At 59.7% G+C, this 57,480-nt stretch carries 48 protein-coding genes and 1 pseudogene (1 of these 49 only partly in view); 17 read left to right on the forward strand and 32 right to left on the reverse strand.

Going from position 1 to position 57,480, the window contains the following annotated elements:
* Nucleotides 1–32: 32 nt before the first annotated feature.
* The 3 genes from AB5Z09_RS00765 to ettA form a co-directional block, all read right to left on the reverse strand.
* Nucleotides 33–1,376, reverse strand: a complete 1,344-nt coding sequence (locus AB5Z09_RS00765) for an NCS2 family permease (RefSeq protein WP_005343409.1) — start codon at nt 1,374–1,376, stop codon at nt 33–35.
* A gap of 264 nt (nt 1,377–1,640) precedes the next feature.
* Nucleotides 1,641–1,970 carry a hypothetical protein gene (locus AB5Z09_RS00770; protein ID WP_368194411.1) on the reverse strand — a complete coding sequence of 110 codons (330 nt, stop codon included), beginning with the start codon at nt 1,968–1,970 and terminating at the stop codon, nt 1,641–1,643.
* Nucleotides 1,971–2,063: 93 nt separating this feature from the next.
* Nucleotides 2,064–3,731, reverse strand: a complete 1,668-nt coding sequence (gene ettA / locus AB5Z09_RS00775) for an energy-dependent translational throttle protein EttA (RefSeq protein ID WP_184234287.1) — start codon at nt 3,729–3,731, stop codon at nt 2,064–2,066.
* 242 nt (nt 3,732–3,973) lie between these two features.
* Here ettA and AB5Z09_RS00780 point away from each other — a divergent pair, with 242 nt between their 5' ends.
* A complete protein-coding gene (locus AB5Z09_RS00780; RefSeq protein ID WP_236340967.1) occupies nt 3,974–4,549 on the forward strand; it encodes a Crp/Fnr family transcriptional regulator in 576 nt (191 codons plus the stop codon).
* 57 nt (nt 4,550–4,606) lie between these two features.
* The gene (locus AB5Z09_RS00785; protein WP_368194414.1) at nt 4,607–5,170 is read left to right on the forward strand and encodes a YgjV family protein; all 564 of its coding nucleotides are present in this window, start codon (nt 4,607–4,609) and stop codon (nt 5,168–5,170) included.
* An 8-nt stretch (nt 5,171–5,178) separates the two neighbouring features.
* Here AB5Z09_RS00785 and AB5Z09_RS00790 read toward each other — a convergent pair whose 3' ends face one another.
* The 5 genes from AB5Z09_RS00790 to AB5Z09_RS00810 form a co-directional block, all read right to left on the reverse strand.
* Nucleotides 5,179–6,036 (reverse strand): lytic transglycosylase domain-containing protein, encoded by an 858-nt coding sequence (locus AB5Z09_RS00790; protein ID WP_368194416.1) that lies wholly within the window; start codon nt 6,034–6,036, stop codon nt 5,179–5,181.
* 155 nt (nt 6,037–6,191) lie between these two features.
* Nucleotides 6,192–6,380, reverse strand: a complete 189-nt coding sequence (locus tag AB5Z09_RS00795; RefSeq protein ID WP_368194418.1) for a hypothetical protein — start codon at nt 6,378–6,380, stop codon at nt 6,192–6,194.
* Between the two features lie 202 nt (nt 6,381–6,582).
* A complete protein-coding gene (locus AB5Z09_RS00800; protein ID WP_368194420.1) occupies nt 6,583–7,188 on the reverse strand; it encodes a DUF2076 domain-containing protein in 606 nt (201 codons plus the stop codon).
* A gap of 110 nt (nt 7,189–7,298) precedes the next feature.
* The gene (locus AB5Z09_RS00805; RefSeq protein WP_368194422.1) at nt 7,299–8,312 is read right to left on the reverse strand and encodes an NAD-dependent epimerase; all 1,014 of its coding nucleotides are present in this window, start codon (nt 8,310–8,312) and stop codon (nt 7,299–7,301) included.
* Nucleotides 8,309–9,688, reverse strand: coding sequence for a UDP-glucose/GDP-mannose dehydrogenase family protein (locus AB5Z09_RS00810; protein WP_368194424.1), 1,380 nt, complete (start codon nt 9,686–9,688; stop codon nt 8,309–8,311). The genes AB5Z09_RS00805 and AB5Z09_RS00810 overlap by 4 nt, the downstream gene beginning before the upstream one ends.
* A 242-nt stretch (nt 9,689–9,930) precedes the next feature.
* On the opposite strand from AB5Z09_RS00810, the gene AB5Z09_RS00815 reads away from it, so the two are divergent.
* Nucleotides 9,931–10,542 carry a YitT family protein gene (locus AB5Z09_RS00815; RefSeq protein ID WP_005349421.1) on the forward strand — a complete coding sequence of 204 codons (612 nt, stop codon included), beginning with the start codon at nt 9,931–9,933 and terminating at the stop codon, nt 10,540–10,542.
* A gap of 101 nt (nt 10,543–10,643) precedes the next feature.
* On the opposite strand, the gene AB5Z09_RS00820 is transcribed toward AB5Z09_RS00815, so the two are convergent.
* From AB5Z09_RS00820 to AB5Z09_RS00840, 5 genes are all read right to left on the reverse strand, one after another.
* Nucleotides 10,644–11,675: an ABC transporter ATP-binding protein gene (locus AB5Z09_RS00820; RefSeq protein WP_368194426.1), complete on the reverse strand. Its 1,032-nt coding sequence runs from the start codon at nt 11,673–11,675 to the stop codon at nt 10,644–10,646.
* The gene (locus AB5Z09_RS00825) at nt 11,672–12,730 is read right to left on the reverse strand and encodes an ABC transporter ATP-binding protein (protein WP_368194428.1); all 1,059 of its coding nucleotides are present in this window, start codon (nt 12,728–12,730) and stop codon (nt 11,672–11,674) included. Before AB5Z09_RS00825 ends, AB5Z09_RS00820 begins: the two co-directional genes overlap by 4 nt.
* A 31-nt stretch (nt 12,731–12,761) precedes the next feature.
* A complete protein-coding gene (locus AB5Z09_RS00830) occupies nt 12,762–14,579 on the reverse strand; it encodes an extracellular solute-binding protein (RefSeq protein ID WP_279460976.1) in 1,818 nt (605 codons plus the stop codon).
* Between the two features lie 149 nt (nt 14,580–14,728).
* Nucleotides 14,729–15,772 (reverse strand): ABC transporter permease, encoded by a 1,044-nt coding sequence (locus tag AB5Z09_RS00835; RefSeq protein ID WP_368194430.1) that lies wholly within the window; start codon nt 15,770–15,772, stop codon nt 14,729–14,731.
* 2 nt (nt 15,773–15,774) lie between these two features.
* The gene (locus AB5Z09_RS00840; protein WP_031227629.1) at nt 15,775–16,800 is read right to left on the reverse strand and encodes an ABC transporter permease subunit; all 1,026 of its coding nucleotides are present in this window, start codon (nt 16,798–16,800) and stop codon (nt 15,775–15,777) included.
* A gap of 739 nt (nt 16,801–17,539) precedes the next feature.
* On the opposite strand from AB5Z09_RS00840, the gene AB5Z09_RS00845 reads away from it, so the two are divergent.
* From AB5Z09_RS00845 to AB5Z09_RS00880, 8 genes are all read left to right on the forward strand, one after another.
* Nucleotides 17,540–20,170, forward strand: coding sequence for a TonB-dependent receptor (locus tag AB5Z09_RS00845; RefSeq protein WP_224968641.1), 2,631 nt, complete (start codon nt 17,540–17,542; stop codon nt 20,168–20,170).
* A gap of 108 nt (nt 20,171–20,278) precedes the next feature.
* Complete coding sequence (locus tag AB5Z09_RS00850) at nt 20,279–21,043, forward strand: DUF3450 domain-containing protein (protein ID WP_005338938.1); 765 nt, start codon at nt 20,279–20,281, stop codon at nt 21,041–21,043.
* Nucleotides 21,040–22,413, forward strand: coding sequence for a MotA/TolQ/ExbB proton channel family protein (locus AB5Z09_RS00855; protein ID WP_368194432.1), 1,374 nt, complete (start codon nt 21,040–21,042; stop codon nt 22,411–22,413). Before AB5Z09_RS00850 ends, AB5Z09_RS00855 begins: the two co-directional genes overlap by 4 nt.
* A gap of 10 nt (nt 22,414–22,423) precedes the next feature.
* A complete protein-coding gene (locus tag AB5Z09_RS00860; RefSeq protein WP_005338936.1) occupies nt 22,424–22,951 on the forward strand; it encodes a MotA/TolQ/ExbB proton channel family protein in 528 nt (175 codons plus the stop codon).
* Nucleotides 22,952–23,018: 67 nt separating this feature from the next.
* Nucleotides 23,019–23,426: a biopolymer transporter ExbD gene (locus AB5Z09_RS00865; RefSeq protein ID WP_005338933.1), complete on the forward strand. Its 408-nt coding sequence runs from the start codon at nt 23,019–23,021 to the stop codon at nt 23,424–23,426.
* A 16-nt stretch (nt 23,427–23,442) separates the two neighbouring features.
* Entirely contained in the window at nt 23,443–24,078 is a 636-nt protein-coding gene (locus tag AB5Z09_RS00870; RefSeq protein WP_201992284.1) for an energy transducer TonB, read from the forward strand.
* A gap of 11 nt (nt 24,079–24,089) precedes the next feature.
* The gene (locus AB5Z09_RS00875; RefSeq protein ID WP_139405674.1) at nt 24,090–25,331 is read left to right on the forward strand and encodes a lipopolysaccharide assembly protein LapB; all 1,242 of its coding nucleotides are present in this window, start codon (nt 24,090–24,092) and stop codon (nt 25,329–25,331) included.
* Between the two features lie 511 nt (nt 25,332–25,842).
* Nucleotides 25,843–26,763 (forward strand): L,D-transpeptidase family protein, encoded by a 921-nt coding sequence (locus AB5Z09_RS00880; RefSeq protein ID WP_005338927.1) that lies wholly within the window; start codon nt 25,843–25,845, stop codon nt 26,761–26,763.
* A gap of 91 nt (nt 26,764–26,854) precedes the next feature.
* On the opposite strand, the gene sppA is transcribed toward AB5Z09_RS00880, so the two are convergent.
* Nucleotides 26,855–28,699 (reverse strand): signal peptide peptidase SppA, encoded by a 1,845-nt coding sequence (gene sppA / locus AB5Z09_RS00885; RefSeq protein ID WP_368194435.1) that lies wholly within the window; start codon nt 28,697–28,699, stop codon nt 26,855–26,857.
* 208 nt (nt 28,700–28,907) lie between these two features.
* Between sppA and AB5Z09_RS00890 the strand changes: the two genes are divergently transcribed.
* A complete protein-coding gene (locus tag AB5Z09_RS00890) occupies nt 28,908–30,935 on the forward strand; it encodes an FAD-dependent oxidoreductase (RefSeq protein WP_368194437.1) in 2,028 nt (675 codons plus the stop codon).
* A 114-nt stretch (nt 30,936–31,049) separates the two neighbouring features.
* Nucleotides 31,050–31,598: an NAD(P)H nitroreductase gene (locus tag AB5Z09_RS00895; protein ID WP_179902439.1), complete on the forward strand. Its 549-nt coding sequence runs from the start codon at nt 31,050–31,052 to the stop codon at nt 31,596–31,598.
* A gap of 381 nt (nt 31,599–31,979) precedes the next feature.
* Here AB5Z09_RS00895 and AB5Z09_RS00900 read toward each other — a convergent pair.
* The 4 genes and pseudogenes from AB5Z09_RS00900 to AB5Z09_RS00915 all read right to left on the reverse strand — a co-directional run bounded on the left by AB5Z09_RS00900 (nt 31,980) and on the right by AB5Z09_RS00915 (nt 36,211).
* Nucleotides 31,980–32,533, reverse strand: a pseudogene (locus AB5Z09_RS00900) (sugar O-acetyltransferase).
* A 66-nt stretch (nt 32,534–32,599) separates the two neighbouring features.
* Nucleotides 32,600–33,577 carry a D-2-hydroxyacid dehydrogenase family protein gene (locus AB5Z09_RS00905; protein ID WP_368194439.1) on the reverse strand — a complete coding sequence of 326 codons (978 nt, stop codon included), beginning with the start codon at nt 33,575–33,577 and terminating at the stop codon, nt 32,600–32,602.
* A gap of 201 nt (nt 33,578–33,778) precedes the next feature.
* Nucleotides 33,779–34,657, reverse strand: a complete 879-nt coding sequence (prmA, locus tag AB5Z09_RS00910; RefSeq protein ID WP_368194441.1) for a 50S ribosomal protein L11 methyltransferase — start codon at nt 34,655–34,657, stop codon at nt 33,779–33,781.
* A gap of 537 nt (nt 34,658–35,194) precedes the next feature.
* On the reverse strand, nt 35,195–36,211 hold the full coding sequence (locus tag AB5Z09_RS00915) for a zinc-binding alcohol dehydrogenase family protein (protein ID WP_368194442.1): 1,017 nt from the start codon (nt 36,209–36,211) through the stop codon (nt 35,195–35,197).
* A gap of 100 nt (nt 36,212–36,311) precedes the next feature.
* On the opposite strand from AB5Z09_RS00915, the gene AB5Z09_RS00920 reads away from it, so the two are divergent.
* Nucleotides 36,312–37,184, forward strand: a complete 873-nt coding sequence (locus AB5Z09_RS00920) for a LysR family transcriptional regulator (protein ID WP_005358412.1) — start codon at nt 36,312–36,314, stop codon at nt 37,182–37,184.
* 1 nt (nt 37,185) lies between these two features.
* Here the strand turns inward: AB5Z09_RS00920 and AB5Z09_RS00925 are convergent, their stop codons facing one another.
* The 7 genes from AB5Z09_RS00925 to acs form a co-directional block, all read right to left on the reverse strand.
* Nucleotides 37,186–38,613 (reverse strand): PTS transporter subunit EIIC, encoded by a 1,428-nt coding sequence (locus AB5Z09_RS00925; RefSeq protein ID WP_368194443.1) that lies wholly within the window; start codon nt 38,611–38,613, stop codon nt 37,186–37,188.
* 89 nt (nt 38,614–38,702) lie between these two features.
* Nucleotides 38,703–40,160, reverse strand: coding sequence for a sodium/pantothenate symporter (panF, locus tag AB5Z09_RS00930; protein WP_368194444.1), 1,458 nt, complete (start codon nt 40,158–40,160; stop codon nt 38,703–38,705).
* Nucleotides 40,150–40,413: a YhdT family protein gene (locus tag AB5Z09_RS00935; protein ID WP_005349483.1), complete on the reverse strand. Its 264-nt coding sequence runs from the start codon at nt 40,411–40,413 to the stop codon at nt 40,150–40,152. The genes panF and AB5Z09_RS00935 overlap by 11 nt, the downstream gene beginning before the upstream one ends.
* Before the next feature lie 127 nt (nt 40,414–40,540).
* The gene (gene accC / locus AB5Z09_RS00940) at nt 40,541–41,881 is read right to left on the reverse strand and encodes an acetyl-CoA carboxylase biotin carboxylase subunit (RefSeq protein ID WP_005338910.1); all 1,341 of its coding nucleotides are present in this window, start codon (nt 41,879–41,881) and stop codon (nt 40,541–40,543) included.
* Between the two features lie 15 nt (nt 41,882–41,896).
* The gene (gene accB, locus AB5Z09_RS00945) at nt 41,897–42,355 is read right to left on the reverse strand and encodes an acetyl-CoA carboxylase biotin carboxyl carrier protein (protein ID WP_005338908.1); all 459 of its coding nucleotides are present in this window, start codon (nt 42,353–42,355) and stop codon (nt 41,897–41,899) included.
* A gap of 36 nt (nt 42,356–42,391) precedes the next feature.
* On the reverse strand, nt 42,392–42,841 hold the full coding sequence (aroQ, locus tag AB5Z09_RS00950; protein WP_005338907.1) for a type II 3-dehydroquinate dehydratase: 450 nt from the start codon (nt 42,839–42,841) through the stop codon (nt 42,392–42,394).
* Nucleotides 42,842–43,129: 288 nt separating this feature from the next.
* Nucleotides 43,130–45,076 (reverse strand): acetate--CoA ligase, encoded by a 1,947-nt coding sequence (acs, locus tag AB5Z09_RS00955; RefSeq protein WP_164536177.1) that lies wholly within the window; start codon nt 45,074–45,076, stop codon nt 43,130–43,132.
* Nucleotides 45,077–45,243: 167 nt separating this feature from the next.
* On the opposite strand from acs, the gene AB5Z09_RS00960 reads away from it, so the two are divergent.
* Nucleotides 45,244–45,525 (forward strand): hypothetical protein, encoded by a 282-nt coding sequence (locus AB5Z09_RS00960; protein WP_225315392.1) that lies wholly within the window; start codon nt 45,244–45,246, stop codon nt 45,523–45,525.
* 57 nt (nt 45,526–45,582) lie between these two features.
* On the opposite strand, the gene AB5Z09_RS00965 is transcribed toward AB5Z09_RS00960, so the two are convergent.
* The 5 genes from AB5Z09_RS00965 to torC form a co-directional block, all read right to left on the reverse strand.
* Complete coding sequence (locus AB5Z09_RS00965; RefSeq protein ID WP_335818412.1) at nt 45,583–47,991, reverse strand: EAL domain-containing protein; 2,409 nt, start codon at nt 47,989–47,991, stop codon at nt 45,583–45,585.
* A gap of 189 nt (nt 47,992–48,180) precedes the next feature.
* The gene (locus tag AB5Z09_RS00970; RefSeq protein WP_042080620.1) at nt 48,181–48,549 is read right to left on the reverse strand and encodes a hypothetical protein; all 369 of its coding nucleotides are present in this window, start codon (nt 48,547–48,549) and stop codon (nt 48,181–48,183) included.
* A gap of 7 nt (nt 48,550–48,556) precedes the next feature.
* Nucleotides 48,557–49,225 (reverse strand): molecular chaperone TorD, encoded by a 669-nt coding sequence (torD, locus tag AB5Z09_RS00975; RefSeq protein ID WP_058057287.1) that lies wholly within the window; start codon nt 49,223–49,225, stop codon nt 48,557–48,559.
* A gap of 99 nt (nt 49,226–49,324) precedes the next feature.
* The gene (gene torA / locus AB5Z09_RS00980; protein WP_368194445.1) at nt 49,325–51,817 is read right to left on the reverse strand and encodes a trimethylamine-N-oxide reductase TorA; all 2,493 of its coding nucleotides are present in this window, start codon (nt 51,815–51,817) and stop codon (nt 49,325–49,327) included.
* A 27-nt stretch (nt 51,818–51,844) separates the two neighbouring features.
* Nucleotides 51,845–53,011 (reverse strand): pentaheme c-type cytochrome TorC, encoded by a 1,167-nt coding sequence (torC, locus tag AB5Z09_RS00985; RefSeq protein ID WP_005343495.1) that lies wholly within the window; start codon nt 53,009–53,011, stop codon nt 51,845–51,847.
* A gap of 145 nt (nt 53,012–53,156) precedes the next feature.
* On the opposite strand from torC, the gene torR reads away from it, so the two are divergent.
* Nucleotides 53,157–53,870 carry a two-component system response regulator TorR gene (gene torR, locus AB5Z09_RS00990; protein ID WP_368194446.1) on the forward strand — a complete coding sequence of 238 codons (714 nt, stop codon included), beginning with the start codon at nt 53,157–53,159 and terminating at the stop codon, nt 53,868–53,870.
* Nucleotides 53,871–53,906: 36 nt separating this feature from the next.
* Here the strand turns inward: torR and AB5Z09_RS00995 are convergent, their stop codons facing one another.
* Both AB5Z09_RS00995 and torT read right to left on the reverse strand, forming a co-directional pair.
* Complete coding sequence (locus AB5Z09_RS00995) at nt 53,907–54,311, reverse strand: GFA family protein (protein ID WP_368194447.1); 405 nt, start codon at nt 54,309–54,311, stop codon at nt 53,907–53,909.
* A 37-nt stretch (nt 54,312–54,348) separates the two neighbouring features.
* Nucleotides 54,349–55,395, reverse strand: coding sequence for a TMAO reductase system periplasmic protein TorT (gene torT / locus AB5Z09_RS01000; protein ID WP_279503634.1), 1,047 nt, complete (start codon nt 55,393–55,395; stop codon nt 54,349–54,351).
* 70 nt (nt 55,396–55,465) lie between these two features.
* Between torT and torS the strand changes: the two genes are divergently transcribed.
* On the forward strand, nt 55,466–57,480 hold the 5' portion of the coding sequence (gene torS, locus AB5Z09_RS01005; RefSeq protein WP_368194448.1) for a TMAO reductase system sensor histidine kinase/response regulator TorS. Its footprint extends 811 nt past the window's final position; the window shows 2,015 of its 2,826 coding nt (coding positions 1–2,015); it begins with the start codon at nt 55,466–55,468; its stop codon lies off the right edge, out of view.

A 57,480-nucleotide genomic window follows, 5' to 3' on the forward strand; every position in this document is an offset into this window, starting at 1 on the left:
TGACTGGCATTTTTATTGGGACAGAGTGCCGCTTAGTGGCTGTCGACCCAGACGAACTTGAGCACGAACAGCAGGGCCACCACCAGCACGCAGGGGTTGATTTCGCGCCAGCGGCCGGTGCCTGCCTTCATCACGCAGTAGGAGATAAAGCCCACGGCGATCCCCTCGGTGATGGAGAAGCTGAACGGCATCATCACCGCGGTCATAAAGGCCGGTACCGCTTCGGTCAGATCTTCCCACTTCACCCGGGTCAGCTCGGAGCACATCAGCACACCCACATAGATAAGGGCGCCAGCGGCGGCATAGGCCGGCACCATGGCGGCGACCGGAGAGAAGAAGATAGCCAGCAGGAACAGCAGGCCGACCACGATGGCGGTCAGACCGGTACGGCCGCCGACGGCGACGCCGGAGCTGCTCTCGATAAAGGCGGTAACCGAGGAGGTGCCCATAAAGGCGCCGCCGACGGAGCTGACGCTATCCACCATAAGTGCCTGTTTCATGCGCGGGAAGTGGCCCTTGTCATCGGCCAGCTTGGCGCGGTTGGTGACGCCGATCAGGGTGCCGGAAGAGTCGAACAGGTTGACCAGCATAAAGGAGAAGATGATCCCGGCGAGGCTGATATCGAGCGATCCCATCAGATCCAGCTGGCCGAACACCGGTTCGATGCTGGGGGGCATGGAGACAAAGCCCTTGAAGGTGACATCGCCAAACAGCCAGCCCAGACCCGTGGTGACCACGATGGCGATCAGCACGGCGGAGTGGACGCCGCGAGCGGAGAAGATGCAGATCAGGAAGAAACCGAGCAGACCCAGCAGGCAGGGCAGGGAGGTGAGGTTGCCCACGGTCACCATAGTCGCGGGGCTGGCCACCACGATCCCGGCGTTGTGCAGGCCGAGCAGGGCGATCAGCAGACCGATACCGGCGGTGATGCCAACCCGCAGGGTGAGCGGAATGTTGCCGATCAGCCAGTAACGCACCCGCAGCAGGGTGAGGATCAACAGACCCATGGCGCCCCAGAAGATGGTGCCCATGCCCACTTGCCAGGAGTAGCCCATACCTGCCACCACCACGAAGGCGAAGAAGGCGTTGAGGCCCATGGCGGGGGCCAGCGCGATCGGCAGGTTGGCCAACAGGCCCATCAGGATGCTGCCGATACCGGCGATGAGGCAGGTGGTGACGAACACGGCCTGGGTGTCCATGCCTGCCGCAGAGAGGATCTGCGGGTTGACGAACACGATGTAGACCATGGTCAGGAAGGTGGTGATACCGGCGATCACTTCGGTGCGGGCGGTAGTGCCATGGCCTTGCAGGGCAAACAGGCGCTCAAGCAATCCTTGCCCGGCGGCCTGATTGGCAGCTTGGTGTTGTTGATTCATGTTGGATTCCAATAGGTGACGTGAAATAAGCAGCAGGGGAACGGGCTATCCCATCCATGCGGGGTAAATTGCCCTGTTTCTGGCGGTTAAGTAACCAGACTCGTCCTGATACCGTGACAGCGCGCACATTTTTACACAGGCGGCGCCGTTTACAAACCCCGGATCTGCGAAGCAGATCAATGAATAGAGTAAAAATTCAAACGTTTGCTTTTTGAGCATGAAAAAAGGTTCTCAGCAGAGAACCTTTTATCGAAAATTGGGGGCTTAAAGGGTCTTGAAGTAGCGTTCGACCAGCTGGGCCAGCACCGAGTCGAGCCGGTCTTGCACTTCACCCAGTTCGCGGCCGAAGCGGCGTAGAAAGAGGCTGGCCTGCTCTTCGGTCAGCTTGCGCCCCTCGATAAAGAACTCCTGCTCCGGTAGTTGCTTGTCGTAGCGGGGGATCAGCACCCAGCTCACCAGCTCGGGCTCCACGGCGGCAAAAATCTTGGCGGTAGCAGCACAGAAGGTCTCTATGTGCTCCTTGCCATCCGGCCCGAGGCAACCCGGTTCAACCCGGATCTGGATGGTGAGTTTTTTCTCTATGGGGGTCGTCATCGTGCTACATCCATGCAAAGGCATCCGTCTAGGATTGTAAGTCAAAAGGCAACAGAAAGGGGAGCCGAAGCTCCCCTCAACACGCAGTCAGCCTTATTTGGCGATGCGCTTGTACTTGGCGCGATGGGGCTGGATCGCCTCGGCGCCGTAGGTCTTCTTCTTCCACTCTTCGTATTCGGTAAAGTTACCTTCGAAGAACTCGATCTTGCCCTCATCCTGATAGTCCAGGATGTGAGTGGCAATACGGTCGAGGAACCAGCGGTCGTGGGAGATGACCATGGCACAACCCGGGAACTCCAGCAGGGCGTTCTCGAGGGCGCGCAGGGTTTCGATATCCAGATCGTTGGTCGGTTCATCCAGCAGCAGCACGTTGCCGCCGGTCTGCAGCAGCTTGGCCAGATGCAGACGACCGCGCTCACCACCGGAGAGTTCGCCAACCCGCTTCTGCTGGTCGGAACCCTTGAAGTTGAAGCGGCCGATGTAGGCGCGGCTCGGGAACTCGTAGTTGCCGATGCGCAGGATATCCTGACCGTCAGCGACTTCCTCGAATACCGTCTTCTTGTCATCCATGCTGTCGCGGAACTGATCGACAGAGGCCAGCACCACGGTTTCACCCAGGGTAATGGCACCGGAATCCGGCTGCTCCTGACCCGACATCATGCGGAACAGGGTCGACTTACCGGCACCGTTCGGGCCGATGATGCCGACGATGGCTCCCTTCGGAATGGAGAAAGAGAGATCGTCGATCAGCACCCGATCACCGTAGGATTTGCGCAGGTTGGCCACTTCAACCACCTTGTCGCCGAGGCGCGGTCCGGGCGGAATGAATAGCTCGTTGGTCTCGTTGCGCTTCTGGTAGTCGTTGGTGTTGAGCTCTTCGAAGCGAGCCATACGGGCCTTGGACTTGGCCTGACGCCCTTTCGGATTTTGACGAACCCACTCCAGCTCTTTCTCGATGGACTTGCGACGGGCCGCTTCGGAACTGGCTTCCTGCGCCAGACGGGCGTCCTTCTGCTCCAGCCAGGAGGAGTAGTTGCCTTCCCACGGAATACCTTCGCCGCGGTCCAGCTCCAGGATCCAGCCCGCCACGTTGTCGAGGAAGTAACGGTCGTGGGTGATGGCTACGACAGTGCCTTCGTAGTCGTGCAGGAAGCGCTCCAGCCAGGCCACGGATTCCGCATCCAGGTGGTTGGTCGGTTCGTCCAGCAGCAGCATGTCCGGCTTTTCCAGCAGCAGACGGCAGAGTGCCACACGGCGGCGCTCACCACCGGAGAGGTGCTTGATCTTTGCATCCCAAGCCGGCAGGCGCAGGGCATCGGCCGCGCGCTCCAGCTGGTTTTCCATGTTGTGGCCGCCCTGAGCCTGGATGATGGCTTCCAGCTCGCCCTGTTCGCGGGCCAGCTTGTCAAAGTCGGCATCCGGGTCGGCGTAGGCCGCATAGACCTCGTCCAGACGGGCCATGGCGCGCTTCACTTCGCCAACGGCCTCTTCGACCGCCTCGCGTACGGTCTGCTCCGGATCCAGCTTAGGCTCCTGCGGCAGGTAGCCGATCTTGATGCCGGGCTGCGGACGGGCTTCCCCTTCGATCTCGGTGTCGATACCCGCCATGATGCGCAGCAGGGTCGATTTACCGGCGCCGTTCAAACCCAGCACGCCGATCTTGGCGCCCGGGAAGAAGCTCAAGGAGATGTTCTTGAGAATATGACGCTTGGGCGGCACTACCTTGCCGACCCTGTTCATGGTGTAAATAAATTGAGCCATTGGCTAATTCTCTTCCTTTTCAGCAGGTTAATGTCTTGGCATTAACAGACTGATGTCGTGGTGGGGCCAGGTCGACACAGGTCAACCGGGTTCCAAAAAACCCGTCGATTGTAAACCAACGGACGAGGGTGGGCAAAGGCGGCGCCCGGTTGGCGCCCCCCTTTGCCGCCGCGGTCACGTCTTGCTGCATCAGCCGTGCAATTTGGGCATGATGTGGGCTGCCGTTTTGTCCCGGAGCCGTCATGAACCCATCTCCTCAAGCCCCCTCACTGGCTGCCTTTCTCTGCACAATGGGATTGGACGTCGCGCTGAGTGAAGCTCTCTGCCAGCGCTTGCCACGGCAGACGCTGCGTGCCGGTCAGGCACTGTTGGCGCAAGGGGCAGAGCAGGAAGCTGCCTGCTATATCGAAGCGGGCATCGCTCGCGCCTGCCACTACACCCGGGACGGACAGGAGCGCTGCAAGGAGTTCTACTTCGAGGGGGAACTTTGCCTGCTCTATGACAGCTGGCTCACGGGGTCGCCCGCCCGCTATCAGCTGGAGGCGCTGACGGAGTTGCAGGTGGTGCGGGTGCCGCTCACCCTGCTGGATGAGCCCGCCTGGCAGCCGGTCTGCATGGCCCTGTTGCGCCAGCAGCTCGGTTACAAGGAGCGCAAGGAGGCGTTTTTGCTGCTTCACTCTCCCGAGGAGCGTTATCGGGAGCTCTGCCACACCTTCCCTCACTGGCCTGCGCGGCTCACTCAGGTGCAGCTCGCCAACTATATCGGTATCAGTCCGGTCACTCTGTCACGGATCCGCAGGCGCATTAACACGGGTTAATGCCGCTCTCCGACCATCCCCTCAAGCTGCGCCATCCAAATGACGGATGAGGTGTGGATGATGTCGCTGTTTCTGTGGTCGCAGCTGGTGGTGAGCCTGGCCTTGTTGCTCGATCTGTTGTCGTTTCAGTTGCGGGATCGCCGCAGGATCCTGGCCTGTCTGGCCCTCTCCTGCGCGCTCAATGCCGGTCACTTTGCCCTGCTCGGGCAGTGGTCGGCCGCCAGCCTGTTGCTGCTGGCCAGTATGCGCTTTCTGGTGAGCATCTGGCTGGTTCGCCGCATCTTGATGTGGTTTTTCATGGGGTTGGCCTGTGCGGCGGCGCTGGCGACCTATCAGGGCCTGCTCTCATGGATCGGGCTGCTGGCGAGCCTGCTGCAAACCCGGGCCGCGTTTTGCCCTGATGATCGCCTTTTGCGGCGCTGGATGCTGCTCGGTACCCTCTGCTGGCTGGTTAACAATCTGCTGGTGGGCTCACCGGTCGCCGCGCTGATGGAGGGGCTGTTTCTGTTCAGCAATCTGGTGGGTTACTACCGCCACTATGGCTTCGATTATTGGGGGCGTGGCCGCCACAGTGGCCGCAGAAAGGGGCGTGTGCCGCCTTCCGAGCGGGCGAGCTCCTGACCTCCCGCTCAGGGCTGCTTGTGGCCAGCGAAGTAGAGCACCCGTTTCACATACTCCTGCGTCTCGTCATAGGGTGGGATCCCGCCATAGCGTTCCACCGCTTTTTCCCCGGCATTGTAGGCCGCCGAGATCAGTACCCAGTCGCCATCGAAGCGGCGATCCAGCCATTTGAGATAACTGATGCCACCCTTGATGTTCTGTGCCGGATCGAATGGCCGGGTTACCCCGAACCGTTGCTGGGTTTCGGGGATCAGCTGCATCAGCCCCTGAGCATTCTTGGGTGAAACGGCGCGGCTGTTGAGATTGGATTCGGCGATGGCAATCGCCAGTACCAGCCGGGCATCCACCTTATGGTGTTTGGCGGCGTGACGGAGCATGGTGACCAACTTTTGCTTGGTGGGGGGTTGGCGGGCAACCCAGGAGTCGACATTGAAGGGGGTGGAGGGGAGCCCGGCCAGATAGCCACCCTGACCGCCACGGATCCCGATGCCGCACTGATCACCCATGGGAGCATTGCCGATGCGGGCGTTGTAGTAGCGGGCAGACTGTCGGTTACCAAGGCGCATCGCCATGGCGAGATAACTGTTGGCCAGCTTGGCGCTGCGCACCGAGGCTGGGCCGGTGGCGAGCAGGCGGCCGATCCGGAAATATCCTTCAGGGTTGCCGGTGCTGGCGGCGACACAGTAGAGGGCGATGGCCTTTTGCAGATTGCCGTGTTGCTGGGCCACTTGACCCTGCTTGATCGCCGTCAGCGCCTTGGGGGCCTGTCTGAAATCCCTGCCTTGTGCCATCGCCCGCGGCGTACCTGCCAGTAACAACGACAAAAAAAGCAGCAAAAACAGTCCGTTTTCGCTGATGTGCCTCATGGGTTATCTCCTGTTTGAGTACAGAAGATATAGAGGAACATGGCTGCTATCGCCACGAACAGAGTGGATCCTGTTGTTATAGCGTGGAGATTTCAGAGAGCAAAACGGTATGGAACTAACGGCATCTCGACAGTTTCACACCATTTTTCATCCGGTTAAAAGTCGTGGTGATACTCCTGCTCATCCAGCACCGTGGGAGGAAGCGTGCGATAGAAGCTGCCAATTTCGCTGACAACCCAGAGCGAAAGCAGGGCCAGCAGGCTGAGCAGGGGAAGCAGAGAGTGGCTCTGGGTCAGGGCATAGGCCGCAATGGCGGCACCGGTCAAAAACAGGGTTCGGATCATGAGGTGGCTCCTTGTCGTCATGGGGGGGGCGTGGCCACGGACAGAGCGCCTGGGGTCGGGAGTTGTTCCCGGGTGGCACGAAGCGCGCTGAGTATATCGCGTCATGCCGCTGCCGATCCGTGGTGTCATCACACTTTCCATAGTCATGGGGTTCGTATCGAGTTGGGCCCCGCCAGATGCGGGGCCAGTAATGGTTTGACGGTCAGAAGAAACCGCCGTTGTTATCGTCACTGTCGGCCCAGCCGCTAATCTGGCTATCGTCGTCGAGAAAATTGCTGCCAGCATCGGGAGGTGAATCCCAGCCGTCCCAGCGCACCGGTTCCGCATCGACCGGATTGGCAATGGCCGCCGGTTCAATGATATCGATGATCTCCTCGGGGCGGTTGTTGTGAAACAGTCCGCCGATCATATCGGCCAGCATCACGCCACCGGCCACACCGGCGGCGGTTTGCAGGGCGCCGCTCAAAAAGGAGCTGGTACGGGATGCTGGCTGGGCAGGAGCGGATGCCGGTGGCGGCGTAAAGCGCGGAGGAGGGCTGCTTTCGCTACCAAACAGGCCGGAGAGAAAACTGCCACCATTTGGGGCGCTCTGGCTGGCTTCCAGCTCATTGACCCGCTCGTTGAGGCGAGTAAGGGCAGCCTGCTGAATTAGCAGCGCCTGGGCCATGTAGTAGGGGGCATCGGGCTGCTGGGCCAGATGCTGGCGGATCAGCTGATCCGCTTGTGGGTCTCGCTTGCTATCCCTGGCTTGCGCTTGCTTGAGGCGGTCGAACAGTCCATCGATCAGACCCTGTTCCTGTGATTGCATCTCAAATCCTCGCTATGGTGCGCAGACAGTGCGTTTAGCCATCCTAAAACCCGCGGGGCATCAGTGGTATCTGATTAACTCATCAATGACCGAGGGGCTACCCACGCTCGTCAGCGGGCGGGTCGGTAGTAGTCGATATACCAGCGGACAAACTCGGCAACACCTTGCTTGAGGGGCGTAGCGGGGCGCAGACCGGCGAGGGTGTGCAGCGGTTCGCTGTCGGCCCAGGTGGCGTGCATGTCACCCGCTTGCATCGGCTGCATCCGCTTGATGGCGGGTTTGCCGAGGGCCTCTTCCAGCGCCTCGATAAAATCGAGCAGCCGCACCGGCTGACCATGACCGATATTGAGGATACGGTAGGGAGCTGCGCTCTCGGCCGGGCTCTGCTTGCTGGCGTGCCAATCGGGATTGGGGCGGGGCGGCTGATCGGCCACGGTTAGGATCCCCGCGACGATGTCGTCGATATAGGTGAAGTCGCGGCTGAGATCGCCGTGGTTGTATACGTCGATTGGCTCGCCCGCGAGGATGGCGCGGGTGAACTTGATGATGGCCATGTCAGGCCGGCCCCAGGGGCCGTAGACGGTAAAAAAGCGCAGCCCTGTGGTGGGCAAGCCATAGAGCGCGGAATAGGCGTGAGCCATCAGCTCGCCGCTCTTCTTGGTGGCGGCGTAGAGGGAGACGGGGTGATCTACCTGCTGCGCGGTGGAGTAGGGCATCTGATCCCCCATGCCATAGACCGAGCTGGAGGAGGCGTATATCAGGTGCTGAATCCCGTGGTGACGACACCCCTCCAGCACCGTCAGCATACCGGTGAGGTTGCTGTCGGCATAGGCGAACGGATTGTCGATGGAGTAACGTACCCCCGCCTGCGCCCCCAGATGGATCACCCGCTCGAAACCGTGGCGGGCAAACAGGGTCGCCATCGCCTCGCGATCCGCCAGATCCAGCCGCTCGAAGTGAAAATGGGGGAAACTGGCCAGCTGGGCCAGCCGCGCCTCTTTCAGACTCACCTCGTAGTAGTCGTTGAGGTTGTCGATCCCCACCACCCGATGACCTGCGGCGCACAGCTGGCTGGCTACATGAAAACCGATAAAACCGGCGACGCCGGTGACCAGATAGATCATGGTTTAGTCTCCGGGTTGCAACTGGTGTTGGCAGGCGGCTTTTTGGCGGGAAGATGTGGCCGCCCGATGGCGTGATAGTCAAACCCGAGCTCGCTGAGCTGGCGGGGGTCATAGAGGTTGCGGCCATCGATGATGACGGGCTGGTTGAGCAGGGCCTTCAACTGCTGGAAATCGGGGGCGCGAAACGCCTGCCACTCGGTACAGATCAGCAGAGCATCGGCCCCTTCCAGCGCAGATTCCTGAGTCGGGCAGAGCAGCAGATCCGGCCGTTGGCCGTAAAGCTCATGGGTACGCCCCATCGCTTTGGGATCAAAGGCCTGCACCCGGCCACCGGCAGCCCAGATGGCGGCCAGCAGCGGGCGGCTCGGCGCATCGCGCATATCGTCTGTGCCGGGTTTGAACGCCAGTCCCCACAGGGCAAAGGTGTGGCCACGCAGATCCGGGCCGAAGCGGGTCAGCAGGGTTTGCGCCATCTTCTGTTGCTGGCGCTGGTTGACCTGCTCGACCGCCGCTAAAAGCGGGGCGTCGCAGCCGACACTCGCCGCGGTATGGCGCAACGACTTGATATCTTTGGGGAAGCAGGAGCCGCCGTAGCCGCAGCCCGGGTAGATAAAGTGGTAACCGATGCGGGGATCGGCCCCCATCCCCTGGCGCACCGCCTCGATATCGGCCCCCAGCTGCTCGGCGAGGGCTGCCATCTCGTTCATAAAGGAGATCTTGGTGGCCAGCATGGCGTTGGCGGCGTATTTGGTGAGCTCTGCGCTGCGCAGATCCATCACCACGATCCGGTCGTGATTTCGGTTGAAGGGGGCGTAGAGGGCGCGCAACTGCTCAAGCGCCCGCTCGCTGTCACAGCCGATGATGATGCGATCCGGCCGCATGCAGTCGTTGACAGCCGCCCCCTCCTTGAGAAACTCGGGATTGGCTGCCACCTCGCAGGTGAGGGTCAGCCCACGTTCGGCCAACTGTAGCTCAATGTGTTCTTTTACTTGCTGCGCCGTGCCGACCGGTACTGTGCTCTTGGTCACCACCAGCTTGGGGCGGCTCATCAGTCGGCCTATGGTGTCGGCCACCGCCAGCACATGTTGCAGGTCGGCCGAGCCATCCTCGTCAGCCGGGGTGCCCACGGCGATCAGCAGCAGGTCGGCGTGTGCCACGGCAATGGCGGGATCGACCGTGAAGCTCAGGCGGCCGCTGGCCAGATGACTCTCGACCAGCGGGGCCAGCCCTGGCTCGTAGAAGGGGATCTGCCCCAGCCTGAGGGCGGCGATCCGCTCGCCATCCACATCCACGCAGCAGACCTGATGGCCCACCTCGGCCAGAACGGCGGCCTGCACCAGCCCGACATAGCCTGTGCCAAAAATGGTGACCTTCATGAAAAGTGCCTCGTGCTGTGAATGGGGGATGGCGCGCTTAAACCGCGGCATGCTGCATCTTGGTGCAGCGAGTGTCAATGCCAGATGACAGGCACCAGAATGGGGCGTTCAGCCTGACTGTTGTGATCCTTTTCACAAAAAATAGACTGGACCCCATAACGAAGCCCTGTGGACAGGGCTCGCAGCCCGCCCGCAACGGCAGGCGACAGACACTCTCTCTTTACTTCGCTTGGATACAGGTTATGGACAACACCTCGATTCGCACTGCCCATCCTATTTATGAGGATGTGCTGGCCCTGCTGACGGCGGCCGGCTTTGTTTCCCTCGGCATCTTTCTGTTTCATCAGGTTGGCCTGCTCACCGGCGGGACTGCCGGGCTGGCGCTGCTGCTGCAAAAGGTGACCGGTATCAGCTTCGGCCTGCTGTTTTTCGGCATCAACCTGCCCTTCTATGCGCTGGCATGGCTGCGGATGGGGCCCCGTTTTACCTTCAACACCTTTGTCTCGGTGGCGGCGGTCTCCTACATGACCGATCACCTCAACGGGGTGTTGCAGATCGGCAAGATAGAGCCTCTCTATGCGGCGCTGATCGGCGGTACCCTGATTGGCATGGGGCTGCTCATCATGTTCCGTCACAAGTCGAGTCTGGGGGGCTTCAACATTCTGGCGCTCTTTATTCAGGATCGCTTTGGCATCCGGGCTGGTAAGCTGCAGATGGGGCTCGATTGCGCCATTGTTGTCGCCTCGTTTTTCGTGGTGCAGCCCTGGATCCTGGCGCTCTCCATCGTGGCGGCGGTTATCTGTAATCTGGTGTTGACACTCAACCACAAGCCGGGCCGTTACCAGATTGCCTGACAAGCTGCGGCAGTGGCTCGATAAGACAAGCGTGACCCGATAGCACGAGGCGGCCTGATGGCCGCCTCGTCTGTTTCTACCCTGGGGTTTGTTCGCTGCGCCTAGCTCGCCTGCTCCAGCCTGCTGTCACCGCTCATGGCGCTGCCGCTGATAGCGTGACCACTGACGGCGAGCGGGGTGTGGCAGGCCACCTGATGATGGGCCTCATCACACGCCTCAAGCCTTGGCGCCTTGCTTTTGCACAGCTCGGTCGCATGGGGGCAGCGCTGGTGGAAGTGGCAGCCGCTTGGCGGCGAGATGGGGGAGGGCACATCGCCGGTCAGCAGAATGCGCTGGCTGCGCCTGCGTGGATCCGGTACCGGAATGGCAGAGATCAGCGCCTGGGTGTAAGGGTGGCGCGGCGCCAGATAGAGCGACTGGGCATCCGCCAGTTCGACGATCCGTCCCAGATACATCACTGCAATCCGATCCGAGATGTGTTTAACCACCGACAGATCGTGGGCGATGAAGATGATGGATAGGTTCATCTCCCGCTGCAGGCTGAGCAGCAGGTTTACGATCTGCGACTGCACCGAGACATCGAGGGCCGAGACCGCCTCGTCGCACACCAGCAGCTTGGGCTTGAGGGCGATGGCGCGGGCGATGCCGATCCGCTGGCGCTGACCGCCGGAAAACTCGTGGGGGTAGCGATCCACCGCGCTGCCCGGCAGGCCCACTTTTGCCAGCAGTTCCTGTACCCAGCCGCGCCGCTGCTCAGTGTTGCCTTTACCGTGGATGATAAAGGGCTCCTCCAGGATCTGGCCCACGGTGTGGCGGCTGTTGAGGGATTCTGCAGGGTCCTGAAACACCATCTGCATCTCCTGACGCAGGGAGCGCATCTCCTTCGGGCTGAGGGCGGTGATGTCGCGCCCCTCGAAGGTGATGGTGCCTGCGGTCGGCTCGAACAGCTTGAGCAGACTTCGCCCAAGGGTGGATTTGCCGCAGCCCGACTCACCCACCAGCCCCAGCGTTTCTCCCTGTTTCAGGTCGAAGCTGATGCCATCCACCGCGTGAACCGTATATTGCTTGCGCAGGAACCCGTCTCCCAGCCGGAAGTGCTGTTTCAGATCCCTGACCGATAACAGAGTGCTCATACGGTCAACTCCTTCCAGTAGTGACAGGCGACATGGTGGCGCGGATTGAGTTGCTCCACCGCCGGAATTGCGCTGATGCAGAGATCGGTTGCATGGGGGCAGCGGTTGGAGAAGCGGCAGCCAGCGGGCATCTCGTGCAGGGCTGGCACTTGTCCCTTGATGGTCTTGAGCAGGCTCTTGGGCTCATCCTCGAGCCGCGGGATTGAGCTCATCAAGCCGTGGGTATAGGGGTGACGGGGGTGGTCAAACAGTTCGAACACGTCGGCCTGCTCTACCGCCCGCCCGGCATACATCACCACCACTTCGTCGCACAGCTCAGCCACTACCCCCAGATCGTGGGTGATAAAGATGATGGCCATCCCGGTCTGGGCCTGCAGCTCTTTCATCAGTTCGAGGATCTGGGCCTGAATGGTGACATCCAGCGCCGTGGTCGGCTCGTCGCAGATAAGCAGGTCTGGCTCGCAGGAGAGCGCCATGGCGATCATCACCCGCTGGCGCATACCGCCGGAGAGGTTGTGGGGATAGACCGCAAAGCGCTGGGCTGGTTCCGGGATCCCCACCTTCTGCAGCATGGCGATGGCCGCGGCTTTGCGCTGGGCCTTGTCATACTCGGGGCGATGGAGGCGAAACACCTCCATCAGCTGCTCACCGACCGTCTGCACCGGGTTGAGGGCCGTCATCGGTTCCTGAAAGATCATCGAGATGCGGTTGCCGCGCACCTTGTACATCTGATCCGGTGCAAGCGACAGCAGCTCCTCCCCCTGAAAGTGGATGGAGCCTGCTACCACCTGACCATGGGGCTTGGGCAAGAGCCCCATGATGGCGAGTGAAGTGACACTCTTGCCACAGCCAGACTCGCCTACGATCCCCAGCGTCTGACCGGGGGCCACCTTGAAGCTGACCCCGTCGAGCACCTTGATCTTGCCGTCATCGACGGCGAACTCCACCTCAAGATCGCGTACTTCGAGGATTGGGGCCTGGTGCTGGCCGTTATCAACGGCGAACTCCCCCCCGTTATCCGGTACGTCAAGAATGGGGGCCTGAGTGTTGGGCATAACGGCTGCTCCCTTCGCAATGGCCTGAATATCAATGACGTGCATAGGTCTTGTCGAGCAGGTTGATGGGCGCCAGCGCCTCCCCTGCCTCCTTGGCGTTGCGGGTCTCTTCCTTCACCTTGGGATCGAGCCAGAGCAGACCGCCACTACTGTGAGGATAACCATCCATCGGCCAGTAGAGCAGATCCGGCGTGTTCTTGGTGGCAGGCACCTCCGGCAGCATCACATAACGCCAGCTGCTGGCCCGCACATAGTTGAGCTGCACCCCGGGCACGAAGATGGCGAGGTCATAGATGCGCTGCTGGATCTGCTGGGAGAGCTTGGCCCGCTTGGCCATGTCGAATTCGACGTTGTAGGCGTCGATCAGCGCGTCGAGCTCCTTGTCCGCTACGTTGAACAGGTTGTTGGTCTGCGGCTTGTTGGCGTTGGCGGAGTGGAAAAACTCCCAATATTGCGGATAGAGACCGCCGCCGCCCCAGCCGAGCCAGGCCGCTTCGTGTTTCTTCTCCAGCATCACCTTGAAACCGGTGGCGCCATCCACTAGGTTAAGCTCCAGATCGAGACCCGCTTTCTTGGCCTCCTCTTTCAGCACGGTCAGGCGCTTGGAGTGCTCCTGACTGGTGTAGGTGAGTGCTAGCGTCAGCCGCTCTCCCTTCTCATTTTGCAGGATGCCGTCCGGCCCCGGCTTGTTGTAGCCGCCCTTGGCAAAATACTCCCGCGCCTTACCGATGTCATAAGCCCGCTCCGGCAGCGTTATATCGGTGAATTCGCCAAAGCCCGAGTCGAAGGTGGAGGCTCTGTCATAGTCGCCGCGCAGCACGGTCTCGATCATCTTGTCGATGTTGAAGGCGTGCTGGATGCCGAGGCGCACGTTCACATCCGCCAGCTTGGGGTTGGCCACATTCAGGTGCACACCCTGACCGCCCTGTTTGGTATCGGTCATGGCCATTACCTTCTGCACGTAGCCTTTTTTGTACTCCGGGGTGACCGCTTTTTCATGCCACCAGTTGGGCAGGATCATCTCGAAGGTATCGATCTCCCCTTTCAGGAAGTGGCGGAAGGCGATGTTGTGGTCGCGGATCACCTGCACCTTGATGGTGTCGATGTTGAATCTGTGCTGGTTGTAGCGATCGTCTTTTGCCCACCAATCCTTCTGCTTGCTGAAGGTGACTGACTTGCCCTTCTTGACGTCGCTGATCACGTAGGGACCTGTAGTGGGCACCACGGCCCAGTTGTACTGTTTCACCCAGTTGGGGGTCAGCTTGTAGTAGTGCTTGGGTTGGGGCCACAGCTCGGTGGTGTTGAGCAGGTCCATCTTGGCCTTGCGGTTGCCCGCTTTGACCATAATGGTGTGATCATCGATCTTCTCTACCGCTACCACTTCAGTGGTGTAGTAGTTGTTGAACCAGGGCCCCTTGATGTGTTTGGAGCGCATCATCTCGTAGCCGAAGGTGTAGTCATCGGCATTGACCGGCTTGCCATCCGACCATTTGGCTCGCGGATCCAGCTTGAAGTAGACGGTCTGGCTGTCTGGCGCGATGGCCCAGTGGGTCGCGAGCGACGGAATCGGGTTGCCGGTATTGGGGTGGAAGCTGATGAGCCGCAACTGGTTATCGAGAATAAAGGAGCGGAACGATCCGTTGGAGTCAGGCCCCACGGTGCGGAACGTCAGCGGAAAGCTCTCCACAAACATATTGAGGCTGCCGCCCGGCAGCGCCTTGGGGGAGGCGAACACAGGATCCGTGTCGTTGGTCTCCCATTTGAGATCCGCGGGCAGGCTGGCCGCCCAGACCCAGGATCCGTTTACCAGCACAAAGAGAGCACCTATCCATTTGATTTTATTTTTCATGTTTGACTTCCAGGTCTGGCCCCTGCACTGGGGGTCTTGATTGATAACGGGATTATCCCTTGCTCCCGGGACCGCCGATGGCGGCGGCCCGTCCTTCATTAATCACTGTTCGTTATCCGACGCCTGCCGATGCATTGGCATCGGCTGGCTTATTGGTAACGGGTAAATTTGCGCGGATCAAACGCCTCGCGGATCGCCTCACCGATAAAGGAGACCATGATCAGCACCAGACTCACCGCAGCCACCACCGAGCTGACGATCCAGATGGCATCCAGATTGTTGATGCCCTGGGAGAGCAGCTCTCCCCAGCTCGGGGTCGGCGGTGCCAGCCCGAAGCCAAGATAGTCGAGTGCCGTCAGGGTGGAGATATTGCCCACCACGGCGAATGGCGCCAGGGTGACGATCATCATCAGGGTGTTGGGCAGGATATGGTTGAAGATGATCCGCCCGGTGGTCGCCCCTTGTGCCCGCGCCGCCATCACATAGTCCCGCGCCCGCTCCTTGTAGGTGAGGGTGCGCATATACCAGGTGATCCCCATCCAGCCGAACAGGACGTTGATGGCGACAAACAGGCCGAAGTTGGGCTTGGCCAGCGACACCAGGATCATGATGACGTAGAGAAACGGCACCTGGGACCAGATCTCGATAAAGCGTTGCAGGATGAGATCAAAGCGGCCGCCGAGAAAGCCCATCAGACAGCCGATGGTGACCCCGATGGCGTAACTGGCCGCCAGCGCGATAAAGGCAAAGCCGATAGCGATGCGAAAGCCGTAAACCAGCCGCGCCAGCACGTCGCGGCCGCTGGTGTCGGTGCCGAGGAAGTGGCGCTCGGCCGCGCTGGGGGCGTAGGGCGGGTAGGCATCCTCCTTAAAATCCTGCTCATAGGGGTTCCAGGGGACTAGCGGCAGCAGCACCCAGTTGCCCTGGCCCTCTGCGGCAAACTTGGCCTTGAGCTGGCGGTAGTTGGTTTCGTACTCGTAATCGAGCCCGAACTGCTGACCGGGGATCACATCGCCATAGGTGGGGAAGTGCAGCTGGCCCTGATAGCTCACCATCAGTGCCCGGCTGTTGACCAGCAGCTCCGCCAGCAGGGAGAGCAGCACCAGGGTGGTGAAGATGATGAAGGAGTAGTAACCGCGCTTGATCGACTTGAAGCGCTTGAGTTTTTTCAAGGTAACCGGATTGATCTTCATGGTCAGTCTCCAAACCGCACGCGGGGATCAACGAGGGCAACGCAGATATCGGAGACGATATTGCCTATCAGCATCAGCATGGAGGTGATGGCCAGAATGCCCATGACGGTGGGGTAATCCCGCTCGACGATAGCCTCGTAACCGAGCAGGCCGATGCCGTCGATGTTGAAGATGGTCTCGATGAGGAAGGAGCCGCCAAAGAAAACGGTGAGCACAGACCCCAGGTGACTGGCGATGGGGATCAGGCTGTTGCGCATGGCATGGTCGGTGACCGCCTTGCGAAACGGCAGTCCCTTGGCTACGGCGGTACGCACATAATCGGCCGACAGGTTCTCCATCAGGCTGTTTTTCATAGTCATGGTGAGGATGGCGAAATCGCCGATGGCGTAGGCGATAAGCGGCAGCAGGGCGTGGGCAAAGACAGTGCGGATCTGATCCCAGCTGCTCTCCATGTATTCAAAGTCATCCCCCGGAAAACCGCCCATCGGCAGCCACTCCAGATGGAAGGCGAAGACGGTGATGAGGAAGATCCCCACCACGTAGGCGGGCAGGGCATAGGCCATGTAGATAAGCATGGAGCTTAACGAGTCGAAGCGGCTGTTGTGCCTGAGCGCCTTGGCCACCCCGAGCGGAATGGAGACCGCATAGCTCAGCAGAAAGGTTGCCAGCCCGAAGAAGGCGGTGACCGGGAGCCGCTCCTTGATGAGATCCCACACCGGTTCGTAGTAGCGGGTCGATTCGCCCAGATCCAGCACCGCCAGCTTCTGCAGCCACTCCCAGTAGGCGACCAGCATGGGCTTGTCGAGGCCATAGAAGGCCTTGAGCTCCTCGATCTGTTCATCGGAGAGGGCTTGCGCCCCCTTGCTGCCGCTGGAGCGGCCGGATTCATTCTGGGAAACCTGGGCTTGCAGCAGCATGCGTTCGACCGGTCCGCCCGGCACGAAACGGGTGATGGTGAAGACGAGCAGGGTGATACCGAGAAACGTCGGAATGATCAAAAGCATCCGGCGTAGGAAATACGACAGCATGGTGGAACCTCGTCCTTGTTGTTCTTTTTTGCGGCCAGTCAAATCCGGTGACGGGCCTGTCCTTCCTGGCATTACGCGCTGGATTGGTTGCCAAACAGCAGACAATCCGCTTGGCCACTGTAAAAGCTCTGCAACAAAAATCAAGTGCAAGGAAATGGAAAACTGGGACAAATGACCCGCTGAGACCAAAAGCACCGAAAAATGACGTTTTTTATCTGAAAAGTGAAAATCAAAACAAAACGCTACTGCTCAACATTATTTTAAAAAATATAAACAGCTGTTTGTTTGAGTTTTGAGTGCCTTTAACTTGTTGATTTGTAATGTTTTTGTTTGTGGCGTGAAATTGAAGGAAAACGATGTCATCTCGACAATTTTATCTGTTATCCCCATGAGAACGGTCAGGTGCAACCCTCATGAAGTTAGTGTTTTATTCTTATTAATGCCAATAAATCAAAATAAGATATAAACGGACAGCACGTTAACTAATAAGTTCATCAAATTTTAATTCAGCGCCATTTATGCCATTTAACAATGTTTTTACATTGCACGGGTTGTTTTTGGCAGAATTATTCACTAATTATGCCGGTCAAAATTAATACACTCCGCTTATTCTACGCCTGACCTCACCATACCCCTGCTCCATTGACGTCGCTAGTCAAAGATTGATAAGCCTTACACATCGCTCCAAAGAGGGCGGTATCAGGAAGCAAACAATAAACAACCAGGAAGGATATAAGCGATGCTTAGGAAGAGCAGAATCTCTGCTGCGATTGCGTTCGCCTTGGCGAGCCTTGCGGCGTCCCCATCCGTATCTGCCGAAGAAGGGCAGAACGTCGAAAAACTGCAGAAAATCAAAGTCACTGGCTCTCGTATCTCTCGGGTTGAAGTTGAGACTGCACAACCTGTGCAGGTGATGAGCAAAGCTGATATCGAAAGAAGTGGTTTAACTTCTGTTGGTGATATTCTGCAGCGTATTCCAGCTATTTCAGGTCAGGCACAAAGTACATCTGTTAACAACGGTGGCAATGGTACGGTTACCGTAAACCTGCGAGGTTTGGGTACGCAAAGAACGTTGGTATTGGTGAATGGCAGACGAATGGTGTATGGCGGCTCTGGCGCGAACTCATCTGTTGACCTGAATACTATTCCTGTTGCAATCATTGAGCGTGTTGAGATCCTTAAGAACGGAGCATCCTCCATCTATGGTGCTGATGCAGTGGGCGGTGTGGTTAACATTATCACCAAGACTGGATTTGATGGGTTTGAGCTGAATGGTCAAATTGGTCAAACCAGTAAATCCGATGCAGAAGCTCACGATGTGAACATGGTTGTCGGCGGTTCAACGGATGTTTCCAACTATGTGTTCTCTGCTGGTCTCGTGGAAGAAAAAGAAGCAATGGCCGGATCCCGCTCTTTTTCAAATGTCGATTATGAGCATGATGGTGAGGGTGGCCAATATATTGGAGGCAGTAGCCGTGTCCCTTGGGGCTATTTCAAAACCAGTCAAGGGGTTCTGACAAAGGGGCCTGAAGGCAGTGCAACCCTTCGGCCATATGATTCTGTTGCTGACGCATATAATTATGCTCCGGCAAACTACTTAAAGACACCAAGCAAACGTTGGTATACGTCCTTCTTTGGAGATCGCTCTCTGGGACAATTGGGGGGGCTGGGTGAAACAAGGTTTTTCTCTGAAGCATCTTATTTAAATCGTCAATCAGATTATTTGTTGGCCGCGACACCATTGGCTTCAGGTACTGATGGTTTGAATCCAATTTCGAAAGATAATGCATTTAATACAACCGGTGAAGATATATCTGACTGGCGGTATCGCACTATTGAAGCCGGTGGTCGAAATCGGATGTTTGACTCATCGACTAGCCGATTGGTATTAGGTTTTGATGGGCAACTTGAAAACTCCTGGACTTGGGATACTGCGTTTGTTTATGGCAAGACCAAAACGACTGAGTCTGAACAAAATGTGTTCATGAAGGACCGCATTAATAATGCCATTGGTGCAACATCTGCTGATGGCAAGCAGTGCCTTGACTCCGGAGGAAAAGTAATAGCTGGTTGTGTGCCTTGGAACTTGTTTGGTGGTGGCTTAAGCCAGGAAGCGCTCAAGTATGCGAGTTTTACCCGTAATGACAATGGCTCAAATGAGCAGCAGTCATTGGAGTTTAACTTGTCTGGTGATTTGCTAGAGTGGCAAGCAGGCACTATCGGATTTGCTACCGGCTATCAGGTACGCAAGGAAAGTGGTGAAACTAATCCAGATGCATTGGTATCCCTGGGTAATGCAACTGGTAATGCAGAAACCGCCACCAAGGGGAGCTATGATGTTAACTCTTTGTATGGCGAGTTGATCGTTCCACTGTTGTCAGATAAGCCTTTTGTAGAGTCCTTGGAAGCGAGTGTCTCTTCACGCTATGATAATTACAGCTCATTTGGTGACAATATCGCAATGGGTTATAGCATTACCTATCGTCCATATAGTGACCTGATGTTGCGTGGTACTTATTCTGATGTGTTCAGAGCGCCGACAATCTCTGATCTGTATAGCGGTAAATCACAGAGCTTTGATCCATTAACTGATCCTACAGGGCAAGATGATGACCCGCAAAAACCAGTTTACTACGGTGGTAATAGCGAGCTAAAACCAGAGCAAGGATATAGTACCTCTTTGGGGGCTGTATATTCCCCTTCGTATATAGAAAATGCATCTCTGACAGTCGATCTCTGGTCGGTTAAACTGGATGACGTCATTGATGTTGTTAATCCTCAGTATATGTTGGATCAGTGTTTTTCTAGTGGCCAGTTCTGCGACAAGATAGATCGCGCGCCAGATGGAAAAATAATGGGGATCGATGCCACCTATGCAAATTTGAATTCGTTGGAAACCAATGGCGTAGATTTTAATGTTAAATATGCCTACGATTTCGATTTTGCAATGCTTGCTGCTAACTGGGAAAACTCATATTTAAAGAAATATGAGGTGACTCAGCCAAATGGTGAAACACTGGATTATGCGGGCACATTTGTTAGCGACCAAATTGGCAACTATTCAAAGTGGCGCTCAACAATGTCACTGGATCTGTTTAATGAAAAAGTGGGAGGGAGTTGGTCTGCTCGTTATATTAAAGGTGTTACTTATACGGCAGATGACATAGATTTTAATGTCCCGAGTATGGTTTACCATGATTTGAATGCGCGTTATCAGGTGACTAAATCCTTGCGTTTGACCACTGGGATTAATAACGTGTTTGACAAAACACCACCACTTATCTTGAATGCGCTGTCAGCGAATACAGATACCGTTACTTATGATGTGCTCGGTAGAACTTATTACCTGAGAGCGAACTACAAGTTCTAATCAACCCTGTTGATATACAACCTCAGCCGGCCCGGTCGGGCCGGCTGTGCCCAACGTCCAAGGAAGTTACGGAGATAGGGTAATCCTATGAAGACAAGGACCATTACAATGAAGAAAGCGCTCCTTGGCAGCCTGGTTTCGGCCGCCTTGTTGACCAGCTTCAATCTGAGTGCCGCCACTGCCGGTCAGGCCGTGGACGCTCAAGCCGCCACCGACAACGCATCCAAAGTTTCCCAGCAGAAGATCGACAGCTATGCCGAATCTGCCGAATCCGCATTGGCCCAGTACAAGGCCGCCCTGCGTCAGGTCGACAGTCTGCGCACCTACAACGAGCAGGTGAGCAAGATGGTCGAGTCCCAGAGTGCCGAGCTGGCGTCGATGCAAAAGCAGATCGCCCAGATTGATCAGACCAGCACCGAAGTGGTGCCCTTGATGCTCAAGATGATCGACTCCCTCGAGCAGTTTGTGTCACTGGATCTGCCGTTCCAGAAGGTCGAGCGCGAGGACCGCGTGGCGGCTCTGACCGACCTGATGAACCGGGCCGATGTCACCATCTCCGAGAAATACCGCAAGATCCTGGAAGCCTACCAGATCGAGGAGGGCTTCAGCCGCACCATCGAGGCCTACAAGGCGAGCCTGGACAAGGATGGCAGCGAGAAGACCTACGAGTTCCTGCGCGTTGGCCGTATCGCACTGCTTTACCAGTCCCCGGATGGTCAGGAGACCGGCATGTGGAACAAGCAGACCCGCCAGTGGGAAGAGTTGCCCCAGGAGTATCGCAGTGCGGTTGAACAGGGCCTTCGCATCGCCAAGAAGCAGGCGCCTCCCGCGCTGATCAAGCTGCCGGTTCAAACTGCGGAGAAAGCATCATGAAAGGAATCAAACTTGCTATTGCCTCCCTGATTGCGGGAGCAACCCTGGTCACCCTGCCGGTGACCGCCGCCGAAAAACCGGTGGATCTCAATGCGCTGCTGAACCAGGTCAAGGCCTCCAGCCTGAGCGAATCCCAACTCAACAAGGAGCGGGAAGCCCGCTTCCTGGCTGACAAGAACGAGCAGGGGGCGCTGCTGGCCAAGGCCAAGGCCGAGCTGGCTGCCGAAACCGCCAAGGGCGAGCAGCTCAAGGCGACCTTTGATGCCAATGACAAGCAGCTGACCGAATTGACTGAAACCCTGCGCCAGCGTTCCGGCAACATGGGCGAGATGTTTGGTGTGCTGCGTCAGTTCGCCGGTGAGTTCAAGGGGATCTTCAATGCCTCCGCCCGTCGGGTCGAGCATCCGGAGCAATCGGCCCTGTTGACCCGTATGGCCGAGAGTAAAGAGCTCCCCTCCAGCGACGATCTGGAAGCGTTCTGGACCACCACCCTCAGCCGCATGGTGGACGGTGGCAAGGTGAGCCAGATCCCGGCGACCGTGGTTTACGGCGAGGGCAACCAGGCCGAGAAGACCGTCACCCAGATCGGCGAGTTCAACACTGTCTCCGAAGGCAAGTACCTCACCTTCGTGTCGGAGACCGGTAAATTCGAGCAGCTCTCCCGTCAACCGGAGAAGAGCGTGCTGGCTCCCATCGCCGAGTTTGAACAGGGTGGTGACGGGGTCAAGCCCATCTTTATCGACCCGTCTCGCGGCGTGATCCTCTCCCTGCTGGTGCAGTCACCGACCCTCAAGGAGCGTATCGATCAGGGTGGTTCCGTGGGTTATGTGATCCTGGCATTGGGGGTCATAGGTACCCTGCTGGCCATCTTCTGCGGTATCCGCCTGTCGCTGATCGGCTCGTCCATGCGCAAGCAGCTGAAATCCGATCAGATCATCAAGGGCAACCCCATTGGTGACATGCTGGGGGCCTACCAGAGTCATCGCGGTGACAACATCGAGGATCTGGAGTCCAAGCTCGACGAGATCATCCTGCGCAACGTGCCCAAGTTCGAGAAGGGCATCAGCATCATCAAGCTGATCGCTTCCGTCGCGCCGCTGCTGGGGCTGCTCGGTACCGTAGTGGGGATGATTGCCACCTTCCAGGCCATCACATTGTTCGGTACCGGCGATCCCAAGCTGATGGCGGGCGGTATCTCCGAGGCGCTGGTGACCACCATGCAGGGTCTGGTCGTCGCGGTGCCCATGTTGTTCCTCTACACCATTGTGCAGACCCAGAGCCGTCGTCTGATCCAGGTGCTGGAAGAGCAGAGCGCCGGTTTCGTCGCCCGTTATCAGGAACGTCTGCACGCTTCCAAAGCCGCAGCGTAAGGAGTCACCCATGTGGTTCTGGTTGATTGAAGAAGTCGAGTCGGTCCGCCGGTTTTTGGGATTGGGGGGCGATGTACTGGTCGCCCTGTTCTTCCTGACCCTGATGATGTGGGCCCTGTTGCTGGAGCGCTGGTTCTACTTCATGGCGGTCTACCCCAAGCAGGTTAAGCAGACCAAGGCTACCTGGCTGGCCCGCACTGATCATCTCTCCTGGTCTGCCAAGCAGATCCGGCGCGAGCTGGTCTCTCGGGTTGCCATGGCGGTGGACAAGGGGATGCCGGTCATCAAGGTGCTGATCGCTCTCTGCCCGTTGATGGGGCTGCTGGGCACTGTGGTGGGGATGGTGCAGGTGTTTGACACCCTGGCCATCACCGGCACCGGTTCGCCGCGGGCGATGGCATCGGGGATCTCCAAGGCAACGGTACCGACCATGGCGGGCATGATCGCCGCCCTTTCCGGCCTGTTTTTTGTCAACCAGCTCGATCACAAGGCCAAACTGGCGGTGCAAAAGCTGGAAGACAACCTGAAACACGGTTGATGCAGGATGCATACCCCCGGCGAGGCATGGCCTGCCGGGGGCACAGAACAAGCAAGGAGTTTCTGCTATGAGAAAACGTTACAGCGACAGCGGTGCTGACGAGGCGGCTATCGATTTGACCCCCATGCTGGACATAGTGTTCATCATGCTGATCTTCTTCATCGTCACCACCTCCTTCGTCAAGGAGTCCGGTGTCGAGATCAACCGTCCCAGTGCCAGCACGGCCGAGACGGTGAAGAAGGGCAATATCATGGTCGCGGTGCGCGAAAACGGTCAGGTCTGGGTCGACAAGCGGGTGGTCGAGGTGGGGGCGGTACGCGCCAACATCGAGCGGCTGCGGGCCGAAAACCCGGAGAGCGCCGTGGTGATCCAGGCCGATAACGAATCCCGTTCCGGTCTGGTGGTGCAGGTCATGGATCAGATCCGCATGGCCGGTGTCCAGAACATCTCCATCGCGGCAGACAAGAGCAGCTGATGCCGGAGAGAGACCTATGAGATACCTGATATCGTTGGCGGTCTCCTGTGTGGTGGTGTTCTTTCTGTTTCTGGGAATGAACAAGCTGATCACACCGGATCACCGGGAGCTGGTGGAGAAGGAGGACGTCAGCATGACCGATTTCATCCGCCTCAAGCCCCAGGAGACCCTGCAAGAGAAACAGCGGGAGCTGCCCAAACCGCCGCCGCCCAAGCGTCCGCCGCCGCCTCCCGAGATGGAGGTGGCCAGCACGGATCGGCCGAAGATGGATAGCGCGCCGATGGACATGCCCAAGCTCGACATCCCGGTCAACATCGGTGGTGGCAACGCGCTGGGTGCCTACAGCACCGGTGGCGGTGGTGGCGGCGTCGGTGGCAACAATGGTGCCATTCCGCTGGCCACCTTCGAGCCCATGATGCCCCGCAAGGCGGCACTGGCTGGACTGGCCTCCGGCAAGGTGCTGGTGGAGTTCACCGTCACCGAGCGCGGCACCGTCAGCAACGTGCGGATCGTCAAGGAAGAGCCGCGCAGTTATGACCTCGGCAAAGAGGCGCGCAAAACCATCGCCAAGTGGACGTTCAAACCGGCCATGGTGGATGGCAAGCCGCAGGCGAGCCGTATGCAGCAAGAGATCGAGTTTGCGGTCAACTAAGGAAGGTGGCGATGAACAAGTTACACAAGATGATCCTCGCCCCGGTCGCCATGGCGGTGCTGCTTAGCACCGCCAGTTGGGCAGCCGAGCAGCCGACCCTGTCGGATCGGGCCTATCGGGCGGTCAACAAGGCGCAGGAGCTGATCACTGACAAGCAATACGGTTTGGCGAATGCCAGATTGCAGGAGGCACTCTCCAGCGTGGGTGATCGGGTCTACGACAAGGGAGTCATATTGCAGACGCTCGGTTTCGTAGCCGCCCAGCAGGAGAAATACGGTCAGGCGACCAAGTACTTTGCCGATGCCATCGCGACAGGCGGCCTGCCGCCACCGGTGGCCCAGCAGGTGCGCTACAACCTGGCCCAGCTCTATATGGCTGAGGGTAATTATCAGGGCTCGATCAAGACCATGAAGGAGTGGTTTGCCAACCAGGGCAAGGATGACAAGCCCAACTCCCATGCCTATATCACGCTGGCCAACGCTCACGTGCAGCTCAAGCAGTACCGTGACGCGATCCCGGCGGTGGATCAGGCGATCAAGCTGTCGGCAGGTAAAGCGCCGGAGTCCTGGTATCTGCTGAAGATGGGCGCTCACTACGAGCTGAAACAGTACAAACCGGCGACCGAGGTGCTGACCTCTCTGGTCAACATGTTCCCGGAGAAGAAGAAGTACTGGACCCAGCTGTCGGCCATGCATATGCAGGCAGGCAACGATGCCAAGGCGCTGGCGGCGCTGGAATCGGCCTACAACCTCGGCATGTTGACCGAGGCCGCCGAGCTGCAGCGCCTCGCCAACTACCTCGCCTTCACCGGCATTCCCCATCGCGCCGCACGGGTGATGGAGAAGGGGATGAAGGACGGGGTGATTGAGCAGAGCGCCAGCAACTACAAGACCCTGGCCAACTACTGGCATCAGGCCAAGGAGCTGGATCCGGCCATCGACACCCTGGCCAAATCCTACCAGCTGGCCCCGAGCGCCGAATTGCAGCTGAAAATGGCGCGCATGATGATCCAGAGCAAGCGCTATCAGGATCTGGTGGCGCTGGCCGCCAAACCGGCAGCCAATGCCAATGGTGAACAGCGTGCTGATCTCAAGTTCCTGACCGGGGTCGCCTATTTTGAGCAACAAAAGCCGAAGGAGGCCCTCAACGCCTTCACCCAGGCGGCTCAGAATGGCAACGTTAGTGGTCGGGCATCTCCGTGGATCAGCTTCCTCAAAGAGCAGAATGGCACCGGAGAGGCAGCCGTCCAGTAATTCCAATGACAACTACCTGTAGTCCCTTTTATGGTTGCCTGGTGGCTCCATTAACCGCTCTTCGGAGCGGTTTTTTTATGGTGGCTGCCAGCACCGGCGGGTAGCCGACGCACGGTTTTATCCCTCTTCATCCCAATAAAGAGCCTCCGTCGACATTGGTCTATCTCTCCCGGTGTGACAAACGTTTTGGCTAGGGCTGCAACCGTGAAGCAAGGTGGCGCTGCGCTGTGGTTGACGGGGGCTGGAGTGGCTCGCTGCCAGGCGGGCCGTGCCATTCATCTTTCACTCAGCTGCGACTTGCCAGTGTGGCTTTTGCCCTGTTGATAAGCGTCACATCGAAAACGGCTACTTTTAACAAGAAAAGCAACATATGGAAGTTGAAATTTTGGCCGACTCAGGAAAGAATGCGCGCTCGGTTATTGGCGTCGTGGGGCAGGTTGACCCGCCACCGGCAGACCGAGGATGAGACGGCCCCCGGCCCATTTGGTACAGGAAACCACACAGGAATTTTATGAATCCCCTTCGCACTGCCGCTTCGGCCCTTTTATGCACATTTGCGCTGGTCAGCCAGCAGGCTGCCGCCGTCGAGTACCGTCTGCCTGCGGCCAACAGCCGCCTGATCGGTGAAAACCAGGAATACGTGGTGCCTGCGGACAACCGTCCGCTGGAGCAGATCGCTGCTGACTTCCAGCTGGGTCTGACCAACATCATGGAAGCCAACCCGGGCGTTGATCCCTATCTGCCGAAAGCGGGTAGCACCCTGATCATCCCCCACCAGCTGATCCTGCCCAACGCGCCCCGCGAAGGGATCGTCATCAACGTTGCCGAGATGCGTCTCTACTACTACCCGAAAGGGAAGAACGTGGTGGAAGTGCTGCCCATCGGCATCGGTCAGCTGGGGGTAAACACCCCGGAGAACTGGATCACCAAGGTAGAGCGCAAACGCGCCAACCCGACCTGGACCCCGACCGAGAACATCCGTCGTCGCTATGCCGCCCAGGGCAAGACTCTGCCGGCAGTATGGCCAGCCGGTCCGGATAACCCCATGGGTCTGCACGCCCTCTACATCGGCAACCTCTATGCCATTCACGGTACCAATGCCACCTTCGGTATCGGTCTGCGGGTGAGCAGCGGTTGCGTGCGTCTGCGTGCTGACGACATCAAGTATCTGTTCGACAACGTGCCGGTCGGCACCCGCGTCCAGTTCGTCAACCAGCCGGTCAAGACCACGGTCGAGCCGGATGGCGGTCGCTACATGGAAGTACACGAGCCGCTGTCGCGCACCGAGGAGGAGTTCAACTCCACCGCCTCCGTGCCGCTCCCGATGACACCGGCTATCACCCGTTTCATCGCCCACGCCGAGTCTGACTCCAACGTGGTCAAGCAGGTGCTGGAACAGCGTACCGGTATGCCGACCCGTCTCAATCCCTGATTGAGCAAGTTGGCGGTGCTGCTGGCACTCGTAAAATAAAGAAAACGGCGACCATCTGGTCGCCGTTTTTTATGGGGCATTCGCCGCTTGCTTACTGCACACAGACCGGGCAGAAGGCGTAGGTGCCTTGCGGATCGTTGAAGCGGGTGAGCGGGTCGAGACTGCGGTTCACTTCCACCAATGCCTTGCCAAATCCAGCCGGCAGCCAGCTTTGCAACTGGGGGGCCAGCACTTGAGCACTGCTGTCAAACAGCTGGCGCAGGAACTTGTCCTTGGTGGACTCCTCCTGCTCGATGGGGGTCACCTGCCACTCTTTGAGGTTGGCCAGTTCGGCGGCTGCCTTGATGGCGTCATCCAGATTGCCGAACTCGTCCACCAGCCCCAGGGCCTTGGCATCTTCGCCGGTCCAGACTCGGCCTTCGGCCGCTTTTTCGGCCTCTTCCGGGCTCAGACCACGGCCCTTGCTGACCAGACCGATGAAGCGCTGGTAGGTATCCTCCACACTCAGCTGGATGGCCTGACCGACGTGATCCGGCAGGGCGCGGGTCGGGCCGACGCCGACGTAATCTGTGGTGCCAACCCCGTCGGTATGCACCCCGAACTGGGCCAACGCCTTGTCGATGGTGGCGAACATGCCGAATACCCCGATGGAGCCGGTGAGGGTGGTCGGGGAGGCGAAGATCTTGTCCGCATCGGCGGAGATCCAGTAGCCACCGGAGGCGGCATAGCTGCCCATGGAGACCACTACCGGTTTGCCAGCCTGTTTCAGAGCCAGCAGCTCGGCGCGGATCTGCTCGGCGGCGAAGGCGCTGCCGCCGGGGCTGTCAACCCGCAGGACCACGGCTTTAACCTTGTCATCGCGGCGGGCATCGGCCAGCAGGTCGGAGAGGCTATCACCGCCGATGGTACCGACAGGTTGGACGCCATCCATGATGGCGCCGCTGGCGACCACCAGACCCACCTCATCCTTGCCGCTCTGGGGATATTGTTCCGGAATGGCAGCCAGATACTCTTTCAGGCCGACCCCTTTCCAGCCGTGATCGTCCGCTTCACCCACCTCTTTAATGACCGCCTGGGTCATCTCGTCGCGGGTGGCCAGCTGATCCACCAGACCGTTGTCGAGGGCGTAGTTGGCGGCATTGCCACCGGCCTTGCGCAGCAGCTCGAGGAAGCGCTCCTTGCCCGGTGCGACCGCATCGGGTTCGATCTCCCGCTGCTCGGCGACATCAGCCACATAGGATTGCCACAGCTGATCCAGCCAGCGCTGGTTCGCCTCTTTGCTCTCGGGGGACATCTCGTCGCGGGTATAGGGTTCGACGAAGGATTTGTAGGTGCCGACCTTGAACACGTGCGGGGTGATATTGAGCTTCTCCAGCGCTGACTTGAAGTAGGTCTGGTAGACCCCAAGCCCCTCGATCACCACGGCGCCGCTCTGGTTGAGCAGCACGTGATCGGCGTGGGCCGCCAGCAGGTACTGGCCCTGAGTGTAGAAGTCGGCCATGGCGATCACCGGTTTGCCGCTCTCCCGGAAGGAGTCGATGGCACTCGCCACCTCCTGCAGTTTGGTGAAGTTGGCTCCCTGCAGCCCTTGTGGCTTGATCACCAGCGCCTTGATGCGCTCGTCATCCTTGGCACTCTTGATGGCCCACAGCAGGTCGGAGAGAACGATCTCGCTCGGCTGTTCGTCGCTGCTGTCCATCTGGCGCAGCAGTTGTACGGTGGGATCTGTCTGGGAGCGTTGCTCCACCAGCACGCCGTTGAGATTGAGGGTTAGCGCCCCTTCGATGGGCGCCTTGGGGGCCTCTTTCTGGCTGACGCTGAAGACGATGACCAGCACTACGATGAGAAACAGCAGATTGACCAGCATCAGCCGGGTGAAATTGAGCAGGCGCCACAGGCTGCGGAACAACCAACCCAGACCTTTGAAAATAGACATAGTCGCGTTATCGCCCTGTTAATGGGTAGAGAAGAGCCATTATTAACCAGTTGCGGGCGAAATTGCCATTTCCGACTGGCGGATCCCGCCTATCTTCGTTCAGGGCACGGCTGTTCGCTGAAAAATTGTCCAAACATTTGTTTGAAAAAGAATTTTCGATTCTTTACTCTAGCCTCAGTTTGATAACAAAAAATTAACTGGAGGCATCGTGAGCCGCTATCCGACCCTGCTGACCCCGCTCGACCTTGGTTTTACCCAGCTGCGCAACCGCGTATTGATGGGCTCCATGCATACCGGCCTCGAAGAGGAGAAGGGCGGTTTTGACAAGCTGGCCGCCTTTTATGCCGATCGCGCCCGTGGTGGCGTTGGCCTTATCGTCACCGGCGGTATCGCCCCCAATCTGCGCGGGCGGCTGGTGCCTCACGGTTCCCAGCTGAGCTTCCCCTGGCAGGTGAGCAAGCACAAGAAGGTGACCAGCGCCGTGCATCAGGAGGGGGGCAAGATAGCGCTGCAGATCCTCCATGCCGGTCGCTACGCCTATCATCCGTTCAGTCTGGCGCCGAGCGCCCTCAAGGCCCCCATCTCCCCGTTCAAACCGCGCGCCATGAGCGAGCGGCAGATCCGCGGCACCATTCGCGACTTCGCGGCTACAGCAGCGTTGGCCAAGGCGGCCGGTTATGACGGCGTCGAGGTGATGGGCTCGGAAGGCTATCTCATCAACCAGTTCATCTGCGAGCGTACCAACAAACGCACGGACGGCTGGGGCGGCAGCAGCGAAAACCGGATGCGCTTTCCGGTGGAGATTGTCCGCGCCATCCGCGAGCGGGTCGGCACCGATTTCATCATTATCTTCCGCCTCTCCATGCTGGATCTGGTGGAGCAGGGCTCGACCTTGGAAGAGGTGATTGCCCTTGGCAAAGCGCTGGAAGCGGTGGGGGTGACCCTCATCAACACCGGTATCGGTTGGCACGAAGCGCGTATTCCCACCATCGCCACCAGCGTGCCGCGCGGCGCCTTCAGCTGGGTGACCGCCGAGCTGAAAAAACACCTCAAGGTGCCGCTTATCACTACCAACCGGATTAACACCCCAGAGGTGGCAGAGCGGATTCTGGCGGGGGGCGAGGCGGATATGGTCTCCATGGCGCGCCCCTTCCTGGCGGATCCCGAATTTGTCATCAAGGCGGCCGAGAACCGGGCGGATGAGATCAACACCTGCATCGCCTGCAACCAGGCCTGCCTTGACCATGTGTTCAAGCAGAAGCGCGCCTCCTGTCTGGTCAATCCCCGCGCCTGTTTCGAGACCGAGCTGACCTTTGGCCGCGTGCCCCAGCCCAAGAAGCTGGCGGTGGTGGGGGCGGGCCCCGCCGGGCTGGCGTTTGCCTGCTACGCTGCCGAGCGCGGTCATCAGGTGAGCCTGTTCGATCAGGCCAGCGAAATCGGCGGCCAGTTCAACTTCGCCAAGCAGATCCCGGGCAAGGAGGAGTTTCACGAAACCCTGCGCTATTTCGCCAAACGGCTGGAGAAGTGCGGCGTCGAGCTCTATCTCGGCCAGCGTCAGAGTGCCGAGAGCCTGCTCGGCGGCGGTTTTGACGAGGTGATCCTCGCTACCGGTATTCGTCCGCGCACCCCCAATATTCCGGGCATCGAGCATGCCAAGGTGATGAGTTATCTCGACGTATTGCGGGATCACAAACCGGTCGGCCAGAAGGTGGCGGTGATCGGTGCCGGCGGCATCGGCTTCGATGTAGCTGAGTATCTGGTAGAGAAGAAAGTGGAGATGGATGCCGATGGGCACCGTGATCACTGGCTCAAGGAGTGGGGCATCGACAAACAGCTTGGCGAGCGTGGTGGCCTCACGGCTCCTGAAATCGACGCCCCCGAGCGCCAGATCTGGCTGCTCCAGCGCAAGGAGAGCAAGGTGGGTGACGGCCTTGGTAAGACCACCGGCTGGATCCACCGTACCGTGCTCAAGAACCGCAAGGTGCAGATGCTCTCCGGGGTGCAATATCTGGGGATCGATGACGAGGGCTTGCACATTCAGGTGGGCGAGAGCAAGCAGTGTCTGCCGGTGGATCAGGTGATCGTCTGCGCCGGGCAGGAGCCCCTTAAAGAGCTGCAGGCCGGGTTGCAGGCGGCAGGCAAGCCGGTGCATATCATCGGTGGAGCCGACGTGGCTGCCGAGCTGGATGCCAAGCGCGCCATCAGGCAAGGGGCCGAGCTGGCTGCGATCATCTAGCCAGCTGTGCCATCCTGCCCTTTATAGTGCGATAAACCCCTGAGCCTCAGGGGTTTTCTTCATTCGGTGCTGTGCTAAGGTAGCGCCATCATTGCCCCAGAGAAGGAATTGCCCATGGATGCCCTCACCCTGTTGCTCAATCGCCACTCCTGTGGCCGTCTCGCCGATCCCGCCCCGAGCGGTGAGGTGCTCGACAATATCCTCAAGGCGGGTCTGCGCGCGCCGGATCACGGCACCCTGACTCCCTGGCAGTTCATTCTGTTTGAAGGGGAGGGGCGCGAGCGGCTGGGCAAGCTGCTGGCCGAGGCGGCCCGTGCTCGTGGCGAAGATGAAGAGAGCATCAAGAAGTGCAGCGAAGCGCCGCTGCGGGCGCCCTTGGTCGTCGCCGTGGCAACCCGTTATCAGGATCATCCCAAGGTGCCGAAACTGGAGCAGGAGCTCTCTGCCGGTTGTGCCCTAATGGCGATGCAGATGGCGGCGCAGGCGCAGGGCTTCAACGGTATCTGGCGCTCCGGCTGGTTTATCTTCGATGAGCAGATCAACAAAGGATTGGGACTGGCGGCAGAGGATCAGCTGGTGGGTTTCCTCTATCTCGGTACCCCCATGCTGGAAGCGCGTAAACTGCGCGAGCTGCCCATCGATGAGTTTGTCCGCCGTTTCTGACTTTTCGGCCACGTTGCGGTTGAGAGAAGCAAAGCCTCGAGAAATCGGGGCTTTTCTGTTTAACCGTGAATAGTAACCAGAGAAATTGGGGAAAATAAATGGGTCAAAGAGGCTTCGCGCGCCATAGCAGGTAATTATTTAAATAGTGCGATGTACCTCGCAATCCTGTTGTATTTCACTATGTAAAACGTTTGCGCATTCGCTAATATCTCCCTGCCAGTTTAGAAGGGCACTCCTTCTAATTTTTCTGCGATGAGAGTCGCAATTCCGTAGCACCTTTTAACAGCCCAACGTCTTCGTGACATTGGGCTTTATTTTTTATGGGGTGTCGGGGCTGTTGTGAACTGATGGCGGCATCAAGATGCAGCCAGGTTGGCAGCCTTATGCCCTGTTTTTGGCTGGCAGGATCCGGGCAGGGTTGCCGACTACCCGAGCTCCGGCCGGTACATCTTTGGTGACTACGGCGCCCGCGCCGACGATCGCCTCCCGCCCTATGGTGACGCCAGGCAGCAAGATGGCGCCGCCCCCAATCCAGACCTTGTCTTCAATGGTGACCGCAGCGCCGTCTCTGTGCCCTGAATCCGTTTGTCGGCCTCCAGTGCATGGGCTGCGGTATAGATCTGCACGTTTGGCCCAATCATCACGTTGGCTCCGATGCGGATGGGGGCATTGTCCAGCAGGGTCGCCCCCATATTGATGTAGGAGTCCTTGCCCAGGTGGATGTGTCGGCCATAGGTGCAGTAGAGGGGCGGGCAGATAAAGGCAGTCTCTGCCAGTTCGCCAATCAGCTCCGCCAGTAGTGCCCGCTGCTCTGTCTCCTCTTCCGCCTGATTGAAACGGCGATAGCGCCGTGCCGCCTCCCGGCGCAACTGGACCAGCTCGGATGCCATGCAGTTGTACGGTTGGCTGCTAATCATCTTCTGGTATTCGATCATGAAGGTTGCTTTCCTTTATCTGCCAGGGATTTGGATATTGGCGCCAATACTGCAGAAGTAACGTGATCATCCACCCGATATGGGCAGAACCAGGTTGGCAGGTCTGCCTTCGGCAAAGGCCAGCACATTCTCGAACGCCACGCGAAAGTAGAGTTCGTAGCTGTTTTGCTCCACATAGCCGAGATGAGGCGTCGCCAAGACGTTGGGCAGGCGCAGCAGGGGTTCGCTTTCCTGTGTCGCCGGCTCGATGTCAAATACATCGAGCGCGGCCCGTTTTCCAGGATGGGTACTTAGCTCTGCATAGAGGGCGCCCGGCTCGATAAGTTCGGCACGGCTGGTATTGACCAGCAGAGAGTCAACTTTCATGTGGGCCAGGTCTGCGTGAGTAACAGCGCCGCGGGTTGCCTTGCTCAGGCGCAGATGCAGCGTGAGGATATCGGCTTGACTGAAGAGAGCCTCCTTGCTGGAGGCGCAGGCATAGCCATCCAGCTCGGCCTGCCTGCGCGAAGCCTCACTGCCCCATATCAGTACCGACATGCCAAATGCCTTGCCATAGCGGGCGATCCGCTGGCCTATCTTGCCGTAACCCCAGATGCCGAGCGTCAGCCCATGCAGCGTGCGTCCCAAACTGAGGTCACCAGATTGCTGCCATTGGCCTTGGCTTAACGCCTGGCTGTAAGCAGGTATATGACGGGAGGCTGCCATGATGAGCGCCCAGCAGAGCTCGGCGGGAGCAATAGGGCTGCCGATCCCTTCTGCCACGGCAACGCCGTACTGCTGGCATAGTGCCGGGTCGATATGCTGGCTGACGTTGCCGGTCTGGCTGATGAGTTTAAGGGTGGGAAGCTGTATCAGCAGCTGTTCGTCGATGCGGGTACGCTCGCGGGTCAGCACCAGTGCTTCCATTCCTTCCAGCAGGGCTGCAAGGCGCGTTGTATCGGGTTCGCTCTGGTTGAGGATGGTGACGTCATGACCCGCCAGCAGGGCAAAGCAGGGGAGGTGGCGCACCTGATCCTGATAGTCATCCAGAATGGCAATCCGCATAAGAAATCCTTCTCGGTTGCGTTGGCTCGGACCGCTATCTTACCGGAATAAATGCGTCTGTTGTTTTCAAATGAACACAGTCAGAAGGGAGTGCAATCAAGCCTATGTCCACGGATCGGGAATAGCCCGGCAGGCCAAAACTATCAGGGCCCCCGAACGGGAGCCCTGATAGTACGAGGTTGGCGTCTATGTTGCCCGCGCTTAGCCGTGCTTGCGGCCGGAGAGGCGGCACCACTCCTCCTTGACGGCTGTCGGATCCATCTCGAACCACTGGCCGTAGATAGTTTCCAGTTCCGGGGCCTGACTTTCCAGCACGCCGGAGAGGGCCATCAGGCTGCCCTGCTTGCCGTGGCCAGCGATAAGTGGAGCCAGTTCGCGCAGCGGGCCGGCCAGGATGTTGGCGACCACCACGTCCGCTTCGACATCTTGTGGCTGGTCGGCTGGCAGATAGAGCTCAATCTGGTCGGCGACGCCGTTGCGCGCGGCGTTGTCGCGGCTGGCCTGAATGGCCTGTGGGTCGATGTCGATGCCGATGACGCGGGCGGCACCCAGTTTCAGGGCGGCGATGCCGAGAATGCCGGAGCCACAGCCAAAATCGACCACGGTTTTACCGGTCAGATCCAGCCCGTCCAGCCACTGCAGGCAGAGAGCTGTGGTGGGGTGGGTACCGGTACCGAAGGCCAGACCCGGATCCAGCATGACGTTGACCGCATCGGGGTTCGGCACATCGCGCCAGCTCGGGCAGATCCAGAGGCGCTCGCCAAACTGCATCGGGTGGAAGTGATCCATCCACTCGCGCACCCAGTCCTTGTCTTCCAGCTGCTCGACCTTGTAGCCGACATTTTCGCCGAAGATCTGCTGGAAGAAGGCGATGGTGGGAGCCGGATCGGTTTCGGCATCGAACAGACCCATCACTTCGGTCTCGCCCCAGAGCGGGGTTTCACCGGGCATGGGTTCGTAGACGGGCACATCCTTGGCATCCATAAAGGTCACAGCCTGGGCTCCACGCCCCAGCAGCATGTTGCTCACCTTGTCTGCGGTCTTGGCAGTGGCGTTGATTCGAATTTGTATCCAGGGCATGGCGTCGACTCTTCATAAATGTGAAACCGCGAGATTCTACCATCATGGGGCAGTGCTGTCGTGGTTTGCCCATGACGTGGAGGGATTCGGGGGCTTTTGCCGGATTGGCACGGTTCCTGTATTGCTCTATGCAAGCGAAGACGACCGGTTTTCGCTGAACGCTTTGCTCAAGTTCCGTCATCTTTCACTGCCACCCTCGGGTGGCATTTTTTTATCTGCACTTGTTTGCCTGGTAAACAGTCTGCCAGACAAAAAAAGAGCAAGGTTGGCACCTTGCTCAAGGACGGGCTGACGCCGTTTTGGCGCATTCATGCTGCTGTTGGCACGCCAGATGCAAAGACTAATATGTCCTGCATAAGGATATGTGTGTGATTGTTACCCCAATGTTCAGGTATTCAGGCCATTTCTCGCGAAATGGCCTCTTTTTTGGCTGATTGTCGGATGTTGGCCTGCCACAGGCTGTCATGAGTGCCGCTGATTGTGCCCGTTTGGGGCATCTCCTTGGTGAACTTATCCCATCATGGTGCGTTGGAGGGCTTAGTTGGCAAAGCCGCTCATGTCGATCACCAGCTTGCCTACCATGCGGCCCGCTTCCACCTCGGCATGGGCCTGAGCCAGCGTGATCGGGGTCAGCGAGGGGATGGTTCTGGTCAGGGTGGTCTGCAATACCCCTTCATCGACCAGTGCCGCCACCCGGCCGAGCAGGTGGTGCTGTTCGATCATGTCCGGCGTCTGGAACAGGGAGCGGGTGAACATGAACTCCTGGCTGAAGGTGACACTCTTGCTTTTGAGCAGGGAGAGATCCCACCGCTCGCTCGATTCGGCGATGGTGCAGATATGGCCAAACGGGCGGATCAGCCCTGCCATGGTGGCCCAGTGTTCGGCGGTGGCGTTGGTGCAGAAGATGGCATCGACCTGGGTGATGCCAAGGGCGGTCAGCTCCTCCTGCAACTTGTGGTGGTTTACGACCTGATGGGCGCCCATCTCGAGGCACCACTCGCGGCTCTCGGGGCGGGAGGCGGTAGCAATCACCTCCATGTCGGTGAGCTGGCGGGCCAGCTGGATGGCGATGGAACCCACGCCACCGGCGCCGCCGATGATCAGCAGTTTGCCACGGCTCTCGCGGGTAAGAGCGAAGCGCTCGAACAGGGTCTCCCAGGCGGTGATGGCGGTGAGCGGCAGGGCAGCGGCCTCCACATCGCTCAAGCTGGTGGGGGCGATGGCGGCGATGCGCTCATCCACCAGTTGCAGGGCGCTGTTGCTGCCCGGACGGCTGATATCGCCGGCATACCAGACCCGGTCGCCCGCCTTGAACAGGGTGACTTCGCTGCCGGTGGCGATCACTTCCCCCACCGCATCCCAGCCCAGTACCCGGGGCGAGCTTTCAATTTTGGCCTTGGGGGAGCGCACCTTGGTATCCACCGGATTGACGGAGGTGGCGGTGACCCGCACCAGCAGATCCCGCGGGCCCGGAACCGGATCGGGCAGGTTGGCGGCGATGAAGCAGTCGGGGTGGTCGCTTGGCAAATAGTGAGTCAGGGCAATGGCTTTCATGGTTTTTCCTTTCAAATCGCTGTGTTCGGGATTGCCACTCACTCTAGTCTGGTTGATTATCAAGATTAAGATGGGTAATCGGTAAAGACTGTTTGAATATATGAACAATGTCGATCTGGAGTTGATGGGGCTGTTTGCCACCGTGGTGGAGCAGGGGAGCTTTACCCGAGCCGCCGAGCTGCTTGGTATGCCCAAGTCATCGGTGAGCCAGAAGATCTCGCGGCTCGAATCCCAGCTCGGGGTGCGGCTGTTGCAGCGCACCACCCGCAGGTTGAGCCTGACGCCGCAGGGGGAGCTCTATGTGGAGCACTGTCAGGGGCTGCTGGCACTGGCTCGCAGCGCCAATCTGGCGATGGCACGGCTGCGCTCGGCCCCGGCGGGGCGGGTGCGGATCACCGCCCCCGAGGCGACCGGCACCCTGCTGCTTGGCCGGATCCTCGCCGAGTTTCGCGCCCTCTATCCCGAAGTGGTGCTGGAGTTGACCCTGAGTGACGAACAGCTCGATCTGGTGGGGGAGGGTTACGATCTGGCGCTGCGGGCGGCGCCGCTGAAAGACTCCAGCCTCATCTGTCGGCGCATCGGTCAGGTGGCACGCCATCTGGTGGCCGCACCTGCCTATCTGGCGGCCCACGGCATGCCGCAACAGCTGAGCGAGCTGGGCCGGTATGCCTGTCTGGTGCACTCGGCCATGCCGGTGTGGCCATTGCAAGAGGGAGGCTGGCGGCCGCAGGGGGCCTGTGTCAGCAACAGCTTGCTGGCGCTGCGGGAGATGGCACTTCATGACGGGGGGATTGCCCTGTTGCCCCACCATGTCTGTGAAGGGGATTTGGCGGCGGGGCGATTGCAGAAGGTGTTGCCGGATCAGCCCATTCCGGCCAACCCGTTCTACCTAATCTATCCGAGTCGGGAGCATCTGGCCCCCGCCCTGCGCACCCTGATGGATTTCGTGGCCGAGCGGTTGCCGTTTGCCTGAGTTACCAACTGCTCTGGCTGGCCGACTCCTGATTGGGTTTGAGGCCGAGGGGGACCGATTGGCGTTCCGCCAGCATGCGGATCTGCCCTTCAATCAGGCTGGCGCTGGGGCCCAGCACCAGCACCAGCTGGTGGTTGTTGAGCTGGATCCAGGAGAGGCAGCCCAGGCCCAGCAGGCGAGATTCATCCACCAGTGAAATATCGCGCACCCGCAGGCTGAGGCGGGTGATACAGACACTCATCGCCACCAGATTGTCCATCCCGCCCAGCACCTTGAGGTACTGGATCGCCAGCATCTGCGGGTCGGAGGGGGCAACGCTGGCAAGGCGCGGATGCTCCACTGCGATGGGCTTGCTCGGCATGCTGAGGGGGGCGCGCTCCAGCAGTTGATAGAACAGCAGGGTGTAGGCAACGAAGAACAGGATACCGACCGGAATGAGCCAGAAGCTGTGCTCCCCAGCCTGATAGCTCAGCACCAGATCCAGCAGACCGGCGGAGAAGTAACTGCCCACCTTGATCCCCAGCCCGCTACAGACCGCCAGTGACAGTCCGGTCAGCAGGGCGTGGGCGAGAAACAGCCAGGGGGCGGTAAAGGCGAACAGAAATTCGATAGGCTCTGTGATACCCACCAGTGCCGAGGTGAGCGCCAGGGTGAGCAGCAGCCCGCCCTGCGGCAGCCGCTGCATCCGCTGGCGGTGCAGCCAGATTGCAAAACAGGCGCCCGGCAGGCCGAACATGATGATGGGGTAGAGACCGGCCACATACCCTTCATGAAGGGGTTGGGCGGTGGCCAGCGCCTGCAGGTTGCTCTCGCCAAGGCCGATGACGCTACCCAATACCTGATGCAGCCCGAGCGGGATTAGCAAGCGGTTGAGGGTGCCGTAGCAGAAGGCACCAAACGGCGTGGTAAGCAGCTCGGAGGTGAGCAGGGTCAGCCCGCGCTCCAGCGGCGGCCACAGCAGCGAGAGGGGGATGGCGATCAGCAGGCAGGCCAAGGCCGACACCAGCAGGCTGGGAAACTCCCCCTTGGCGATCTGCAGCCAGCGGGGCAGTGTTTGCTGGTGAACCCAGGGATAGATGATGGCAGTGGTGAGCCCCGCCAGCAGGCCGCAGATCATGTCGGCGTGCAGGTTGGGGGCCAGCGTATTGAAAGCGGTGCTGAGCAGCAGGAAGTTGACCGCACCCGCCAGCGTCTGTCCGCCCAGCTCCTGCCGACTCAGGCCAAAGGCGATCGCCACCGCATAGATAAGCGGCATCTGGCTGAAGATCGCCTGACCGGTGAGGGAGAGTACCGCCAAATCGAGCACGTCGGGTTGCCCAAGCCGGAAGATCAGCGCCGCCATCGGCAGGATGGAGACGGGCAGCAGCAGGGCATAACCGAGCCGCTGCAGGGCTTGAGTAACGACTTGTCGAGTGGCTTTAACGGGCATACAGCGGCTACGTTCTGTGACTTGGCGCACAGTTTAACCGGAAAACACCTATTTGGGGATAGTTTTGGAACCCCTAATTTATATTTTTATTATTTCTGCCCGAAAAGCTCGCGCACTTCCCGCGAGGGCGGTGCCGTCAGCAGGCTGACCGTGATAAAGACCACCAGTGCCAGCGTGAGGCTTGGCACGATGGCGTGCAGGCCAGCCAGCTTGATCCCCCACTGACTGAGTACCCCATAGCAGACGATGCCGCTTACCATGCTGGCCAGCGCGCCCGGGCCGTTGGCCCGTGACCAGTAGAGACCGAGCACCAGCGGCCAGAGGAACACCGCCTGCAGACCGCCAAAGGCGAGCAGGTTGAGCCAGATGATCATCTCGGGCGGTTGCAGCGCCGCCAGCAGTACCAGGGTGCCCAAGATCAGGGTGCAGAGCAGGGAGAGGCGCGGAATGCGCACTTCCAGCTTCTCCTGCTTTGGACTCAGATAGTTGAGATAGAGATCCTTCACCAGAGTGGCGGAAGCCTGGATCAGCTGGGAGTCGATGGTGGACATGATGGCCGCCATCGGTGCCGCCAGAAAGACCCCGGCCAGCCAGGGGGGCAGCACTTCCATCATCAGGGAGGGCATGATCTTGTCCGGGCTGTCCATGCCCGGCAGGATGGCGCGGCCAAGGGCGCCCGCCAGATGCATGCCGAACATCAGCAGGGCGCTGACCACGGTGCCGATCAGAATGCCGCGATGGAGCGCCTTGCTGTCGCGATAGCCAAAGCAGCGCAGCGCCGAGTGGGGCAGCCCCACCACCCCGATACAGACCAGGATCCAGAAGCTCAGCATAAAGGGCTGGGTCAGCATGTCGCCTGCCCCTTGCGGGCTCACCAGCTTGGGATCGATCTCCCTTAGCTGGTGGATAAGGTTTGGCAAGCCGTCACCGGCAATCAGAATTCCTGCCAGCAGGGCGCCGGTGCCGATCAGCATGATGATCCCCTGCAGGGCATCGGTCATCACCACGGCGCGGAAGCCGCCGATGATGGTGTAGAGCAGTACGCAGCTGGCAAACAGCATCAAGCCCTGCTGGTAGGAGAGGCCGGTGGCGGTCTCCAGCAGGCGAGCGCCACCGATAAACTGCACCACCATGGTCGCGATAAAGGCGAGGATGATAGTAATGGAGCCGAGGATCACCACCGCCTTGCTCTGGTAGCGGGCCCATAGCATGTCGTTGATGGTCACCGCATTGACCCGGCGGGCGATGATGGCGAACTTCTTGCCAAGCACCCCCAGAGTGAGCCAGACGGTGGGCAGCTGGATCATCGCCAGCAACACCCAGCCCAGACCGATCTTGTAGGCCGCGCCCGGTCCGCCGATAAAGGAGGAGGCCGAGGTGTAGGTGGCCACTAGCGTCATCGCCAGCACCAGCCCGCCCATGCTGCGGTTGCCGATGAAGTACTCCTGCACGAAGTTGCCTTGCGCGCGATGACGGCTGGCCCAAAAGCCGACCCCCAGCACCAGCACCAGATAGATGACGAGCGGCAGCATCAACTCAAGATTCATGGGATGACTCCTTGCCGGAAGGGGAGTGGGTATCGAGGGGGATCTCCACAAACAGCCGGTTCACCATCAGGGCGCAGAGCAGAATGAACAGCAGCGGCATCACCATGCAACTGAGCAGGAACCACAGTGGCAGCCCCCACAACTCCAGCTGGAGCGGGATAAAATAGGCGGTGCCATACCAGGCAAAGAAGTAGAACAGGGTCAGCAGCAGGCAGAAAGCTGCTTCCCGGCGGGCGAGAGCAAAACGGTTCACCTTGGCCTCCGACAAATTTGAGGGGCGCAAGGATAACAAAAAAGGGCCATGTCGCCATGGCCCTTTTTCAGCAGAGGCTCCTTGCGGAGCAGACTTCCACCGGAAGTCCGGTCTCTATCAGCGATCCTTACAGACCCAACTTCTTGTGCAGGTAGTGGATATTGGTGCCACCGTGCTGGAAGTTTTCGTCTTTCATGATCTCTTTTTGCAGCGGTACGTTGGTCTTGATCCCTTCCACCACCAGCTCGTCCAGCGCATGACGCATGCGGGCGATGGCAATGTCACGATTCTCGCCGTAGCAGATCAGCTTGCCGATCATTGAATCGTAGTGGGGCGGTACCTTGTAACCGGCATAAATGTGGGAGTCCCAACGCACGCCCAGACCACCCGGCGCGTGGAAGCGCTGAACCAGGCCCGGCGAGGGCATGAAGGTGGCCGGATCTTCGGCGTTGATCCGGCACTCGATGGCATGGCCACGGATGCGGATATCCTGTTGGGTGATCGACAGGGGCTGACCGGCGGCGATGCGCAGCTGCTCCTTGATCAGATCGATACCGGTGACCATCTCGGTGACCGGATGCTCAACCTGAATACGGGTGTTCATTTCAATGAAATAGAACTCGCCGTTCTCGTACAGGAACTCGAAAGTACCCGCACCTCGGTAGCCGATCTCGATACAGGCGCGCACACAGCGCTCGCCGATGAACTTGCGCATTTCGGCGGTGATGCCGGGCGCCGGCGCTTCTTCCACCACTTTCTGGTGGCGACGCTGCATGGAGCAGTCACGCTCGCCCAGATAGAGGGCGTTGCCCTGGCCGTCTGCCAACACCTGAATTTCGATGTGGCGCGGGTTTTCCAGGTACTTCTCCATGTAGACCATGTCGTTCTTGAAGAACTGGCCTGCTTCGGATTTGGTCAGGGCGATGGCGCCCGCCAGTTCCGCTTCATTGCGCACCACGCGCATACCGCGACCACCACCGCCACCGGCGGCCTTGATGATCACCGGATAGCCGATGCGCTTGGCAATGGCGGCGTTGTGCTTGGCGTCGTTGTCGACGGGGCCGTCAGAGCCCGGTACACACGGTACGCCCGCTTTCTTCATCGCTTCGATGGCGGAGACCTTGTCACCCATCAGGCGAATGGTCTCGGCGCGCGGGCCGATGAAGATGAAGCCGGATTTTTCGACCACTTCGGCGAAATCGGCGTTCTCGGAGAGGAAGCCGTAACCCGGGTGGATGGCCACGGCACCGGTTACCTCGGCGGCGGCGATGATGGCCGGGACGTTGAGGTAGGATTCGGTACTGGCCGGTCTGCCGATACAGATGGATTCGTCGGCCAGCAGCACATGTTTGAGCTCCCGGTCGGCGGTGGAGTGAACGGCCACTGTCTTGATCCCGAGCTCTTTACAGGCGCGCAGGATCCGCAGGGCAATTTCACCGCGGTTGGCGATGACTACTTTGTCCAACATGGGTGGCGATTTCCCTTATTCGATGATGAACAGCGGCTCGTCAAATTCGACGGCCTGACCATTTTCAACCAGGATCGCTTTGATCACACCGGCCTTGTCAGACTCGATTTGGTTCATCATTTTCATGGCTTCGACGATGCACAGGGTGTCGCCGACATTGACTTGCTGACCCACTTCCGCGAACGGCTTGGCATCCGGGCTGGAGGAGCGGTAGAAGGAGCCAACCATCGGGGAGCGCATCAGGTGACCGCTCGGGGCGGCATCGGCGGCCGGTGCCGCGGCAACCGGGGCTGCAGCGGCAGGTGCGGCAACCGGAGCAGCTTGCTGCATCATCATCTGCGGCATGGCGGTGGTCACCTGACCGGAGAAGTTGCGGCTGATGCGAACGGACTCTTCACCTTCGGAGATCTCCAGTTCGGCGATGCCGGACTCTTCAACCAGTTCAATCAGCTTCTTGATTTTGCGGATATCCATTAGCATTCTCTTTCTTCTTTATCTGATCAGTGATTATCAAGCCGCGCGCAGATGGTGCACGGCCGCGGTTAAAGCGAATTGGTAGCCATCGGCCCCCAGACCACAAATGACCCCTTTTGCGACATCAGACAGATAGGAGTGATGACGGAATGGCTCCCTGGCATGGACGTTTGACAGGTGAACCTCGATAAAAGGGATGGCGACACCCAGCAGCGCATCGCGAATGGCGACGCTGGTGTGGGTGAAGGCGGCTGGATTGATGATGATAAAATCCACCTGGCCCATGGCCTGATGGATGCGGCCGACCAACTCATGTTCGGCGTTTGATTGCAGATGTTCCAGAGTGACACCGAGTTCGCTGGCGTTAAGCTTCAGATCGGCGACGATCTCATCAAGCGTCTTGCTGCCGTAGATACCCGGTTCCCGTTTGCCCAGCAGATTCAGGTTTGGTCCGTTGAGCAGGAGAATTCGGTGATTTTGCGACATATTGAGTACATCCTCGATGATAATGCTGCTATCTATCAGCTATCTTGTGGACTACCAGAAATCTAGCCATTTTCTGCGCAAATCGGTGTGCCCTGGCACACAGATTTCGCAATTATATTGATTTCGTGAAAATTAGCAGCATTTTACTGGTCTAATCTCTACATCTGGCTATTTATTGCACGTTTTTGTCGGCAAGGCTTCGTGTCTACCGCCTTGCTGTTTGCTGGCAGATAAGAAACGACAAAGCCGGCACAGGGCCGGCTTTGTTGAGCAACAAACGAAGCGGGATCAGGCTGCTTCCGACTTCTCGCGAATGAGTTTGTCTACTACCCCCGGATCCGCCAGGGTGGAGATATCCCCCAGACTGTCGGTCTCGCCGGTGGCGATCTTGCGCAGAATTCGCCGCATGATCTTGCCGGAACGGGTCTTCGGCAGCCCCTCTGCCCAGTGGATCACGTCCGGCGTGGCGATGGCACCAATCTCCTTGCGGACCCACTCCTTCACCTCTTTGTGCAGCTCGCGGCTCGGCTCTTCCCCGGCGATCAGGGTGACATAGGCATAGATACCCTGACCCTTGATCTCGTGAGGAACCCCCACCACCGCGGCTTCAGCGATCTTGGGATGGGCCACCAGCGCCGATTCAATTTCGGCGGTACCCATGCGGTGGCCAGAGACGTTGAGTACATCATCCACCCGACCGGTGATCCAGTAGTAGCCGTCCTCGTCGCGACGGGCACCGTCGCCGGTGAAGTAGCGGCCCGGGAAGGTGGAGAAGTAGGTCTGCTCGAACCGCTCGTGATCGCCGAATACGGTGCGCATCTGACCCGGCCAGGAGTCGGTGATCACCAAGTTGCCCTCGGTGGCACCTTCCAGCGGTTCGCCCATGTTGTCGACCAGCGCCGGTTGTACCCCGAAGAAGGGACGAGTCGCCGAGCCCGGTTTCAGGTCGGTGACGCCGGGCAGCGGCGTAATCAGGATGCCGCCGGTTTCGGTTTGCCACCAGGTATCGACAATGGGGCAGCGCTCGTCACCAATGGTGCGGTAGTACCACTCCCAGGCTTCCGGGTTGATGGGTTCACCCACCGAACCCATGATGCGCAGGCTCTGGCGCGAGGTGCCGGTGACCGCTTCGTTGCCTTTGGCCATCAGGGCGCGGATGGCAGTGGGGGCGGTATAGAGAATGGTGACCTGGTGCTTGTCCACCACCTGACTCATGCGGTTGGTGGCCGGGTAGTTGGGCACCCCTTCGAACATGATGGTGGTAGCACCGTTGGCAAGCGGCCCGTAGACCAGATAGGAGTGACCGGTGACCCAGCCCACATCGGCGGTACACCAGTAGATATCCTCTTCGTGGTAGTCGAACACATATTTGAAGGTGAGGGTGGCATAGACCAGATAGCCGCCGGTGGTGTGCAGCACCCCCTTGGGTTTGCCGGTGGAGCCGGAGGTATAGAGGATAAAGAGCGGATCTTCGGCGTTCATCGCCTCGGGCGGGCAGTCGCTGCTGACGGCGGCGGTCGCTTCATGCCACCAGATGTCGCGGTGGTTGTGCCAGGCGACATTGCCGCCGGTGCGCTTGAGCACGATCACCTTGTTGACCTGGGTATCCGGGTTGGTGAGTGCCTCATCCACATTCTTCTTGAGCGGCACCGGACGGCCACCACGCAGCCCCTCGTCGGCGGTGATCACGATGCGCGAGCCCGAGTCGATGATGCGACCAGCCAGCGCTTCTGGCGAGAAGCCGCCGAATACGATGCTGTGTACCGCGCCGATGCGGGTACAGGCCAGCATGGCGATGGCGGCTTCGGGCACCATGGGCATGTAGAGGCAGACCACGTCGCCGCGGTGAACCCCTTGTGCTTTCAAGACGTTGGCAAACTTGCACACTTCGCTGTGCAACTCGCGGTAGGTGAGTTTGCGATCTTCGGCAGGGTTGTCCCCTTCCCAGATGATGGCGACCTTGTCACCTCGTTCGGCGAGATGGCGATCGAGACAGTTGGCCGAGACGTTGAGCTGGCCATCTTCAAACCATTTGATGGAGACATGGCCCGGATCGTAGGAGGTGTTCTTGACCTTGGTATAGGGTTTCATCCAGTCGAGAATTTTTCCCTGCTCTCCCCAGAAGGTATCGGGATCCTCGACGGAAGCCTGATACATGGCGGCGTAGTCGCCCTTGTCTAGCAGTGCATTGCTGCTGATGTGGGGTTTGACCGGGTAGACCTTGCTCTCGCTCATCACTCACTCCTTTGAATACATACTTTTAATAATTAAGTAACAACTTATACCTTTGGTAGCGGGGGACAATTAGACTTTTGGATAGGCGGCAACAGTTGGTTACAGGACAAAGAGTGACAATTAATCGGCGAGTGGGTAAAAGGGGGCGTGTCGATTAATTGGAGGTCATGATGTTTTCTCTGTTGCTCTGTGCATCCCTCTGGCAGTTTGATGCGCCAGTGCCCGCTGGCGAACCCCCGAAAGAGTTTGCGATCACCCATCAGGAGGCCTCACCTGCGCTGCGGGATCGGGTGGCCGATCAGCTTGGTCATGCATGGCAGGCCAAGGAGCCCGGTACCAGACTTACCTTCAGCGAGCCAGCCCCCCGTTATGCTGGCGAATCACCGTTGACGCGTATGCTCAATGATCGTGATGATGGTTGGGAATCCCGCTTGCAGATTGAGTGGTAATCCGGTCGGCAGCCAGGAGGCGGATGCCTCCCGGCTGGTGATGATGATTGCCTGCCGCTATGAGACGTAGCGTTGATGCAGGCGATCTCCCATGTGCTCGACATGCAGTGGTTTGCTGAACAGATAGCCCTGTCCTTCGCCGCAGTTGAGTGATTGCAAGAAGGCGTGTTGTGCCTTGGTTTCAATCCCTTCGGCGGTGACCTCCATATCCAGACTGTCGGCCAGATTGATGATGGTGCGGCAGAGCTCCCGACTGTTCTTGTCTTCCGGTAATGCCTGCACAAACGCCCGGTCGATCTTGATGCGATCGATCGGCAGGGTCTTGAGCAGACTCAGTGACGAGAAGCCGGTACCAAAGTCATCGATGGCAATCTGCACGCCGAGATTTTTCAGGCGGGTAAAGAGATCCAGACTCTGTTCGACCCGCTGGATGATGCTCTCCGTCACTTCAATCTCCAGCCGTTCTGGCGGAAATCCGGTCTCGGCCAGAATAGCGGCGACCCGTTCAACGTAGCCCGGGGAGCGCATCTCCCGCACCGACACATTGACCGACAAGCGAGGCACCGGCAGTCCGGCAGCCAGCCAGTTTTGTCCCTGCTCGCAGGCGTTGCGCATCACCCACTCCCCAATTTTCTCTATCAGGCCGCACTCCTCTGCCACCGGAATAAAACGGGTCGGCGCTATCATTCCCTCATTGGGATGCTGCCAGCGCAGCAGGGCCTCCAGTCCACTCAGGTGGCCGTTGGCCAGATTGGTCATGGGTTGATAGAAGATGCAGAGCTGTTCGAGCTCCAGGGCCTTGAGCAGACCCTGCTCAATCTGCATTCGCTCGCGGGCTCGAGCCGCCATGCAGGGGGTATAGAACTGGAATCCGTTGCGCCCCTGACTTTTCGCCTCGTACATGGCGCTGTCGGCGGCACTGACCAGGGTTTCCGGGCTGTCAGCATGATCCGGATAGATGGCGATACCGATACTTGCCGAGATTGCCACCAGCTCATGGGCCAGCTCAACCGGTTCACGCAACACGGTCAGCAGGGTATTGGCAAGGGCTGCCAGCTCGTCAGGCTCCTCCAGATAGGGGATCAGCACCAGAAACTCGTCTCCCCCGAGGCGGGTCGCCAAATCGTTGTGCTGCAGGCAGCCGCGGATCCGCTCTGCCAGCCGCTTGAGCAGCTCATCGCCGACCCCGTGGCCCAGGCTGTCGTTGATCAGCTTGAAGCCATCCAGATCGATAAAGAGCAGCCCCAACCGTTTGCGATTGAGCTGCGCGGTTTTCAGCTCAAGGGCCAGCCGCTCCTGCAACAGATGGCGATTGCCCAGCTCGGTCAGGGGATCGTGATAGGCAAGGTGATTCAGCTCGGCCTCCACCTTGCGAATGGCGCTGATGTCGGAGAGGGCGATCACATAGTGAGTGGTGTTGTTGAAGTTGTCATAGACAGCGCTGATCTGCTGCCAGGAGGAGAAGTAGCTGCCATCCTTGCGCAGACAAACCATCTCGCCATGCCAGGCGTTGTTGCCGGGGCGCAGGTGATACCAGGGATAGTCGAGGTCGGTGTAGCGCCTGGGATGCATGATGATATCCGGGGTGCGGCCTATCACCTCCTCGGCATTGTATTGGGTCAGCATGGTGAAGGCCGGGTTGACCGACAGAATATGGTGCTCGCTGTCGAGGATGATGATCCCCTCGGCAGTGGTATCGAATACCACGTTGGCCTGATGGAGTCGCTCCTCCTGACGGCGGCGGGCGGTGGCATTGTGAATGACTCCCATGACCCGGTGGCCGACCGACTCGGTGGCGGGGACATGGTCGGCATGAATATCGACCCAGTGGCGCTCGTTGAGCGCGGTGAGGTAGCTCAGGGTGAGATGGATGGGGTCATGACTTTGCAGGGCGGCCTTGAGCTGGCTGCCGGATTCCGGTTCAAAACAGTCGACGAACGCTTGCAGCCCGCCGTGGAACTGGTTGGCCTCGATACCCAGCAGCGGCTCAATCTGGCCGTCGAACAGTAATCTGTCCTCCGCCACGTGCCACTCCCACACCCCGATTTGGGCCGCTCGCATTGCCAGTTGCAGCCGTTGTTCGGTTTCGTACTGCTCGGTGATGTCCCGCACGATGGCGAGGATGCCGTTCAGCTCCCCTTTCTCATCACGCATCGGGCTGTAGGTGGCCTGAAAGCGGCGGGAGCTGCTGTCGTACGCCGCGGTTTGGCCCGTGATGGCGATATCCACGTAGGGCATGCCGCTTCGCATGATCTGCTGAAACATAGGCTCCAGCGTCGGTGCCAGCTTGGGAACCACCTCTCTGAGGTGCTTGCCCTGATGCTCCTCGATACTTTTGCCATTGATGTCGGCCAGCACCTGATTGACTTTACGGTAGCGGAATTCGCAGTCAAAGACGCCGATGCCCAGAGGGGCATTATCCATCAGCTGTTCCAGGACGGTGTGATCTGACAGCTGGGTCAACATTGCCTCGGTGTCGGCGTTGAAAAGCTTCCCATCCATGATGACCTCGGCATTGATTGTTTTATCACTTGCATCAGTTGTCAGTATGGCACGAACTGTTTGGCCGGGAGTCAAGCGGAGTTATCTGGTTGTTTTGACGGCAAGAATAGGCAGAAAAACCTGATAAAAAGGATGGGAAAAGGGGGCGAGTGGTTATCCCTTCTGGCGACCAAACGCCTGAATACCGCGCACAAATACCAGCCAGCCGAGCAGATGGAAGGGGAGGGCTAGCAGATAGAGCAGCAGGAAGTGCGACTCGCTGCCACTGCTGTTGATGAAGTCGATCCAGGCGGCCAGCAGCGCCAGCATGCCGGCGATCTGGAAGCGGCGGCGCAACACCACCTCGACGCCGAGATTGGCAAGGTAGAGGGTGAGCAGGATGCCGGCAAAGCCGGTGAGCTGGGCGGTGCCATAGAGCTCGCGATCCGGGTTGAACAGCAGCGCAATCAGCGGAGTAATGCCCTGATCCAGCGGGATCAGGGCCAGCAGCCAGCATGCAATCAGAAGCAGGGCTGTCTTCATCGCGGCCTCAGTCGGCAGACGGTGCCGGTTTGACCAGAGAGAGGTAGTTGGCATCCATCTTGAGGAAGACCCCCAGCAGACGGGCACTGGCGCCGTAGAAGCCAAACCGGTCGGCGGCGCGACAGGCGCTTTCGAACTTGTCAAACCAGCCCAGCAGATGGCCGTGCAGCAGCGCTTCCTGCTCGTCGAGCCAGCGTTCCCGCTCGGCCGCGCTCTTGGCTTCCGCTGCGCGGATGATGAGATTGCCCATCAGATCCAGCTCGATGGCCAGATGGTCGGCAGGCTCTTTGTATTTATCGCTAACATTGATGCCGAGGCGATCGAGGCGGGCCTGCATCTCGGCCATCGGGGCCTGCATCAGTAGCTTGGCTTCGCCACGGTAGAGCGATTCGTAGGGCAGGGCGCCCTGCTTGGGATCCACCAGAAACAGACCGGCGAAGTCGGCGGCGAGTTCCAGTTGGCGATCCGGGCGCACCAGCAGGCGCGCGATGGCGTCGTTGAGTTCGGCCACGGCTTCGCGCATCGGATCCAGGGTGGAGAGGCTTTTCAGGAAGCTTCGCACATCATAGGTGTCATATTCGGCGATCTGCTCATCACTGAGTTCGGCGGCGAACAGGGTGGAGAACCACCAGTAGAGTTCGGCCCGGCGTTCGCTGGTAGCCATAAATTCCTGCATTTTTCCTCCGTGGATGGCAATCGGGAGCCTTGATGGCTCCCGATTCTAACGACTTTAAAAATAAAGGAAACTCAAGGGGGCGCTTTCGTCCCCCAGGGGTCAGAGTGCCGGGAACATGGGGTCGATGCCCTTGGCCGATTCCGGCGCGCCGAAGGCAGTGACGGCGGGTGCCTGCCCGCGGAACTTCTCGATCTCCACCAGCGCGGTATGGGCCGTGGTAGCCTGCGCCAGGCTGGAGGAGCCGATGTCGGCGGTCAGCACGTTGGGATCGCCGTAGGTACAGAGAGTCCCTACCTTGCCACCCTCTTGCGGGCCATACCAGGCTCCTTCCTGAATGCGCACCACGCCGGGGGCGTAGTCATCGCTCACCACCAGACCGGCCAATACCTGACCGCGGCCGTTGAACACCCGCACAAGATCGCCGTCCTTGAGGCCGCGGGATTTGGCATCCTGCGGATTCATGTAGACAGGCTCGCGACCCTGCACTGTATAGGTGGCGCGATAGTTGTCGGAGGAGCAGAGCTGGCTGTGCAGCCGCTTGTCCGGGTGGCAGGATTGCAAGTGCAGCGGGTACTGTTTGCTGCCCGGCCCGCCGTGAGAGCGCTCGTAGGGCTCGATCCAGACCGGGTGGCCCGGGCAATCCCCATAGCCGTAGTCGGCGATGGTCTTGGAGTAGATCTCGATAAGACCGGACGGGGTACCGAGCGGTTCCAGATCCGGCTCCTGACGGAACGACTCGTGGCGCACCCAGGGTTGGCCTGCCGGGAAGGTGACGAAGTCTTCCCCGTGCCAGAACTGGCTGAAACGGGGCAGACGAATGCCGATGCCGCGACCCTGCAGGCGGGCGTCGTCATAGATGCTCTGGATCCACTCCAGCTTGCTCTTGCCGCCGGTGAACTCGGCCTCACGACCGAAGCGACGGCAAAGATCGGCGAAGATGTCGTAGTCATCGCGCGCCTCGAACAGCGGCTCCACCACCTTGTACATGGCCAGAATGCCCGCATTGGAGTGAGAACCCCACTGTTCGATGTCATCCCGCTCATAGGTGGTGGTGGCGGGCAGCACGATATCGGCGAAGCGGCAGCTGGCGGTCCACTGGTGATCGATGCTGACCACGGTTTCCAGCTTGCGCCAGGCCGCAACCATCTTGTTGCGATCCTGCTGGTGGTGGAACGGGTTGTTGCCGCAGAACACCGCCATCTTCATGTGGGGGTAGGTGATGGTCTGGCCGTTGAAGGCGATCTGCTTGCCCGGATTGAGGATGCAGTCGACGAAACGGGCCACCGGAATGAATTTGGAGTAGCCCTTCCAGTCGCCATCATGGAGCGGCTTGACCCCGGGAATGACCGAGCTGAAACCGGACATGATGGGGCCGCTGGAGGTGATGGTGCCCGCTCCGTTGTAGTGCCAGCCAAAGCCGTAACCGCCCCCCGGCAGACCGATCTGGCCAATCATCGAGGCCAGAACCACCAGCATCCAGGCGTACTGTTCGCCGTGGTGCATGCGCTGTACACACCAGCCGCCGATAAGCTGGGTACGGCCGCTGCTCATGGCGCGGGCCAGCTCGCGGATGGTCTCGGCAGGGACGCCACAGATGGCGGCGGCCCACTCGGCATCCTTCACCTGACCATCGCTGGTGCCCAGCAGGTAGGGCAGGAATTTGTCAAAGCCGGTGGTGTAGTTCTTCAGGAACGCCTCGTCGTGGCGCTTCTCGCTGTAGAGGGTGTGAGCGATGCCCAGCATCAGCGGCACGTCGGTTTGCGGATTCAGGGTCACCTGATCGCAATTGAGGTACTTCTGGGTCTGGGATTTGACCGGATCGACACTGATCACCCGGATCTCGCCTTTGGCCACCTTCTCTTTCAACTGCGCCCAGTAGTCGTAGACGCTGTGATCCGGCACCAGCCAGCCCACCTGCAGGTTCTTGATGGGATCGGAGCCCCAGATGACGATGGTTTTGCTGTGTTCTAGCACCAGCGGCCAGGAGGTCTGCTGCTCGTATACCTCCATAGCGCCCGCCACGTGGGGCAGGATCACCTGGGCGGCGCCGGTGGAGTAGTCACCGGCCTTGGCCAGATAGGTGCCGTGCAGGTTCATGGCGCGTCCCAGCATGGCGCCAGCGGAGTGCAGCTTGCCCACCGACTGCCAGCCGGAGTGGCCGGCATAGAGGGCGCTCGGGCCATAGGTTTTCTGCACCCGTTCCAGCTCGTGATAGAAAAAGTCCAGCGCCTGGGACCAGGTGACCCGCACGAAGCGGTTCTGGCCGCGCTCGCTGGTGTCGGACTGGTGCCCCTTGCGCAGCCAGTCCAGCCGCACCATGGGGTAGCGGATGCGGGAGGGGTTGTAGACCACTTCACTCAAGGCCTTGAGCATGTCGGTGGGGTGCTTGTCATGCTCGAACGGCAGGGTCTCGACCCAGCGGCCATCGACCACCCGGGCACGGAAGGCGCCCCAGTGGGAGCCGGACTGCACCAGTTTTTCGCCAGACTCGGCGGCCATCACGGCGCGACCGAGCAGGGAGGGGCCGATCAGGGCAGAGGCACCGCTGGCCAGCAAGCCACCCAGAAAACCACGACGGGAAATATTGATCATCTTGTTATTCCTCTTTCGAATCCGGACTTAGTGGCTGCCCTGACCACCGGTATCGGCGGCATGGTTTTGCAGGTATTTGAGCAGAGTGCGCTCCTCTTCCTTGCTCAGGCGATAGTAGGCAGACATCGCCTTGAGTCCCGAAATCCAGCCGTTGGCAGTGAAGTGAGCGGGATCCGGTGCGCCGTGGCAGGAGTTGCAGGTGGATTTGTACATCTCGCCGGCGTAATCCCAGATCGGCTTGAGCGAGGACTCAAAGCCCTTGCCATCGACCCAGGCCTGCACCTGAACCTGTTCCCATTTGATATGGGTGGCGCTGTCGGTCTCCTGTTTGAGCACTTTCTCGCTCGCTTTCAGTTCGTCACGGATGGTGGCGACGAAGACCCGCTTGCCCATGTATTCGCTCAGCACCCGGCCCTTGCCATCGCTCTCGCGCCACCCTTCGATGGTCACCTTGAGGCGATCGCCGCTGCGGTCTACGACGTCGATGCGGGAGGCGGGCAGCAGTTTGCCGACCGGGTCGGTGCTCTGTTCGCTGGCATAGAGATCTTTTTCACCCAGGTTGTAGAGGGTCTCGGCGGCTGGCGCCTCTTGCGCGTCGTTGACCAGAGTGGCGTAAGTAGCCCGGAAGCCGCCCGCCATGTTGGGCAGTTCGTGGGCGATGCCCTTGTGGCACTCGATGCAGTTCATGTTCTTCGCCGCCGCATCTTTCATCGCCAGCGCAGCCGCCGGGGACTGCTTGGCGTGATCCATGTTGTCGTAGCTGTGGCAGGACTTGCAGGTCTTGGAGTTCTGGCTGCTCATACGCGCCCACACCTTCTCGGCCAGATGCAGGCGCCGGTCCTCGAACTTCTCCTGGGTGTCGATGCTGTGGCCTATGTACTCCTGATAGAGGTCGTTGGCCGCCTCCATCTTGCGGGCCACCTTGCCGACAAAATCCTTCGGCTGGTGACAGTCGGTACAGACTGCCTGTACCCCGGAGGCATTCTTGAAGTGGATGGACTCCTTGTACTCCGGATAGACGGTGTCTTTCATGGAGTGGCAGGAGATACAGAATTCGAGGCTGCTGGTTTTCTCAAAGCCATAGTGCAGGCCGACGGTGCCCGCGAGGGTGACGCCGACGCCCACCAGAAGCAGCGCCAGTACCGACCAGCGACGGCTGGGGGTGCGCAGGAAGTGCCACAGTTTTTTCATCATGCTCTCTCACATCACTTTTTTGATGGGAGCCATGATAGGGAGGCGTTGTGAACAGGGCTGCCGCCACAAATTAATGAAATAGGGGTATTTATGACAAAATGTGAATAGAATAATCCTCCCTTGTCGACCATCGTGAACCCTGCCCATGAGCTACCACATTCTGGTTGTTGAAGATGATGCGGTTACCCGCGAGAAGCTGACCGGCTATTTCGAGCGGGAGGGCTATCGGGTGACGGCGGTCGAAAACGGCCAGGAGATGCGCGCCGTGCTGGCGGATCAGACGGTCGATCTGGTGATGCTGGATATCAACCTGCCGGGAGAAGATGGTCTGCTGCTGACCCGTGAACTGCGGGCGCGCAGCACGGTGGGGATCATTCTGGTCACTGGCCGCAGCGATGCGGTGGACCGGATTGTCGGCCTCGAGATGGGGGCCGACGACTATGTCACCAAGCCGTTCGAGCTGCGGGAGTTGCTGGTGCGGGTCAAGAATCTGCTGTGGCGGATCTCGCTGGCGGCCGCCGCGCCGAGCGAGCCTGCGGTGGCTGACGATGCGGTGCGCTTTGGCCCCTGGCGTTTTGACATTCCCCGTCGCCAGCTCAGCAAGGAAGGAGTGCCGGTGCGGCTGACCAAGGCCGAATATGAAGTGCTGGTGGCCTTTGTCGCCCATGCCGGGCGGGTGCTCAGTCGGGAGCGGATCCTGACCCTCATCAGCCATCGCGGCGATGGCCCGAGCGATCGCACCATAGACGTACTGATCCGACGACTGCGCGGCAAGATGGAAGCGGATCCGCGGGATCCCCAGCTGTTTGTCACCGTCCATGGTGAAGGCTATCTGTTTGCCGGCGAGATAGCCTCCTGACCCCGTTGTGGTGGCTTTGACCTGTTTGACCGGGTATCAGACCGGCGGGCGGGTATCAAATTGCGGGCAGTCGTCGCCAATCTGGTGCCAGGGCGCCTTGGAGCCGGCAAAGATGTGAAACGCGGGTCGCTGGCTCGGCACATCGTCCAGTACCCCGAGGCGCAGGTTGATCTTGCCGCTGCTGCTCTTCTGGCTGAACAGGCTGGAGCCGCAGTGACGACAGAAGGCGAGGGTGGTCTCTGCCGATTTCCGGTAGCGGCCGATGGCCTCTTCCCCCTTCACTATGGTGACCTTGTTGCCATCCAGTCCGCCGACCGAGGCGTAATCTCCCCCTGAAAACTTGCGGCATTCGCTGCAGTGGCAGTTCCCCATATAGTCGAACTGATCCGGCAGGGTCAGGGCGACGGCGCCGCACAGGCAGCTGGCATGTAACTCTTTCATCTCTTCTCCTTGAGTGTGCTAATCGGATTTGGAACGGCTATTCGACCCGATAGACGGGGCGAAAAGCGCCATCCGAGAGGGAATCGGCGGGGTCGGCCAGCGGTGCAGAGAGCGTCAGAATGGGTGGCCCCATCACCCGCGGGCACTGCTCGGCATTGGCATCAGGGTGTTGCAGCAGACAGACCGCCTGAGCGACCGCAAGGCGCCCCTGCAGCCGCATCTGATCGCTGTTGGCTGCCAGGATCTTGCCCCGGCGCAAGCCCCGCTGTACGCCGTGGCTGAAGTAGGTGCTCAGCACCTGGGGCCTGTCGAGATGGCGCTGCGCCAGCTCGTTGACCGCCACTTCGGCGGCGATGGCGCCACCCACCAGATAGTCGACGTCGGGATAGCGGGCCAGCGTCTGCTGCACCAGCGTGCGCTGGATTTCCCGGCTGTTGTCGCCGCGCTCGGTGGTGACCAGCTTGATGGCGCTCCCCTTGATGGCATCGGCAAAGCCCGGCTCGACGAAGTTGTTGCCGCCGCTTGCCTGCGGGCCGGGGAAGAGGGCGACCGAGACCGGCTTGCTGCCAGCGGGGTGGCGCTGCGCCAGCCAGTGGCCAATCTGCCAGCCCATCTGGTACCAGGAGACTCCCACCTTGGCCTGCACCAGACCGCTGGGCAGATCGTTGACCAGCCCAAAGAGCGGTAGCGGCGTGACCTTGATGGCCTCGCGCAAGCCCTGATAGCTCACCGCGCCGAGCAAGATGGCGTCGCTCCCTTCCTGCACGCAGCGCTGCAACTGCTGGCGCTGCTCGGCGAGGGCACCGTAACCCCCTGCTTCGTGGATCTGCAACTTGACTCCCAGCCGCTTCGCCTCGTCCACCATGCCCTGATTGACCGAGAGCCAGTAGGCGTCGCGCAGATGGGGGTAGAGGGCACAGAGGGTCAGCGGTTTGGTTGCGGCAGCGGGTTCCTGCCACTGCTGGCGCACCGGCTGGCCGCTGAATTCGCCGGCGGGCCAGATATCGACCGCAAAGGCGAGGGCGGCGCGGGGAAGCATTAGCAACCAGATCAGCAACAACGGGGAGAGATAGACGCTTCGCATGGTCAGGGGTTTTGTTAAAGTGTTGGGCCATATTATCCGGTCAAAGCCGACCACAACCAAGGGACTTCCCGTGAGAATCTTTTCCGGCCTGGGTGGCAAGTTGCTGCTGGCCTTCTCCCTGATGGCGTTGTTGACCCTGAGTGCCTCCCTGCTGGGCTGGGTGGGGCTTAGCCATCTGCGCCAGCTGGAGCAAGGGGTGCAGCAGACTCTGGCGGATCAGGAGCTGGCCCGCACGCTCTCTCGCCTCAGCGGCGAGATCCAGAGCACGTCGCGGCTGCTGGCCACCGCAACCAGTGAGCAGGAGCGGGAACATCAGGGACGCTTGCTCACTCTGCAGGGGCAACAGCTGCAGCAGGTGCTGGCGCAACTTGGCCGTGGGCAGGGTTCAACAAGCCTCGATCAGCTCAGTCAGAGCATCATCGGCAATCTGGGCCAGCAGGGCTGGCTGGTGGGGGAGCGGTTGACTCTGATGGCGCAGGGTGAGGCGCAGCGGGCCCGTCTGGTGGCGGCGGCCGGACAGATCGCCGAGCTGGCGCGCAGCCAGATGGAGAACGCCGAAACCGTGATGGTGGCGGGGTTGGGTTCCCTCTACCAACAACAAGGTGAGCAGGCGACCCGGACGCTGGACCGCCTGCTGGAGCAAGATCTCGACTGGCTGGAGCAGATGACTGAGCTGCGTCATCGCACCCTGATGCAGCAGCAGCGCATCGAAGAGATGTGGCGCAGCGAACGGCAGGAACAGTTGCAAACGTTATTGCAAGAGGGGCAACGGGAGCTGGCCATCTTGCAACTGCGGGCCGGGGCGGTGACCGATCCGGCACGCCGGCAAGCGGTGGAGCAGGCGCTGACCGTGCTGGCACAGAGCGACAAGCTGGTGCAACTGCGCAGCGACTGGCTCGGCAAGGGGGAGGCGCTGCGGGTGCTGGCCAATGCCAATGAGGCCCTGATGAGCAGCCTCAACCAGCAGGTCGGTGAGCTGGTCAGCCGTGCCCGCGATTCGCTGGGGCAGAGTCAGCAGGCGCTAAGCCAGCGCCTCAGGCTGCTGGAGCAGGCGTTGATGGCCATTGGCCTGCTCACCCTGCTACTGCTGATGCTGCTGATGTGGCGCATGGTCTACGGCCGGATAGTCTGGCCGCTGCAACGGGCGGTGGCGGGGATGAGCCGGTTGGCGCGCGGGGATCTGGCACCTCTTGAGCCGATCGCCAGCACCGGGCGCGATGAGCTGGCGGAGCTGGGCCGAGCTTTACAGGTGTTTCGTGACAATGCGGTGGAGCTGGGCCGCTATCAGCGCGAGCTTGAGTCGCGGGTCGAGGAGCGCACCGGCCAGCTCAGCCACGCCAACGAGCGGCTCAATGAGGAGGTGGAGAAGCAGCGGCAGGCCCGCGCCGAGGCCGAGCAGGCCAACCGGGCCAAGTCGGTGTTTCTCGCCACCATGAGCCACGAGATCCGCACCCCCATGAACGGCATTCTCGGGGGCCTGACGCTGCTGGAAGATACCCATCTCAGCGAGACCCAGCAGCGCTATCTGGCCGCCATCGAGCACAGCGGCGAATCCCTGCTGGAGATCCTCAACGACATTCTCGACTACTCCAAGATAGAGGCGGGCCATGTGGATGCGCGCCGCGAACCCTTCCCCCTGTTCCAGCTGGTGGATGAACTCAGCGCGCTGTTTCGGCCAAAGGCAGCGGCCAAGGGGGTCACCCTGGCGCTGGAATATGCGCCCGGGCTGGCGCCTGTGGTCGAGGGGGATCTGGGCAAGCTGCGCCAGGTGCTCGGCAACTTGCTCGGCAATGCAGTCAAGTTTACCGCCCGTGGCCAGATTACCCTGACGGTGGCGCCCCTTGTCTGCCAAGGCCCTTGCGCCGAGCCCTGCATCCGCTTCGTGGTGCGCGATACCGGCCCCGGCATTCCGGCCGATGAGCAGGAGGCGGTGTTCGAGGCGTTTCGCCAGCGCAAGCGTGATATAGGCCATCAGGGCGGCACCGGGCTGGGACTGGCGATCAGCCGCAAGCTGGTGACTGCCATGGGGGGCGAGCTGAACCTTGTCAGCGAACCGGGCAAGGGGTGTGAATTCAGCTTCAGCCT

The organism is Aeromonas sp. R2-2, from assembly GCF_040908355.1.
In the GTDB taxonomy this organism is placed as follows: Bacteria; Pseudomonadota; Gammaproteobacteria; order Enterobacterales; family Aeromonadaceae; genus Aeromonas; species Aeromonas veronii.

Bases quoted from the DNA above. Each gene is read 5' to 3' on its own strand.
- torA (WP_368194445.1), bottom strand. From the start codon at position 51,817: ATGATCAATATTTCCCGTCGTGGTTTTCTGGGTGGCTTGCTGGCCAGC.
- AB5Z09_RS00880 (WP_005338927.1), top strand. From the start codon at position 25,843: ATGAATCCCCTTCGCACTGCCGCTTCGGCCCTTTTATGCACATTTGCG.
- AB5Z09_RS00810 (WP_368194424.1), bottom strand. From the start codon at position 9,688: ATGAAGGTCACCATTTTTGGCACAGGCTATGTCGGGCTGGTGCAGGCC.
- panF (WP_368194444.1), bottom strand. From the start codon at position 40,160: ATGAATCTTGAGTTGATGCTGCCGCTCGTCATCTATCTGGTGCTGGTG.
- AB5Z09_RS00795 (WP_368194418.1), bottom strand. From the start codon at position 6,380: ATGATCCGAACCCTGTTTTTGACCGGTGCCGCCATTGCGGCCTATGCC.
- AB5Z09_RS00770 (WP_368194411.1), bottom strand. From the start codon at position 1,970: ATGACGACCCCCATAGAGAAAAAACTCACCATCCAGATCCGGGTTGAA.
- AB5Z09_RS00895 (WP_179902439.1), top strand. From the start codon at position 31,050: ATGGATGCCCTCACCCTGTTGCTCAATCGCCACTCCTGTGGCCGTCTC.
- AB5Z09_RS00875 (WP_139405674.1), top strand. From the start codon at position 24,090: ATGAACAAGTTACACAAGATGATCCTCGCCCCGGTCGCCATGGCGGTG.
- AB5Z09_RS00920 (WP_005358412.1), top strand. From the start codon at position 36,312: ATGAACAATGTCGATCTGGAGTTGATGGGGCTGTTTGCCACCGTGGTG.
- aroQ (WP_005338907.1), bottom strand. From the start codon at position 42,841: ATGTCGCAAAATCACCGAATTCTCCTGCTCAACGGACCAAACCTGAAT.
- AB5Z09_RS00860 (WP_005338936.1), top strand. From the start codon at position 22,424: ATGTGGTTCTGGTTGATTGAAGAAGTCGAGTCGGTCCGCCGGTTTTTG.
- AB5Z09_RS00840 (WP_031227629.1), bottom strand. From the start codon at position 16,800: ATGCTGTCGTATTTCCTACGCCGGATGCTTTTGATCATTCCGACGTTT.
- AB5Z09_RS00905 (WP_368194439.1), bottom strand. From the start codon at position 33,577: ATGCGGATTGCCATTCTGGATGACTATCAGGATCAGGTGCGCCACCTC.
- accC (WP_005338910.1), bottom strand. From the start codon at position 41,881: ATGTTGGACAAAGTAGTCATCGCCAACCGCGGTGAAATTGCCCTGCGG.
- AB5Z09_RS00790 (WP_368194416.1), bottom strand. From the start codon at position 6,036: ATGAGGCACATCAGCGAAAACGGACTGTTTTTGCTGCTTTTTTTGTCG.
- AB5Z09_RS00965 (WP_335818412.1), bottom strand. From the start codon at position 47,991: ATGTTGACCCAGCTGTCAGATCACACCGTCCTGGAACAGCTGATGGAT.
- torC (WP_005343495.1), bottom strand. From the start codon at position 53,011: ATGATGAAAAAACTGTGGCACTTCCTGCGCACCCCCAGCCGTCGCTGG.
- acs (WP_164536177.1), bottom strand. From the start codon at position 45,076: ATGAGCGAGAGCAAGGTCTACCCGGTCAAACCCCACATCAGCAGCAAT.
- sppA (WP_368194435.1), bottom strand. From the start codon at position 28,699: ATGTCTATTTTCAAAGGTCTGGGTTGGTTGTTCCGCAGCCTGTGGCGC.
- AB5Z09_RS00800 (WP_368194420.1), bottom strand. From the start codon at position 7,188: ATGCAATCACAGGAACAGGGTCTGATCGATGGACTGTTCGACCGCCTC.
- AB5Z09_RS00960 (WP_225315392.1), top strand. From the start codon at position 45,244: ATGATGTTTTCTCTGTTGCTCTGTGCATCCCTCTGGCAGTTTGATGCG.
- AB5Z09_RS00825 (WP_368194428.1), bottom strand. From the start codon at position 12,730: ATGCCCAACACTCAGGCCCCCATTCTTGACGTACCGGATAACGGGGGG.
- ettA (WP_184234287.1), bottom strand. From the start codon at position 3,731: ATGGCTCAATTTATTTACACCATGAACAGGGTCGGCAAGGTAGTGCCG.
- torD (WP_058057287.1), bottom strand. From the start codon at position 49,225: ATGCAGGAATTTATGGCTACCAGCGAACGCCGGGCCGAACTCTACTGG.
- AB5Z09_RS00805 (WP_368194422.1), bottom strand. From the start codon at position 8,312: ATGATCTATCTGGTCACCGGCGTCGCCGGTTTTATCGGTTTTCATGTA.
- AB5Z09_RS00820 (WP_368194426.1), bottom strand. From the start codon at position 11,675: ATGAGCACTCTGTTATCGGTCAGGGATCTGAAACAGCACTTCCGGCTG.
- AB5Z09_RS00915 (WP_368194442.1), bottom strand. From the start codon at position 36,211: ATGAAAGCCATTGCCCTGACTCACTATTTGCCAAGCGACCACCCCGAC.
- AB5Z09_RS00970 (WP_042080620.1), bottom strand. From the start codon at position 48,549: ATGAAGACAGCCCTGCTTCTGATTGCATGCTGGCTGCTGGCCCTGATC.
- accB (WP_005338908.1), bottom strand. From the start codon at position 42,355: ATGGATATCCGCAAAATCAAGAAGCTGATTGAACTGGTTGAAGAGTCC.
- AB5Z09_RS00995 (WP_368194447.1), bottom strand. From the start codon at position 54,311: ATGAAAGAGTTACATGCCAGCTGCCTGTGCGGCGCCGTCGCCCTGACC.
- torT (WP_279503634.1), bottom strand. From the start codon at position 55,395: ATGCGAAGCGTCTATCTCTCCCCGTTGTTGCTGATCTGGTTGCTAATG.
- AB5Z09_RS00845 (WP_224968641.1), top strand. From the start codon at position 17,540: ATGCTTAGGAAGAGCAGAATCTCTGCTGCGATTGCGTTCGCCTTGGCG.
- AB5Z09_RS00830 (WP_279460976.1), bottom strand. From the start codon at position 14,579: ATGAAAAATAAAATCAAATGGATAGGTGCTCTCTTTGTGCTGGTAAAC.
- AB5Z09_RS00815 (WP_005349421.1), top strand. From the start codon at position 9,931: ATGGACAACACCTCGATTCGCACTGCCCATCCTATTTATGAGGATGTG.
- AB5Z09_RS00785 (WP_368194414.1), top strand. From the start codon at position 4,607: ATGATGTCGCTGTTTCTGTGGTCGCAGCTGGTGGTGAGCCTGGCCTTG.
- torR (WP_368194446.1), top strand. From the start codon at position 53,157: ATGAGCTACCACATTCTGGTTGTTGAAGATGATGCGGTTACCCGCGAG.
- AB5Z09_RS00765 (WP_005343409.1), bottom strand. From the start codon at position 1,376: ATGAATCAACAACACCAAGCTGCCAATCAGGCCGCCGGGCAAGGATTG.
- AB5Z09_RS00870 (WP_201992284.1), top strand. From the start codon at position 23,443: ATGAGATACCTGATATCGTTGGCGGTCTCCTGTGTGGTGGTGTTCTTT.
- AB5Z09_RS00780 (WP_236340967.1), top strand. From the start codon at position 3,974: ATGAACCCATCTCCTCAAGCCCCCTCACTGGCTGCCTTTCTCTGCACA.
- AB5Z09_RS00850 (WP_005338938.1), top strand. From the start codon at position 20,279: ATGAAGAAAGCGCTCCTTGGCAGCCTGGTTTCGGCCGCCTTGTTGACC.
- AB5Z09_RS00835 (WP_368194430.1), bottom strand. From the start codon at position 15,772: ATGAAGATCAATCCGGTTACCTTGAAAAAACTCAAGCGCTTCAAGTCG.
- AB5Z09_RS00925 (WP_368194443.1), bottom strand. From the start codon at position 38,613: ATGCCCGTTAAAGCCACTCGACAAGTCGTTACTCAAGCCCTGCAGCGG.
- AB5Z09_RS00855 (WP_368194432.1), top strand. From the start codon at position 21,040: ATGAAAGGAATCAAACTTGCTATTGCCTCCCTGATTGCGGGAGCAACC.
- prmA (WP_368194441.1), bottom strand. From the start codon at position 34,657: ATGCCCTGGATACAAATTCGAATCAACGCCACTGCCAAGACCGCAGAC.
- AB5Z09_RS00865 (WP_005338933.1), top strand. From the start codon at position 23,019: ATGAGAAAACGTTACAGCGACAGCGGTGCTGACGAGGCGGCTATCGAT.